We start from the raw sequence: 57,671 nt of genomic DNA, 5'->3' as shown, positions 1-57,671 counted from the left end.
TGTCTGTACTAACGTTGCGGAATGTACCAAACTGAGCCGTGAAAAAGCAGCTATCGCCGAAGAACTGGAAGAACTTTATGAAAAATGGGAAGAGCTGGCCTGATGGTCAGCTCTTTTTGCCGGTTGATCCGGCGCTACATCTGTCCGTTTATAACAGTTCCTTCAGAAGATTCTCTTCAAACTGAGGCACACAGGCAAGAATGTCTTCATTTTTAAGATAAGATGGTTCTTCACCTTTCCAATTCTTTACTACACCGCCGGCTTCACGGAGGATAACTGTTCCCGCGGAATAATCCCAGGGTTTCAGGTCACGTTCAATATATCCATGCTCTCTTCCGCAGGCAACATAACACATGTCAAGTTCTGCAGAACCGGTACGTCGGAAATCCCCGCATTTCATAAAAATGCTGTAAAAAATGGGAAACAGATTTCTGGCTTCCTCTTTTTTATAAGGAGTGGAACCATAGGAAATAACCGCATCACCAAAATCCGGAGTATCCGATACCTGGATCTTTCTGCCATTAAGATAAGCACCTTCCCCTTTTGCCGCCTGGAACATTTCATCAGTAAAAGGATTGTAAACAATTCCAAAAACGATCTCGCCTTTTTCATAAAGTCCCAGTGCCACAGCACTCATATGAAAATCACGGATCAGATTGGTGGTTCCGTCAATAGGATCAAGGATCCAGTAGGTTTCCTCCTTTGAAAGCCCCAGATTCTCTTTCTCTTCCGCGATCAGGGAAATTTCCGGAAAAACCTTTCCAAGTTCTTCTTTCAGAAAGTTCTGTACAGCCAGATCTACATTTGTCACATAATTGGCAGCACCTTTTATCATCACTTCTTCCTCATCCATCTCTTTCAGGATAAGATCTTTTGTCTGTTTTACAAGATCTGCCACTTTTTTCTGTTCTTCTGCAGAAATCATTCTATTTCCTCCTTCACCATAAGCCATTTCTGATCTAACGGATCAGTCTGCCAAGCTGCTGTTCGAAACATACACCATCATTACGGTCTGTTCCCTCTTCCACTGCGTCCCGGATAGAAGCAGAGATAAAATCCACTGCCATGTTTACACAGTTTTCCATAGGATATCCCTTCACCAGCCCCGCACTGAGTACAGAGGCAAAAAGATCTCCGGTACCGGAATAACTGCCACCTGTTTTCCCGGCGAATACCCAGGAGCACTTTTCTTTTTCCAGAACAAGATTTCCCATTTTCAGTGGCTCGTCCTCTTCCCGGTGATCCACTCCGGTGATCACGACCGCAGGAAGAGAAAATCTCTTTGCAAGTCTGTATCCGGTTTCCCTGATCTGTGCCAGCCGTTCCTCACCGGAAAAACTCTGAAATTCCTTCCAGATTTCTTCCATCTTATTTTTCCCATAAAGAAGGAGCAATGCTTCTGTCAGATTTGGGGTGATCACATAGGAACGTCTGGCCAGTTCCCGAAATCTGCTGCAAAGTTCTTCTGTATAGATGGGATAAACTGCTCCGTCATCTCCCATTACCGGATCTGTCAGGATCAGCGTATCCTCTCCTGCAAATGTATCAATAAATTTCAGGATCTTATCGGCCTGTTTCTCATCCGAGAGAAATCCCGTGTAAATTCCGTCCGGAACAAATCCTCGTTTTTTCCATTCTTCCATATATGGAGCCATATGTTCTGTAAAATCTTCACAGAAATAGGTTTCATAGCCTGTCTGATTACTTAAAACAGCGGTGGGAAACGGACATGCCTGCACTCCCATCACCGAGATCACGGGAATTGCCGCTGTCAGCGAGCACTTTCCCAGCCCGGAAAGATCATTGATCACTGCTATTTTCTTCATCTCACTTCTCCAGTCTTGAGTTTTTTTCTGTATTATTATAGAATGAATTGTCAGGTTTACGCAATCATTTTTGGAAGGAAATTATCATACCTATGTTAAATATATCCACAGAACACAAAAAAGAACATCTCTACCTGGAGGTTTATCATTATTACCGGAAACTGATCATGGAAGAACGTCTTCTTCCGGGCAGCAAAATGCCATCACTCCGTAAATGCGCCCAGGAACTGAAATTAAGCCGTACCACTATAGAAAATGCATATCTTCAGCTTGCGGCAGACGGTTATATCATTGCCAGGGCACAGAGTGGTTATTACGTCACAGACATTGCCACCAAACAGCATCCTGTCATCCTGGAAAAGCATTCCGAAAACATGGTTCCCTGCCTTTATGATTTTGCTTCTTCCGGTGTTGACCGGGAGAGTTTCCGTTTTGATCTGTGGCAGCGCTATATCAAAAGTGCTCTCCGTCAGGATAACCGTATGCTTTCCTACGGAGAACCCCAGGGGGAAAAAGATCTCCGGGAGGTTCTTTCAGATTATATCCGGGAACGGCGAAATGTGATCTGTTCCCCTGACGATATCGTGGTAGGTGCCGGACTTCAGAGCCTTCTCCAGATCCTCTGCCCTCTGATCCGGGAGAGAAAAACCGTTTCATTCCCTACCCCGTCATTTATCCAGGGCAGTACAATTTTTGAAGATTACGGATTTGATGTCCATTACCGGGACAAAAACTGCGATGTGATCTATGTTTCCCCTGCCCACATGACCAAGTGGGGAGAGATCATGCCGGTGAAACGGCGTCTGGAACTGATCCATCATGCGGAAGCAAACAACCACCTTATCATTGAAGATGATTTTGAAAACGAATTTGTTTACCTGCAGAAACCTACTCCTTCTCTCTTTGGACTTGCAGGCGGGGAAAATGTTGTTTATATTGGTTCCTTTTCCAGACTTCTGCTGCCTTCGATCCGCGTAAGCTTTATGGTACTGCCTTCATCCCTCCGGGAACTGTATGCCCCAAAAGCTTCCTTTTATAATCAAACCGCTTCCAAGGCAGAACAGATTGCTCTGTGTCAGTTTATCCGTGACGGACATCTGGTTTCCCAGACAAGAAAGCTTCGCCGTCTGTACGCCCAGAAGCTGAAATCTCTTTCCTGTGCGGTACGGGAAGTCTTCGGAACAGACTGCCAGATCAAAACAGGGGCCGCCGGAACCAGTCTGGCTCTTACAATTCCCTGCACTGTCAACGGTAAAACACTGAAAGAGGCAGCTCGTGCAGAGGGTATGCGTCTGGAAATCCTGAAAGAAACTTCCAGTGACATTACCCTGGTTCTTTCCTGTTCTTCCATTCCCGTAAAAGATTTTCTGCCTGCATGTCAGCTGTTGAAAAATATTTCAGACAACTGCTGCAGCTTTTCTGCTTCTTCGGACATCCTTTCATAAAAAAAGGGCCTTCGCTGCTGTTTCTGAAAAAACAGACCACGAAGGCTCTTTCTTTATTCTTTAATCTCTTCGATTATCGATCATATAAAGCAGTGCATTTACAATACATGCGGCTATATTACTTCCGCCTTTGCGTCCTTTTGCAACAATATAAGGCACATCTGCGTGCATGATCAGTTCCTTCGACTGCACTACATTCACAAATCCGACCGGAACACCAATGATAAGCTCCGGAGAAATTTTTCCTTCCTCGATCAGCTCATAAAGGCGGACCAGTGCAGTAGGCGCGTTTCCAATGGCAAAGATCAGCTTCTCATCCATTTCTGCTGCTTTATCCATACAGGCAGTGGCTCTTGTAGTCCCGTTTTTTTTCGCAAGAGCAGCCACATCCTCATCTGACATAAAACAGTACGCTTCTCCACCGTAACGTGCAAGCGCCCGCTTATTAATACCCGCTTTTGCCATCTGGGTATCTGTGACAATGCACGCACCATTTCTGATCGCTTCCATTGCTTTTTCCACGGCACCATCCGAAAAGCAGAGATTTTCTGCATAGTCAAAATCCGCACTCGTGTGGATACAGCGTTTTACGATCAGTTCTGTTCCCGGGATCAGCGGTGTATCCCCAAGTTCTTCTGTAATGATCTCAAAACTTCTTTTTTCGATCTCCATGGGTTTTACATTTTCAAGCTCAACTTTCATTTCTGTTCATCCTCCGTAATCCCGTTTTCCAGTATCTCATATATTTTTTTCATATCCAGATGCTTCCGAAGCTCAGCTGCCAGGATATCATACTGTTGCTCTTTAAATGCCGCAAAATCCACCCCTGTCATATTCTCCACATCAATTCCTTTTTTTTCACCGATAACACGGATCATGGCTTCTGCTGATGCTTCCTTATCAAAAATGCCATGGATATACGTTCCACAGACATTTCCGGAAAAAGCACCTTCTTCTTTCTTTTCGCCGCTGACACTGTCTGTGATCCTGGTGACAGTTCCGGCATTTTCTTTCAGGATACTCTCTCCCATATGGATCTCATAACCCTCAACCTCTGTACCGGAAAGCGGTGCGAACACTCCGGAAAGCTCTCCAAAATGTCCCTGTACTCTTGTCCTTGTCTTCTTTTCGGCAAATACCGTCTCCATTGGGAGCAGGCCCATTCCCTTCATGGAACCTCCGTTTTCAACACCATGAGGATCACTTAATGTCTCCCCAAGCATCTGATAGCCGCCACAGACGCCAAAGATCAGCTTGCCTCTGGAAGCTTCCTTTAAGACTGCCGCCTCCATTCCGCTCTCCCGCATCCAGATCAGATCACCCATGGTATTCTTCGTTCCCGGAAGAATGATCATATCCGGCGAATGGAGATCTCTCGGGTGCTTCACATAACGCAGGGAAACTCCCGGAATACTTTCAAAAGGATTAAAATCTGTAAAATTGGAGATCCTTGGTGTACGGATCACCGCAATATCAATAACTCCGGCTTCCTGCTTCCGGTCAAAACGCTCCGTCAGGCTGTCTTCATCTTCTACCTGGATATCCAGATAAGGAGCCACACCGACCACCGGGATCCTGCTTCTCTCTTCCAGCATTTCCACACCCGGGTCCAGAATGGTCTTATCTCCACGGAACTTGTTGATGATCAGTCCCTTAACCATCGCCTTTTCGTCTTCTTCCAGAAGTTCCACTGTACCGATCAGCTGTGCAAAAACGCCTCCCCTGTCAATATCACCAACAAGGAGGACCGGTGCCTTGGCCATTTTTGCCATTCCCATATTTACGATATCTTCATCTTTAAGATTGATCTCTGCCGGGCTTCCTGCACCCTCGATCACAATAATGTCATTTTCTTCGGCAAGGGCATTGTAGGCTTTCATAACATCCGGAACCAGTGTTTTCTTATATTTAAAATAATCTCTGGCACTCATGGTCCCCAGAACTTCCCCGTTTACGATCACCTGGGAACCAACATCATTGGTAGGCTTCAAAAGGATGGGGTTCATAAGAACCGAAGGTTTGATCCCGGCTGCTTCCGCCTGCATGACCTGAGCCCTTCCCATCTCCAGACCATCCTCTGTGATAAATGAATTCAGCGCCATATTCTGTGATTTAAAAGGAGCCACGCGATAACCATCCTGTTTAAAGATCCTGCAAAGCCCTGCAGCAAGCAGGCTTTTTCCTGCATTGGACATGGTTCCCTGTACCATTATTGCTTTTGCCATAATATACCTCCCTCAAGTACTTCGATCAGTCTTATATTCTCCTCATGACGCTTCACCGCAACCCGGTAATAACCTTTTTTCAGACCAGGATAATTGCTGCAGTCACGGATCAGTATTCTCTTCCGCAAACAGAAATCAAACAATTCTTCCGGGCCTTTAAAGAAAATATAATTGGCCTCTGACGGAAATACCTGATATCCGATACGGGTCATCTCCTCTTTCAGCCACTGTGCTTCCTGAAAAACAAGCTGCCGTCCCTTTTCCACATACTCCGTCTCTTCAAGTGCCTGGATTCCTGCTGCCTGTGCCATGGTGGAAACGTTCCAGGGCTGAACGCACAGTTCCATTTTTTCCAGAAGTTTTCTGTTGGAACAGAGGCCATATCCAAGACGTACACCGGCCATAGCATACCGTTTTGTAAATGCCTTCAGGATAAAAAGATTGTTAAATCCGGAAAGTGAACGTTTCAGAGAATACTCCTGCGGCTCTTTTACAAAATCAAGAAAACACTCATCCACAACCAGAAGGATCTCAAGCTTTCTGCATTTTTCCAGGATTTTTTTCAGAAGCCTGTGTGGGATCAGCATGCCGGTAGGATTGTTGGGATTGCATAAAAAAGCTATATCCAGACCTTTATGGAGGATATCCAGATACGAATCACCCAGTACAAATCCGTCATTTTCTGTGAGCATATAATATTCCAGCTCACACCCCATACTTGCCAGTGCCTGTCCGTACTCTGCAAATGTAGGCGCAGGGATCAGTGCCCTTTTGGGATTTACCGCACGGCAGAGCGTAAAGATCACCTCTGCCGCCCCGTTTCCGCAGACAATTTCTTCTTCTTTTACACCTTCATACTCTGCGATTTTTTCCCGGAGAAGGCTGCACCCCACCTGAGGATACTGTGCAATATGATCCAGACTGCGGATAATGGCCTGTTTCACACGTTCCGGTGTCCCAAGCGGATTTAAGTTTGCTGAAAAATCCAGGCAGTCTTTATATTTATATACGTCTCCCCCATGTATGTGTTTTGTCATTGGTCATTCTCCTGTCTGTTCTGTAATTGTCTTCTCTGCTTTTTCACAGTCTGTTAAAGAAACATCAAACGGATTCCTGCACTGATCGCCGCAAAAACGATCACGCCCAGCACAGATGCCGCATACATCAGACGGTTGGCTCTCCTGATATCTTCCGGCTCCACCGGACGGATCGGATCTCCAATCGTAGGTTTTTCATATAATTTTCCAAAATAATATGCATTTCCAGCAAGCTGTACATCCAGAGCGCCCGCCATGGCAGCCTCAGTCTGTGCAGAGTTGGGACTTGCATGGTTTCTCCGGTCTCTTCTGTAGATCTTTGCCGCATTCTTCGTATCCATCCCTGTAAAAACAGTTCCTGCTACCATCAGCCAGCCGGAGAGCCTGGCAGGGATATAATTTGCCACATCATCCAGTTTGGCTGCAACACGGCCAAAATACAGGTATTTATCATTTTTGTACCCCAGCATGGAATCCATGGTATTGATGCCTTTGTACAGAAACATCAGCGGCACACCACCAATGGCCATATAAAACATGGGCGCGATAACACCATCCGAAGCATTTTCCGCAACTGTTTCCACTGCTGCTTTTGTCACACCGGTTTCCGTAAGCTCTTTGGTATCACGGCCAACGATCATGGAAACCGCATAACGCGCCTCATCCAGTGTCCCGTTTTTCAGGCTGTCATAAACTTTCATGCTTTCATCTTTCAGAGAACGGGTGGCAAGCAGCTGATAGCACCAGAATACCTCCAGCACAAAACCGGCCACCGGCAGAAAACGATAAAGATAATAAAGGACCAGAAATGGCACACCACCACTGAACAGACAGATAAGAACTACGGTCACAAAGCCTCCTGCCAGCTCTCCTCCATGACTTTTCGGAAAAATCTTCCGAATGGCTTTCTCCAGTACCGTGATCAGATTTCCGATAACACAGACAGGATGGTACAGCCATCTGGGATCCCCGATAAGAAGATCCAGCACAAATCCAAGGATCAGTGCCAAAAGACTATATTTCAGCATCTTTTTTCTGCCTCCGTTCTTTTTTATATTCCAGCGCATTTTTAAGGAAATGTACGGGAACTTTCGGATTTCCATAATAATAAAGATGGGGAAATCCTGCCATCAGCCGTCCCTCATAATGCATACAGTCCCAGCCTCTTGTGGATGCCGGTTTGGATGCATGAAAATCGGTTCCGCAATCTGTGGAGTCAAAATAATGGAATTCATGAGCCGGGATCTCACCAAGGCCGGAATCCTTTTTTTCCGTAAGAGTAATATATCCAAATCTGGTCAGTTTCGGTGTACGGAAAGATCTTCCCGGGATCACGCCGCAGACTTTGCGGAAATTTCCCTCCATATCTTCCATTTCCTGATGAAGATACATAAAACCGCCGCATTCCGCCAGACAGGGCATTCCACCTTCCACGGCCTTCCGTATCGAGCTGCACATCTCCTGGTTTTCCTCCAGGGTTTTTCCATTCAGCTCCGGATAACCGCCACAGAGAAGAAGCCCGTCCAGATCCCCGGGAAGCTCTGTATCATGGATCGGGGAAAAATGTACCAGTTCTGCTCCCATCTGTTCCAGCAGACTTAAATTATCTGCATAAAAGAAACAAAACGCCTCATCGTCCGCCACACCGATCCGCACCTTTTCTGCCGAGCGATATCCAAACGCACTGTCTTTCCGGATAAGATCCGAAAATTCCGGTATAGATAGTTCCGGTGCTTTTCCTGCCAGTTTCAGGATTCCGTCAATATCCAGTGTTTTTTCCAGTATTTCCGAAAGTTTCCCCAGCCTGTTTTTAAGTTCCGGGATCTCTTCCGGAAGCACAAGACCCAGATGGCGGCTTTCGATCACACAGTCCTCCACTTTCGGGACATATCCCAGCACTTTTACAGAAAGCTCCTCTTCCAGAAGTTTTTTCATCCGGGGATACAGCATTGGAGACATCTGGTTGAAGATCACGCCCTGGATATGACTGTCGTTTTTATATTCCAGAAAGCCTTTCACATAGGCAGCCAGAGACACACTCATCCCACGACTGTTTACGATCAGGATCACCGGCGTATCCGTAACAGAAGCCAGATCATAGGCACTGGCTCTGGATGTGGTGCCTCCCACACCGTCATAATATCCCATAACGCCTTCCATTACCGCAATCTCACAATCTCCGGCATTCTTTGCAAGAAGATATCTCGTACGATCTCCATCTGTAAAAAAAGTATCCAGGTTCCTGGATTTTGTTCCGATCACACGGCTGTGGAACATCGGATCAATATAGTCCGGTCCGCATTTAAAAGATGCAGTTTTTAACTTCCGGTTCACCAGTGCCTGAAGAAGTCCGCAGGTGATCAGTGTTTTTCCGCTTCCGCTGGCACCTGCCGCGAGAAGTATCCTTGGAATCTTCACCGAATTTCCTCCCCTCTTCCACTGCAGGAAATGATATAAATAGGATTCTCTCCCATCATCATATGATAGCGCCCTATGGATTTGGATCTTGCCGCCGCAAGCTGCACAATATCCACATCTTCCAGTCCAAAATCACGGATGGCATTCATGGCTTCTGTCACAGTTTCCAGGGTAATACAGTTGATCACGATCCTTACTTTCGGATTTTTTTCCAGAAGAAGGTTTATGATATCCTGCATATTTCCGGAAGATCCGCCAATAAACGCATGGGTCGGAGCAGGAAGTTCTGTCATGGCTTCCGGCGCCACTCCCGGTATGATCACAAGGTTATCCACCGCGAATTTCTTTTTATTTTCTTTCAAAAGAGCAAGGGCATCTTCTTTTTTCTCAATGGCATAAACCTGGCCCATCCATGCACGCAGAGCCATCTCTACAGACACGGAACCTGTGCCCGCACCCACATCATAGCACACCGAATCTTCGGACAGGCGAAGCTTGGAGAGAGAGACGGTACGCACTTCCTCCTTGGTCATAGGCGCTTTTCCACGAAGAAATTCTCCATCACTGATTCCATGGACTGCAGACATTGGCGTAGCCTTTTCATTGCAGGCAGTCACCACACCCAGAGCATCTCCACGATACTCTGTAAGGTTTGCCGCCTTATCGTGAAAGATCTTCTCGTTTTCGTAGGAAAGATTTTCTCCCACATAGAGCGTCACATCTCCCATTCCATAATATACAAGCCTGGATGCCAGTACAGCCACTCCGTCTTCTGTTCCGAGAATCGAAAATACTTTTGGATTATGGCGTATCAGGGAGATCAGATTACAGTTCCGTCCATGAGCACTGACGATCTTCGCGTCATCCCAGGAAAGACCGATCTTCGACATAAAATATACCACAGAAGAAATTCCGCAGATCACCTCAACATTGCCATCCAGCTGATCGATCAGCTTCTTCGCACCACTGTAAAATCCCACATCGCCGGAAAGGGCGATCGCCACCGTACGGTACTTCGGATGTTCCCTGATGTACTCCACGATCTTTTCGCTCCGATATTCATGAAGAACCATCTGACCGGGTTTCTGCACTGCTTCGGTCATACGTTTCGCCCCGATAAGAAGTTCAGCCTCATTGAGCGCTTTTTTTCCCTCCAGCGTCAGCGTCTTCTCTGCTCCCATGCCGATTCCCACAAGAGAAATCTTCTGAGACAGCGTAAATCCAAACATTTTTGAAAGAAATACTCTTGCATCCTGCAGGGAAAGCCCCTCTTCTTTCAGAGGTCTTCCAATGATCACAGGAGTAACCCCGCAACGCTGGCAGGCCTCCATCTTCTCCGGAAATCCTCCCGCAAGACCGGTATCTTTTGTCACCAGATAACTGCACTGAAACTGGCGCAGCATCGCTTCATTGATCTCAGCGGAAAACGGTCCCTGCATTCCTATGAGGTGTTTTCCTTCGATTCCAAGTTCCGCACAGGAGCGGATCACAGAAGGAATGGACAGGACTCTGGCAAATAAACGCTCTTTATAATCCGGAATTCCTGTAAATTTCGCCAGTTCCTTACTTCCTGTTGTAAGAAAAATATTTCCTTCTGTACCGGAAAGAAACGCTGCCGCTTCTTCTGTGCTTTCCACATAGATGGCTTCACTGTTCTTCTCTCCTTCAGGGCGAAGGATCCGCTGATACAAAACACCTGCGCTCTCACAGGCTGTGCGGATATTTTTCGTTACTTCCGCAGCATAAGGATGGGTGGCATCCAGAACGATCTCCGGGTTCTCCTTCCGGAAAAGTTCCTCCATATCCTCTGTTTTCAGCCTGCCGGCACTGACATGAAGAAATTCATTTTCCTGTAGAAGAGATCCGCCATATTCCGTAGCTGCACATGCATAAACAGAAACCCTGTTCTCCGCAAGAAACTCACAGAGTGCATAACCTTCTGTCGTGCCTGCAAAAACAATGGCTTTATACATTCTTATATCCTCTTGGTGTTACCATTTTACCATTGATATTTTTGGTCTGGGAATTTCCCACAAAAACAGTGGTAAACATATCTACTTCTGTATCCCGGAGTTCTTTCAGGGTCATTACCTGTGCATGTTCTCCGTCACGGGCGATCTGTGCAACCGTACCGCAGACAGTATCCGGAGATTTGTATTTCATCATCAGATCGCATGCTTTCTGAAGATAATCTTTACGCTTTCTGCTGGAAGGATTATAGAGACACACTACAAAATCTGCCTGTGCGGCTGCCAGAAGTCTTGCCTCGATCTTTTCCCATGGTGTGAGAAGATCGCTCAGGCTGATCAGGCAGAAATCATGGATCAGCGGTGCTCCCAGGACTGCCGCTCCTCCCGTGGCTGCTGTCACACCTGGAATGATCGTCAGCTCCACGTCCGGGTAATTTTCTCCGACTTCATACATCAGTCCTGCCATTCCATATACACCGGCATCCCCACTGCAGATCATGGAAACAGTTTTTCCTTTTTTTGCTTCCTCAAAAGCAAGGACACAGCGGTCTACCTCTTTTTTCATGGGTGTGGTCATAAATTCTTTTCCTGCAAAATATTCTTTTACAAGATCCACATATACTGTATAACCGATGATCACATCACTTTCATTTAATGCACGGATCGCTCTTCCAGTCATCTGGTCGTATGCGCCCGGTCCAATTCCTACAACATAAATCTTACTCAAAATGTATCCTCCGATTTCCGGCTGCAAGAGCGGTAGTCACACCGTCCCGGCCTGTTTTTTTTCTGATCAGGGTTCCCTGTCCGGATGCAAGCACTGCGCTTCTCTCACAGACATTGTCAACTCCCGTTATTTTTTTCACAAATTTTGACGGAGTAAACTCTCCTTTTACTGTCTTCAGTTCTTCTTCCGTGAACGTCTCAAAAAGAAGATGCCAGGATTCTGCCAGGGAAAGCAACCCTGGTTCCTCTTTTTTCAGGTCAATGCTGGCTATGGAATGCAGGGCCTCCTTATAAAGATCTGCTTCCTGCAGACATTCAATCGCCGCGCTCTGAATGGATGCAGCATCCTTTCCCTTCCGGCATCCCATGCCAAGAACTGCTGCCGGGGGAACTACATGTACGGTGTTGGTAAATGGCAGACAGCTTCTGTGCAGAGTGACCGCGATACCTGTTTCCGGCACTTCCCCGGCTGACGCATTCCTCTGCCCTGTCCCTGTCGTTGATGGGATTCCGTCTTTCCCACAGAGTACCAGCCCGTCCGGCAGATCGCCTTCCCATGGAAATTCACTGTAAAAACCGATCTTCTCTCCTGCAAGCAGTGCGGCAGATGCTTCCTTGGCCGCTTTCATATGGAAAATGGCACACCCGTTCTTTTTTGCAAAAACATCTACTGCAAAACGGCTGTGAAGATCTGTCGCCGTAGTCACCACCGGCGTAGCGTGAAGATATCCGGCACAGCGGACCGCCAGCTCATTGGCTCCCCCAAGATGTCCGGAGAGAAGAGAAATCACAAACTGCCCGCACTCATCAATTACCAGAACTGCAGGATCTGTTTTTTTCCCGGCAATATACGGTGCAATGCTGCGAACGGCAATTCCACAGGCCCCGATAAAGATCACGCCATCTTTTCCCGCCTGAAACTGTTCCCCGGCCCACTGGGAAGTGGAGATGGAAACAGAATCCGGGAGATAACGGCTTTTTTTTGCAAGAGTGACCTGCTCCCCTTCTGTTTTCAGTGCTTTCTGAAGTTTTTCCCCTGTCTCCAGCCCTGTCATACTGAAGCAAATGATGGAAATATTCATATTTTATTTCGTAGCCTCACGGAATTCTGTGGTAAATCCCGGATCATACAGCTTAGATCTGTCATAATGGGCAGCATTTACCGCATCACCTACCAGCATCAGAGCTGTTTTTGTGATATTGTTTTCTTTTGCTGTCTGAGCCAGTGTTCCCACTGTACAGATAAATTTCTTCTCATCCGGCCAGGTTGCCTTGTAAACAATGGCAGCCGGTGTATCTTCCCGGTATCCGCCCTCTACCAGTCTGCGGCTCAGTTCTTCCAGCATACCTGTACTGAGGAAAATTACCATCGTTGCGTTATGGGCCGCAAAAGACTGAATGCTCTCTTTCGCCGGTACCGGTGTTCTTCCTTCCATTCTTGTAATGATCACACTCTGGGAAATATCCGGAAGTGTATATTCCAGGTTCAGTGCGGATGCTGCTCCACAAAATGCGCTGACACCAGGACAGGAATCATACGGGATCCCTTTTTCATCCAGGATATCCATCTGCTCACGGATCGCACCGTAGATACATGGATCACCGGTATGAAGGCGGACTGTCATTTTTCCCTCTTTCTCCGCTCTCTCCATAACGGAGATTACTTCTTCCAGTGTCATTTTCGCACTGTTGTGGATGGTGCACACATCCTTGGAATATTCCAGAAGCTGAGGATTTACAAGAGATCCTGCATAAATGATCACATCCGCTTCCTCAAGATACTGTTTTCCTCTTACTGTGATAAGATCCGGTGCTCCCGGTCCTGCGCCTACAAAATGTACCATAATCTATTCCTCTCTTCTGTCTTTATTTTCTTTGATAATGATCAGAGAATAATATCCTGCATCCTCCGGGATCTCTTCTGCAGTTCTGTAGATCTTTTCATCCGGCATTCCGCAGTTTTCGATCATCATGGCTTCCGCTCCCTGAGCAAGAAGTTCTGCTTTCACATCTTTCATTTTCTTTCCGGCTTTCATGAGAACCTTGGTTCCCGGAAGTTTCAGGGCATCTTCTATCTGATAGGAAGCCGGAATCACATGAAGAGGCTCTGCCTTTTCCACAAGGCCCGTGTTCAGACGTGCGGAAACCGCGCAGAAAGATGTGATACCACAGACAATCTCTGTCTCATATCCCTGTGCCACAAGTCTGTGATGAACATAGAGATATGTGGAATAAACAGTCGGGTCTCCCAAAGTCAGAAACACCACATTTTTTCCCTGGTCAAGAACTTCCTTTACTTTCTGTGCCCCTGCATCATGATAACTTTTCAGAACTTCAGGGTCCTTGGACATTGGAAATGGTACCGCAAGAAGTTCCTTTTTTCCAAGCTCAGGATATGCTCCCTCTACGATCTTAAATGCTACTGTATCCTCCGGAACCTGTCCCGGAAGTGCGATCACCTCTGCCTCTTTTACAAGTCGGAGTGCTTTTAAAGTGAGAAGTTCCGGATCTCCCGGTCCTACACCTACACCGTATAATTTTCCTGCCATTTTTATTTCCTCCTGTTATATTTTTACGACAGGGATATATTCCTGTCTGTTATTCAGATTGTATCTTATGGATCAGTTTTTCCGCATCCCGAGTCTGTCCCAGAAAGCCATACACATTGGAAAACACCACTGCTCCCAGAAGGATCTGTTCATAAGACCTGTGATCCAGATAAAACTGTATCTTCTCCATAACGATATCCATCGTTTCTCTCAGAATCCCATATCTGTTAAGAACCTCCAGCGCTTCATCTGTAGTACCGGCTTTCAGGATCTCTCTGGCACATTCCAGTGGTCCTCCCGCACGGATAGCACTTGCACAGAGAACCTCCATCCTTCCATCTGCACAGTGAGAATGCGTGTTCATGATCCCGGCTGCAACTTTCACAAATTTACCGATATGCGCTACAAAAAGGATTCCTTTTACTCCCATATCGATGGCCATGTCGATCGTCTCACCTACATAATTGCTGCATTTGATATTGTTTTCAAAAGGGATGGTCATATGCTCCCGCAGATAATCCGCCCCGTAATTTCCAGGTGTTACCAGAATATATTTCTCTCCCTGGCAAAAATGCTGTTTCATCTCCACATGGATGCTTTCGATCAGGGCTTTTTCACTCATGGGCTCTACAATACCACTGGTTCCAAGAATTGAAATTCCTCCGATGATTCCCAGACGGGGATTAAAAGTTTTCTTTGCGATCTCCTCTCCCTCAGGAACCGATACCGTGAGCTTCAGCCCGCCTTCATAATCGTATTCCTGCGCCGCTTCTTCCGCTTCTTTCAGGATCATTGCCCGCGGGACCGGATTGATCGCCGCCTCACCAATCTTCTGCGACAGACCCGGTTTCGTGACACGGCCTACTCCGATGCCACCATCCAGAATGATCTGAGGACGGCTTGCACCGGTTCCGATATCTTCACAATTATCTGTTTCTGAATCCCGACAGCAGATTTTTTCTGCTTTTACATACACCAGGATTCCGTTAGTCGTGTCCGGATCATCTCCCGCATCTTTCCGGACAGCACAGGAAACATAATTATCTCCACGAGTAATATCGTGAAGAGCCAGCGTAAGGGTGATACCCTTCGGAGTGGGAAGCGTTACCTCGGAAAGTTCCCTCCCGGATAACAGCATACGGACCGCACCACTGGCAGCCCCAGCCGCACAGGAACCGGTGGTGTAACCGTAGCGGAGGCGTTTGTTGTTTTTTATAATGTATTTGTTTTCCAGACCATTCATATGGGGCACCTCCTTTTTTTAATGAGTTTTTTGTAGGAAATTTTTTTCGTTTGTTCTAAATTACCTTATGCTCCAACCACTTGCGGCTGTGGAATCTCCATGTAAATATGATTCCGCGTACCGTCCAGTCCGCAAACATTCCGATCCAGACACCCATGGGACCAAATCCCAGGACACGGATGAGAAATACGCACAGACAAAATCTGCAGGCCCACATGGTACAGCAGGATGTGATCATGGAAAACTTCACATCTCCGGCCGCCCGGAGTCCATATCCCGGGACAAATCCCATTGTCCACACGAGGGGTTTCACAATGGTGATCCAGTTGATCATGTGGATGCACATGGCTGCACTCGTTTTTTCCATGCCACCCAGGATGGTGACCGGTCTGGCCAGAACGTAAACGATCAGGCAGCTTACGATAATTACGCATTCTGCGATAACGCAGAGTTTTTTTATGTAATAAACCGCTTCGTCTTTCCGTCCTGCACCCAGGCACTGGCCTACGATGGTCATCAGGCCTACTCCCACACCGATAGCCGCAATACCATTCAGATTCTCCAGGATATTTGTCATTGCCTGCGCGGCGATGGCTGTTGTTCCAAGCGTGGATACAGTAGACTGGATTGCCAGTTTTCCCAGCTGAAACATGCTGTTCTCGATCCCCGAAGGGATTCCAAGTCCCAGAATACGGCCGATCATGCTCCAGTCCGGGCGGATCTTGAGGTAATTACGGACAACAATAGGCTGACGGTCTTTTCGCAGCTGGTAGAGAACTACCACTGCACAGAAAATACGGGAAACCAGTGTGGAGACTGCCGCGCCGGCAACACCAAGATGAAATACCCAGATCAAAATGGCATTTCCACCAATATTCATAACATTGGAGATCATGGAAATCATCATAGGCCCCCTGGTGTTCTCCTGGGCACGGAAAATAGATGCCGCGGAATCATACGCCGCAATAAACGGGAATGACAGTGCCGTAAAAAAGAAATACGTTTCCGAAGCACGCATAACATCCGCTTCTACAGCCCCAAAAATCAGACGCAGCAACGGTTTCTGAAAGATCAGACAGACCGCCGATACTGCCACAGAAATCGCCGTGATGATAAAAAGTACCTGTCTTGCTGACATATTGGCTTTTTCATAATTTTTCTGTCCGATATACTGCGCACAGACAATTGCTCCTCCGGCTGCCAGTGCTGAAAAAGCCTGGATCAGAAGTACGTTGATGGAATCCACCAGCGATACCGCAGAAAGAGCCGCAGATCCCACATTACTGACCATCATGGTATCTGCGGTTCCCATTATCGAATTCAAAATCTGTTCCAGCACCACCGGCACCAGAAGATTACGGATCATCCGGTTGGTAAACATATGCTGCTGTTCCATTAACTACATCCCCCGCATTTTCATTTATAATCTGATAAAATATTTGTTTATATTTTATCAGGTGTGTCATCTTTGACATTATAACCTTTTCTTGCAGTTTTTCCAATATGTTTTGTGTGTTTTTCTGCATCGGCGGAGTATATAATGCGAAAAGCCACAGAGAAATGTTTGTTCTCTGTAAGCGCAAAATAATTCGACGGATTGTGTTGCCCTAAAAATCAATCCATAATAATCATTAGAGAATGCAAGCATTTCACTTCATTTTCTCTTGCTAGAAATGATAGATGCGAGCATTTTACTCTATTCAAGTTATGGAGGTGTGCTCATGAGAAGCAAAAGAATACCTGCTGAAGAACAATACCGTCTCATCATGGAATGCCGTCAAAGTGGATTGACAGATCATCAATGGTGTGTGGAACATGATATCAAGCCAGGAACTTTTTACAACTGGGTAAAAAGACTGCGTCAGAAAGGTTGTGTGGATTTGCCGGCGTCAACTGGAAGCACCTATCGTGCACCAGAAAGCCAGGAAGTTGTCAGAGTGGATTTTCATGATACTGACCCGATTCCTTATGAACAGCCATTAAATATAATTCCGGCAGCTACGGAAAGAAATAACCTTTCTGTAGCAGAGCCAATGAAGCTGTCTGTAGGAAGCTTTCATCTAACAATACCAAATGGAACAGATCCTCAGCTTCTGGCTCAAACGCTTCGCATTGTGAAGGAGTTGAAATGTTAGGGGATATCACAGCCGCCGATGAAATCTATATCGTAACAGGCAGAACGGATATGCGGAAATCCATTGACGGGCTGTGTGCTATTGTAGAGGATCAACTCCATATGGATCCAAGGCGAAGTGCCCTGTATCTTTTCTGTGGAAAACGTTGTGACAGGATCAAAGCTTTGCTCTGGGAATCTGACGGATTTGTGCTGCTGTATAAACGTATGGAAGTCCAGGGCAGATTCCGCTGGCCCAGAAATCAGTTGGAAGTAAAACAATTGACCTGGCAGCAATTCGACTGGCTCATGTCCGGGCTTGAAATCGAACAACCAAAGGCATTCAAGCCTACGGAATGATCGCGTAAAACATCTATGCCAGCCAACAGAAACGGAGGGGCTTTTCATCCTGTATCATGTCTGAAATCCCCTGTAAATGCTGGGTTTCCTGCTTCTTGATTATTCCGGGACTCTCAGAGCCACCTGTCCGGACTTTGAGAGCCACCATTCCGGAGAATGGGAGCCATATATTCCGGTAATTCAGAGCCACCTTATTGGACTCTATTACATATATTTCCTTTATACTGTAAATACACACCTTTGGTGTGAATACAGATAAAGGAGGTCGTAAATTATGACCAAGTATCGTGAAATCCTACGCTTGAAAAGCTTAGGATTCAGTGAGAGGAACATCGCACAAAGTTGCGGTGTATCCAGAAACACAGTCGCCAAGGTTTTGAAAAAAGCAGCGGAAATCAATCTTTCATGGCCGCTGGATTTTGACATGACCGACAGTGCGCTAGAGGAGCTGATGTTTCCTAAAGATAAGTCGGCAACGAATAAACGTATGCCAAACTTTGACTACATCCGCAAAGAACTTCTGCGGAGCGGCGTAAACAAAAAACTTCTCTGGGTAGAATACTGTGAGGAGTGCCGCATGAGCAGCGAAGAGCCTCTAATGTATTCTCAGTTCTGCTACTACATCCAGAAGGATGAAGAAAAACGCAGGGCTACCATGCATATCCCTAGAAAACCAGGTGAACAGATTGAAGTTGACTGGGCCGGTGACCCTGCTCACATCATTGATCCGGACACCGGAGAAATCACAAATGCATGGATATTTGTAGGTGTATTAACTTACAGTCAGTATGCTTTTGTAAAAGCATATATGAATGAGAAAACCGACAACTGGATCAAAGCTCATGTCCAGATGTTTGATTTCTTTGGCGGTGTCACACCTATGCTCGTTTCTGATAACTGCACAACCGCAGTGAATCATAAAAAGAGTGACTGGTACAACACTGCCTTAAACACAACTTATCATGAGATGGCAGAACATTACAATCTTGCCATCCTTCCGGCCAGAGTCCGGAAACCCAAAGATAAACCGAATGTAGAGGGATCGGTAGGAAAGATATCCACATGGATAACAGCAGCCCTTCGCAATGAACAGTTTTTCTCTCTTGCAGAATTGAATGCTTCAATCCGTGAAAAACTGGATGCCTACAACGCCCGTAAATTCCAGAAAAAGGAATGTAGCAGACTCAGTTTATTTCTTGGGGAAGAAATGCCATTACTGGCTCCGTTGCCTGCTACACCTTTTGAACTGGCTGAGTGGAAACAAGCCACCGTCCAGTTTAACTATCACATCGCAGTAGACAGAATGTTCTACTCCGTGCCTTATCAGTATATCAAAAATAAGGTTGATGTGCGTATAACAGATACAACGGTTGAAATATTTTATAATCACAATCGTATTGCCTCTCACAGACGACTCTATGGACGAAGCGGTCAGTATTCTACAGTGACAGAACATATGCCGCAGGAACACCAGAAATATCTGGAATGGAACGGTGACCGATTCCGTAAGTGGGCTGATTCGATTGGAATTAACACAAGTAAGGTTGTCGATGCAATACTTACCTCCGGCAGGATTGAACAGCAATCCTACAGAAGCTGCATGGGATTACTGAAACTGGCAGAAAAATATTCGCCAGAAAAACTGGAACAGGTCTGCGCTAAGGCGCTCTCTTATTCCGGTAAACCCAGCTATAAAAGTATCAAAAATCTATTGGCTGCAACAAAGGATGCACCTGATACCGAATCAGAATCATTTCAAGCAGTAAAACCACATGGCATAACCAGAGGAGCCAGATACTATGGAGGTAAAAAATCATGACAAATCAAAGTACAATCGATAAACTTATTGAAATGCGTCTGACTGCTATGGCAGATGCATTCCGCATCCAGATGGATGATCCTGCAATGAAGGAAGTTCCATTCGAAGATCGGTTCGGCATGCTTGTTGATGTCGAATACAGCAACCGCAAAAACAATCGTCTGAAAAGGCTGATCCGCCAGGCTGAGTTTGAACAGCCAGATGCCAGCATCGCAGCGATTGATTACCATTCTGGACGAAAGCTGAACAAAGCACTGATCAACCGTCTGGCAACCTGTGAATACATTACAGAATACCGAAACATCTTTATTACTGGAGCAACCGGAAGTGGTAAAACTTATATGGCCTGTGCCTTTGGCATGGAAGCATGCAAGCACTATTACTCAGTACGGTATGTACGGCTTCCTGATCTATTATTGGACTTACAGGCTGCCAGGGACAATGGAACTTTCTCAACTGTCCTGAAGAAATACACCAAGCCAATAGTACTGATCATTGATGAGTGGCTGCTTCTTAAACTGACAGAAGCTGAAGCCAGGAATCTTTTTGAACTGATACATAAACGACGAAAAAAATCTTCAACGATCTTTTGTTCTCAGTTCCGTGAAAGTGAATGGTACCAGCAAATCTGTGATGGTGAAAGTACTCTTGCCGATGCCATCATGGATCGTATATCGTATGATTCCTATAAGATCGATATTGAAAGTGTTGACCCATCTAAAGACCTCTCTATGAGAGAAGTATATGGACTGGATCCAGCAATGGCAAAGTAACTTAATAAACAAAATGGGGTGGCTCCGTTAGTCCGGACAGGTGGCTCTCGCCACACCGGACTGGCGGCTCTGCCGCACCGTAATATTCACTTCTTTTTCATTGCTTTTTATGGTACAATAAGAGCAGTGAAAAAGGAGCAGAAAACATATGGCTGGTAATTCAAAAGATTCAAAAATACTCGCGTACAAGGACATGATCAACCAACTGAATAAGACCATTTCCACACAGACAGAACTGATCCAGTCTTTACAAAAAACATTGGAAGCAGACCGTCTGGAAAAAGAAAACCTTCGTCAGCAGATTGAATATCTCACGAAGAAGCTTTTTGGTACTTCCAGTGAAAAACGGAAAGATATCGATGGCCAGTTGAATCTTTTTGATGAAGCCGAGCAGGAAGCAGATCCGACATGGGAACAGGAACTTTCTGATGACATCACTGTTCCGGAACATAAGAGAAAAGCAAGACGGACACATGCAGATCTCTTTAAAAACGTTCCTTCCTGCAACGAGATCATTTCTCTTCCGGAGGAGGAGCGAAACTGTCCAACCTGCGGAACGCAGATGGAATGTATCGGGAAAGAATTCGTCCGCCATGAATTTCGCTTTACCCCTGCCAAAGGAAAAGTAGTAAATATCTATCGTGAAACATATAAATGCCCGGAGTGTGCCATATCAGAGGAACATCCGGATGATCAGACATTTGTCAAAGCCCCTGTTCAGGAACCATTGATCCCGGAAAGTTATGCATCGGAATCCGTTGTGGGATGGGCAATGCACCAGAAGTACCAGAATGGTCTGCCGTTAAACCGGCAGGAAGAGGACTGGAAGCAACTGGGTGTCCCATTAAGCCGGGCTACGCTTGCTAACTGGATCATTTACTGTGCCGAGAATTATCTCCGCCATGTTTATGATTATTTTCACCGTCAGTTACGGAGGCGTAAATATCTGATGGCAGATGAAACCCGGGTTCAGGTACTGAATGAGCCGGAGCGTAATCCTAAAACGGATTCCTGGATGTGGCTCTTCCGCAGTGGAGAAGATGGACTTCCGCCGATCCTGCTCTACCATTACACAGAGACAAGGTCAAAGTTCCATGCAGCGTCTTTCCTACAGGGGTTCAGCGGATATCTGGAGACAGATGGATACCAGGGTTATAATAATCTGCCAGATATCAAACGCTGCTCTTGCTGGGCACATGTAAGACGTTACTTCACAGATGCCATACCGAAAGGGAAAGAGTATGATTACAGCCTTCCGGCAGTGCAGGGAGTACAGTTCTGTTCCAAGCTGTTTGATTGTGAGCGGTACTCAAAAGCAAAAAATCACACTGCGGAGCAGAGAAAACAATTTCGTCTTGAAAAGGAGAAGCCGATACTAGAGGCATTCTGGAATTGGCTGGATCAACAGCGCCCAACCAAAGGAACCCGTTTGGCGAAAGCGGTGAACTATGCCCAAAATCGGAAAGACACCCTGATGACCTATCTGGAAGACGGTCATTGCAGTTTATCCAACAATCTTAGCGAGAATGCAATCAGACCATTCACTGTTGGCTGGAAGAACTGGCTGTTCAGCGCCAGTCCTAAAGGAGCCACCGCTAGTGCTATTGTGTATACAATAGTTGAGATGGCAAAAGCGAATGATCTGAATACCTATAAATATCTGACATATCTCTTATCACAACGGCCAAACGATAAAATGTCAGATGAACAGCTGGAACAACTTGCTCCATGGAGCGAGACTGCGAAAATGAACTGTCAAAACTAAAATAAAGTAAAACGCTTGCATCTATCATTTTGGTGCAAGCGTAATTTACGAGTAACGTAGCAATATTTTGCGCTTACGTTACATCGAGCTGATTGCTGAATTTAACTCTTTTAATACTTCTTCAAATTGGGTACAAGCTGCCTCTGCTTTTTCCAAATCTGTTCCTTTTCCTGACTTTTTCCATGTATTATATTTGTCTTTCCAGTCCTTGTACTTACTGCTTAATTCTTTATACTTATCTGCGGCCTTCAAAACCTTGTCACCATTCTTAGTATGTTCTTTTATGTATTTTCTAAATGCAGAATTACTCATATCTTTAAGCTTATTTTTCATGTCTTTCGAGCCACTTTCTAACAGTTTAGTTTTCGCTTTCTCATCACCTGCAATTGTGCGGATTAATAATTCGCTGCGGTCAAGATAGGTCCTGACCTTCTGGTCAGTCAATTTATAATTTGCGTTCAATCCAGACAATTTCCAACCGCCAGTGATATATGCAGACATGAAGTCTTTCCAGCAGTCAGTATTCAGCTGTGCCAGGGCAGTGCAATAAGAGGCTAAAACTGCATCAATCTGTTCCGATGTTGAAGAAATAACTAGGGTATATCTTTGAGAACCATAAGTAACATAAGCCCATGATACAGTCGCGCCTATTCCTCCATAAGATTGTGCTGCAATATTGAAATCAACCGTATAAGTTTTTCCAGAAGATACAGTTACTTTCTTGGACCCTGATTTTAAACCACCCTTGATCTGTGAGCTTATCTGGTCAAGCATTTTTTTCTGATTCGTTTCGTATTTATTAATATTAGAATTCAGGATAGCCTGTAAAACCGCATCCGCAAATGCTTCAAGAATTTCTTTTTTATCTTTTTCTATAATTTGAGAACTTGCATATACGTTAATCATATTGCCAAGTTTTTTTAGTTGTTCTGTACTGGTAGCAGTTACATTGCTTCTGTATGCATTCTTAGAAAATTTTTTTGTAAAATCTACCAACCTATAGGACATCTGGTTACTATACTGTGTTAACAGTTTATCTGATGATGCTGGAACAGGTTTTACATCTCCCAGATTCTTTTCCTGTATATACCCTTTTTTCCCTTTGTAAGTGACATAAGCCCAGCCATTGCTATAAGATTTTACTTCGACAGCTCCGGCATAAGGAATAGCTGTAACTTTCTTTCCTGTTAGGGAAGCCTTGCTTTTCAAAGAAACTCCTTTATATGGCTGAACATACATATTTTTGTTCTTAAGTACTATTTTAATTTTTACATTTTTTGAGGCGGCGTTATACTTATTTAAAACTTTTCCTGCTTTTACTGTAATAACCGCGTTTCCAGTTCCTTTTATTGTAACAACGCCTTTCGAACTGACAGTTACAACTTTTGTATTACTGCTTTTGTAAGATAACTTTCCTTTTGCTGTCGCATTAAGTTTAAACGTTCCATTCGCCGAATACGACTTTAGGAAACTGCTATTTACCTTTATAGTCTGGTTCTGCAGAATAATTTTAACTATAGTAAAGGTTAGGTTTTTCGTCCCGGTGTACTTTCCTTTTCCTTTAATACTTATCGTTGCCGTTCCGACATTTTTATTATTTTTATAGCTCAGTGAATAATCTGTATCCTTTTTCAGTGTTATTCCATCTACAGAAACCATCACCGACGGGGTAATTTTCTTTCCGGTGTAAGTATATTGGGGGTTTAATCCGGAGACAGTTGCCTTACTGATATTTTTAATTCCCGGGTTGTAAAAGAAATATCCTTTACCGACTTCAAAACCTTGGAAAATAAATTGTTTTTTCTTTTTGTCCCAAATTACTTCCTGTACGTATCCTGGATACAAACCTCTTTGAGGAATATAGGTATAAGTGTTTCCAGTTTTTTTTCTTGCAATCGCTGTTTCTGTTACTTTTCCGTTTAGCTTGTAAATAAGTTTTATTCTGTTTGATGGCATCGGATTTATCGTTACTGTATATTTACCTTTCCATACCTTAAATTTTCCAAAATCATTAATGTTGTAAGCATATGTATAAGTATAGGAATTTGTAACAGTAACTTTGTTTAACGTTGAATTTGTAGTGTTTTTTATACTCAAAAAGGTATGTCCTAAATCTCCAGCGGAAAATGGGTTTGAGGTAGTACCATAAGCATGAAGGGTAAGCTTGGCTACTATATTGTCTGCGCATACTGGTGTAACCCACACAACAAATAATATCGGAAACAGAATTATGCCTCCAATGATGCTATGTTTTGCCTTTCTCATAAAGAATCTCCTTTGTTAGATCTATATTTATTTTACCATCCAAGCATATTATCGGTTAAATACATATTGTCCCCATTTCGTATATATGTCCATTTACTGGTATTCGTAGTAAGATATGGAACTTGCCAGAAAATGGCTACTTCCGATACATTCGGGCATTCACTCGCAAGATATGCTGCCAGATCGCTAGAATACATATCCAGCATTTCTTTTGACGTTTTCGGACTATTTTGAACATTCCAAGTCAAATACACAAGTGCGACATAATCATCCAACTCATCCGTTCCAGCGTTTTGGTTAACTGAGATTTCTGTAATATCAGTGCTATTATACTTATCCGTTATCCTGGATTTTATCTTTTCCTTGATCGTATCTTCTGTCGATGCAGAATAATTCTTTGTGCTCACTGCTCCATCTTCCTTCTTTGGATTATCTACAGACTTGGCCCATTGTGAACTAACGTCATAATCTGTTCCAGCAGGCGTAATATACACTGCATTCAGAATACTTTTTCCGGTATCGAATGCTGATAACATTCCCATGTCATCGCCGATATAAAAACATGTGAAATGTTTTCTTATATCATTAACATCACTTACTGACGTGGTCTTTATGGGGTCTGACCCCGGAGTATTCTTGATCTGGGTCCAATGTTCAATACGGACCTGACGTGTGATCTTATCCATAAGATTTCTCCTTTAAAAAACTTTTAGTTTTATAAAGGGATTATCTCATGGTTTTAGGCGAAAAGCACGGTACTAACTATTTACCGTGTACCCCGTTCCAGAAGTTTTCTGTGGAAATATTCATACATGGGAAAAAAGAATGCCTCAGAATTCCGGATCACCCAGTTTGCCATCGTTGCCCTGGTGATCGCCACGCCATACTGTTTCCACTCCTTTTCCTGACGGCAGTAGGGCAGTCCGTTACAGAACTTCTGGTACATCACCCAGGCAACCGTACCGGCAGACGCCATCCCATAGAGCATGTGTGCCCTGCCATCTTTTCCTTTTTTGATCACTGGAAGATTCTGAAGTTTATCTTTATGGGGTCTGACCCCAGTACAATTGATGCAGAACTTTCCGCTGCATTGCTCATTGTTGGAAATCGATTTGAAGGACAATCATCAAAAAGTAACTCTGTTGGAGGGATACAAATAAATTGTGCCGCAAATGCCACACATTTCTCAATTAGCGTTTTATAATCGCCAGTAATATGCTCCATATTTTTATTTATCCTCTTGATTTTCCTTCACATCTCAGCCAGTCATAAGACCGTTGCCTGCTGCTCACCACGGAGAGGTGCGTGAAGATTTGAGCAGCGTAGGGAGCTACCGCTCCCTTTGTTTTGTTTATAATTTCTTTAGAAATGTTTATTTTTTCTTTATGGGGTCTGACCCCAATAGTTTGCAGCTCTTTTGTGTACTCGCCATTCCTACCTTTTTTAATTTCGTAAGAGAATGGTAAGCCAGAGTAGGTTTTGAATTTCACACCAGCATAGGCCAGAACCGCTCCCCAGAAGCTCTCTTCTGTTGGCTCATCCCTCCACCGCTTCATTGCTCTATATCTCCGCTGCCGCTCTGCTCCGGCACTGATCTTCCCTTTTTCTGCTGTGCTTGGGAAGTACACACCTTTCCGATATGGCAGGTACGAGGTGACGGAGGCTTTGGAAAGTTTCAGAGTGTTTGCAGTTGAGAGTATAGAGGTTTTGTAGTCTTGTGTTTCACGGTATTCTTGAAAGGTAGCTTGCACCTTCTCCGCCACTTCAGATTCATACACATCGGCCGTGATGAGCAGCTTTCTTACTTTGATGGGATTAAGGTTTAGAGCATCTGCAATGGCCTGCAAGGACATCTCAGAATCATAAAGTGCCACAGCACTTTCCATCTGCTCTTTCAGATTTTTCCCGGCATCGTACTCTGGCTTCAACTTCTTACGGCCACCGCCTGGTTTTCTTGTTTTCTTCATTTTACTCGTGCAGCTCCAACGGCAGTCCGTCCGGGTCATGGAAGAAAGTCATCTTCTTGCCGGTGTAATCATCCACACGAATTGGCTCACATTCAATTCCTACCTCTGTCAACTCATTCACTGTCTGCTCCACGCTCTCCACACAAAATGCAAGGTGACGCAGCCCACAGGCCTCCGGGCGGTTCACACGCTTCGGCGGGTTTTCTTCTGCAAAAATCTCCAGCTCTGTGTGTTCGTTAACACGCAGATCCAGCTTCCAATCTTTACGCTCTGGACGGTAGTTTTCTCTGATAACATAGAAGCCCAGCTTGTTCACATAGAAATCCTTAGCTGCTTCATAGTCAGATACGATGATTGCAATATGATGTATTTTTGATAAATTCATTTTATGTCACACTCCATTTCTTTTATTTCCGTTATAAACTATATAGCAACCTTCAAAAAAACCGTGTGAACTTCTGGAGTTCAGTTTGTCCACACGGCCGATCTTATTTCAGTTTTTCGAGGATTTCATCCGCACTCATGCCGCTGGCCAGCAGCTTCTTCAGCACAGCCTCTGCTTCGGTCTTCTTCGCTTCTTCAGCGGCCTTAGCATCTGCCTTTGCCTTCTTCGATTCCAGGGATGCCACTTCTTTTTCGGCCTTCTTCAGAGCAGTCTTCTTCTCTTTCAGATCAGCCTTCAAAGTGTCAATGTTTGCGGTGATGGATGAAATCTCAGCAGTCAGGGAAGTGATAGATTCCTGCTTCTCCGTGATCTGAGATGCGTAGTCGGTATGGGTAGTTTTGGGACGGTTTTTGCTGCCTTTTGTTCTGGGCATAGGTGATAACCTCTTTCCTTTTTAGTGGTTTAAGTATAACACTGTAGAGATACTGAACTAATATCTCATTTATTTTCATTATATATTTTCAAAAATTCATCTGCGAATTTTTTTACCAAATCACGGTCAACCGTTGTTACCAATGTTTCTCCATTATAATTAGCGGCCTTCGTCCAATTATAAGATCCATGCATGATATAATCTAAGTCCACAATACAGAACTTATCATGCATACGATTTGTTCCCCACACACCAGAACGCGGAACAACAACACATTCAAAGTTTTCTTTTAATCCTTGCAATAGGTTTTGATTTGAATCTTCATCTGAAATAATGATCCGTATGTGTATACCGTTTTGCTTCTTCTTTAATAATTCCTGATACAAAACCTCATTAGAGAACCATGCAACAGCAACCCAAATCAAATACTTCGCATCTCTAATTCCTTGTATTAAAACATCCTGAATTCTATCGAACTCAACATCATTTGATACTTCCGGCTCAATATCAGAATATATTATCTGTGGTCTGAGTTCCACATCTTGAATGGCGTATTCATCATCTTCTTCGTAAACATAATATACCAGTCTATCGATTTTATCTTTTAGCTCTGTTGCTTTAGTCATCAAAGGAATTGGCACTCGAATTTCAACATTTTCCCAGTGTTGATTTGATCTTGTTGCAAATTTCCATTGTGGAACACAGTTAATTGTACTTCTGCTAATTATCGGAAACACTTCGTCTTTACAATCCGAAAACTTAGGGTCATATTGTAAATCTGCAACTAATGTCCGTTTCAGTGCACCTGAATTCATACCTTATCCTCCAATCCTTCAGATTTTTTATATCAAGGTTCCATTCTATATTCGCTTATATATATTCTTCTTACTCTGGTATTACTTCTCTGCTGCCTTCTGCATATTCAAAATAGTCATCCTTCCAAAGAACACAGCAGTTATATCCAGTGCTTCTATATCTGATTCCATCAATTCCTATTTCCTTGCAACATGATGCAACATAATTAGGAAGTAGATATTCATGTACTGTTTTACCCGTTTCATTTTCTACGGTAAATCTCATATGCTCAATGAAACGATTTGTTTTCTTTGCTTCTCCTGACAGATCCAATAATTTAACAGGTTTTACAGCTTTGAGTCCGATTACTTGCACACGAGGTTTTGTTCCTCCACTGTGCTTATAGATTTCCTTTAATGCACCTTCCTTATCTTCGGCGATATAATAGCAACTTCTTCCTACCTCATTATAGCGACCGTGTGCTGAAACATTTGTAGGTGCTTTCATCATCTCAGAATCATGATATGGACGCTGATGTTCGCCTAATATCCTTGCATGGTAATATGTAATGTTCTCAAAACTGATGAAATGATTCCAGTTCTTAAGCATTTCAAATATCCTGGCACCTACCGGATGTTGTAACGCAAATGCATAATTCTGTTCCAGTTTACTTTCAAAAGATACTAAGCTATCAAGCGAAAATTCTTCAAACAGTTCCAGTGAGCTTTCTACCACAGTAATCTGATCTGCTGATAACTTAACGTCTGGAGAGTCTTTATGGTAAAAGTCCTTTTCTTTCGGATCAAACCGAATTTTATCAGACTGCAACAGCTTTTTGGCAGTCGTTTTGGTCAAAGACTTTAATACTTTTTTACTGCCCCGTGGCAATTCCAAGTCAGCATAATTTGGCAGCATCCTTACTACAGCAAAATTCTGTGCTGCAATACTACGCTCTAGCACATCATTTAAAGCAAGCGCATTATCCCACTGTGATGTCAATCCACCTATATAATCAGAAATGGCAGACAATCCGCTGCCCATTGCTTGAACATTACCTTCAAACTGTGTCCGAAATTCTCGCAATTCAGGTGTTATTGTTGCCGTCTCAAATGCAGCAAGAACACCTGAGTTAAATGGATTTATATCTCGATAGGGCTGCATAACCGTAGCTACAGCATTCAATGTTCCTGTCATAGAACTCATGGCATCATCTGGAACCAATGTTTGTGCCACAGCAGATAAAGATGCAGTTGCAGCGGAAAGCCCCAAACTATTTTGCTCCATCAAATTATGATATGGTTGCAATGCTTGAATAAGCGGTGCCTGTTGTACTCTTATTTGTTCTGCAACACTGGCAGCCACTTGCATTGTTGGACTGTTCAAAATGCGTGAATAATCCGGGGTGAAATCCATCACCTGTCCGGCGTATGGAAATCAATGTTCCGTTTTTTAGGGAATCACGATTCCGGCAAAAATGGAATCACATTTTTCCTAAACCCTTATAATGATGTTATGCACTTTTAGTGTAAATTCATTATGAGGAGGTCACGATTATGACCAAATATCGAGAAATCATCCGGCTTACCGGATTGGGATTCTCACAACGTAACATCATGGCAAGCTGTGGTGTTTCACAAAAAACTGTCGTCAAAGTTCAAAAACGTGCCAGAGAACTAAATATCTCTTGGCCTCTTGATGAATCAATGACCGACACAGAGCTTCAAAAGCTCATGTTCTCGAAAGAGAGCAAGGTATCTGCCAGTAAGAAGATGCCCGACTACGCTTACATCCGTAAGGAACTGCTCCGTAATGGAGTCACCAAAAAGCTCTTATGGACTGAGTACATAGAGGATTGCCGTGCCAACGGTGAAGAACCACTCATGTATTCACAATTCTGCTATCACATCCAACAGGATGAGCAGAAACATCGTGCTACCATGCATATCAACCGTAAACCCGGCGAACAGGTTGAGGTTGACTGGGCTGGTGATCCGGCAACAATTATTGATCCTGACACTGGTGAAATCTTAAAATCTTACATCTTTGTAGGTGTAATGACTTACAGTCAGTATGCATATGTGGAAGCATTTCTGGATATGAAGCAGAGATCATGGATCAATGCTCATGTCCATATGTATGAGTACTTTGGCGGTGTTGCCAGAATCCTCGTACCGGATAACTGCAAAACCGCAGTTATTCACAATGGGGGATGGAAAGACCAGCAGATCAATGAAACTTATCAGGAACTAGCTGAACATTATTGCACCGCTATTATTCCGGCTCGTGTCAGAGCTCCCAAGGATAAGCCGAATGCTGAAGGAACGGTAGGAAATATCTCTACCTGGATAACAGCAGCACTTCGGGATGAACAGTTCTTTTCCCTTGCAGAATTAAACCGTGCAATAAAAGATAAGCTAGAACTGTTCAACCAAAGGCTCTTTCAGAAGAAAGAGGGTAGTCGGCGAAGCTTATTTCTTGAGGAAGAAAAACCATTGCTGGCACCATTACCTGCTACCCGTTTTGAACTGAGCGACTGGAAAACAGCCACCGTCCAGTTCAATTATCACATATCTGTGGACGGAATGCTATACTCAGTTCCCTATGAATACATCAAAAAGAAAGTTGATGTCAAGATAACAGATACCACTATTGAAATTTTTTACAATCATAACCGCATTGCTTCCCACCGCCGTCTGAAGGGGCGTCCTGGGAAGTACAGCACTGTCACGGAACATATGCCGGAAGACCACCAGAAATATCTGGAATGGAACGGCGACAGGTTCCGCAAATGGGCTGAACGGATTGGCATAAATACGTACACTGTGGTCAATGCGATACTGACCTCCAAACGTGTGGAACAACAGACCTACCGAAGTTGTATGGGGCTTCTGAAGCTTGCAGAGAAATACTCAGATGCATTGTTTGAAGCAGCCTGTAAAAAGGCACTATCTTATACAGCTTCACCCAGTTATAAGAGTATTAAAAACATCCTTGTAACAGGTTCTGTAAAACCGGAATCAGAAACTACTGAATCCAAGACTACACATAAAGCACACGGCATCACAAGAGGTGCCGATTACTATCGGAGGTAAACATATATGACGAATCAGAGTACAATAGATAAATTAATTGAAATGCGCCTTACTACTATGGCAGATGCGTTCCGCAACCAGCTGGATGATACGAAATTTAAAGACGTACCATTCGAGGACCGTTTTGGTATGCTGGTGGACATCGAATACAGTAATCGTAAGAATAATCGTCAGAAACGATTGATCCGTAATGCTGGATTCGACCAACCGGAAGCAAGTATCATGGATATCAATTACACTTCCGGACGCAAGCTTAACAAGGGTCTTATTAACCGACTTGCAACTTGCGAATATATATCTGAACACCGGAATCTTTTTATCACCGGCGCTACAGGCTGTGGTAAAACTTACATGGCCTGCGCCTTTGGTATGGAGGCTTGTAAGCAGTATTTCAATACCAAGTATGTCCGTCTTCCTGATCTGCTTATTGATCTGGAGACAGCACGGACAGATGGTAACTACAAAAAAGTCATGGCGAAGTATGCAAATCCAGTTGTCCTGATTCTGGATGAGTGGCTTCTCTTGAAACCGACGAATGCAGAACAAAGGGATATCTTCGAACTGCTTCATAGGAGACGTAAGAAATCTTCAACGATTTTCTGCTCCCAGTATGCATTTGAGGAATGGTATGAGCAGCTCGGCGGTGGTGACAGTCCTCTGGCAGATGCGATCATTGATCGTATTGCCCACGACAGCTATCGAATAAATATCACGAGCATTGATGCTGAACATGATAGATCAATGCGTGAGGTATATGGCTTGGATAAAGCACTACGCGAGTAAACTCGCATAATTACACAGGTGATTTCCACTTCCGGACATCTGATTCCCAAATTTCCGGAAGTGCGATTTCATCGCACGAGAATATTCAATGCGTGCTTCTCGCTCTTCCATTCTTTTTATAGCTTGATCATAGGCTGTTTCCGAAGGATGAATGGAGTCCTCATCTAATCTTTTTGTCATTCATATCCCTCTATTTATTTTTAAAGGTTTTTCCTTTTTATCTACATTTTTTCTCACATCTTCGCCGATCATAATAAATCGTTGCCTGCTGCTCGCCACGAAGAGGTGTGTAATTATCAGAGTAGCGTAGGGAGCTTCCGCTCCCAGTATATCACAATTTCATCCAATTTTACATGCGCTTTTTTGCCTTCATCACTGCACAATACATCAATCCGCCAATCATTCCACCCACTGTGTTATAGAAGATGTCCGATAGCTGGAATGTTCCCAAGCGAAGCAATAATTGCAGCATCTCAATGCTTACAGAAAAGATAAATGCTATCTTCCCGCTTTGCCACAGTATTTTCTTCCAGCCGTTTCCTATCTTCTCTCCGAATGTCCACAGCACTACTGCTGAAAACGGCACCATCATGATCACATTCTCAATACACTCAGTGGTCAGCTTCTGTTCGCCATTCACTGTCTCCCAGATGCCCCATCCGCCCATAACGTCGGACAATGGGTTCATCCACAAGTTCCGATTCAGTAATGTTCTAAATAAGATCATCGAAGTCACGAACACCAGTAGGAACAACTTCCTGAAGAACTTATCCTCTTTGAACGTTCTGAACCATGTCAGCGTTGCTTCTTTCCAACCTTTACCGGCATTGGAAGGTTGATATGCGTATAGGTAGAAAAAGAGAATGAAAAACGAGAGGAGCAGTGAAAAACCAAACGGCTGGTAGAGGGCTGTCAGGACGTTGGTGAGGATTTTCGTAAATACTTTGATCATCTTATTTCAAGTCACTGAAAAGGTCTGCTTTGTACACACCATTCTCAAGCATCTTCTTGAAGCTGTCCTTTACTGCTGCGACATCCTCGTGATAGGTCATGCCATACCAGGTATCGTTGGTTTTCAGAACCTTCACGGACATTTTACCCTGCTCCAACAGTTCACCGATGAAGGTAGGGATCAGATACTCTGCCTTTAGCGGATTACCCGGCACTTCCTTCTCAAAGAACTCTTTGAAACCTTCCTCCAGAACATCTAGAAAATCAGGAGTTAATCCCCACATATTCATGGAAACCAGAGAATCTGTATCGATAGCCACACCATCTGCCTCTGCGCCGTTCACAGTTTTTACGATGTTCGTAGTCTCAACAACCTCGGTCAAATTATTCTCTGCGTCCATCTTGCAGATACCGCGGGTTACACCACCGTTATCAGACAGCGTGTTCTTCAGCACAAAGCCCGCCATGCAAGACTTTCCACCATTTACCAGGTAGGCATGGACAGCTTTGAAGCCTTCTTTTCCATAATAATCATCTGCGTTGATCACAATGAACGGGGTATCGATCACGCTCTTTGCTGCAAGCACAGCCTGACCCGTTCCCCACGGCTTTGTCCGGCCTGCCGGAAGTTCTCCTGGAATATCGTTAATATCCTGGAAAGCGTAGTCCACAGTTACATCATGAGAAGCGCAAATGGAGGCAATCCGGTCACCGATGACCTCTTTGAATTCTTTCTCAATATCCTTGCGGATAATAAATACTACATGATTGAAGCCTGCCTCAATTGCATCATGAATCGAGTAGTCCATAATGATATGATCGGAAGCATCCACCGGCTCCAACTGTTTGATTCCTGTTCCAAATCGGCTGCCGATTCCGGCTGCCATAATTAGTAATGTTGTGTTCATATCTCTCCTCTTATTGTGCTTTTGCTGCCTTAATTGGACACACCTTACTTTCTTTATTATGCTTTTTCCAAACAAAGCATAATAAAGGACAAAAATGTGCTCTATTGTTTGATTGCTTTCTGTGCATTAGCACTGTTCCATATGGTTTGCATAAAAACAATTTCACTCATTCAAGTTTTCTTCTCACCATTCTACTATTTCTTAATTTTCAAAGTATTACAAATCATATTTTTAATCATGATCCACATTTCATCCTTACTAATCATAAAAAAGAAAAATACAAGAATACATAAAACAATTCCACCCATTCCAACTTGAATAACTAGCGTAAGAATGCTGTTTCCTAAATAAGCACCTATATTTCTAACAATGCACATCATAAAAAATCCCGAGACTAATACAGGGAAATATTGAGCAATATACTTTATAACCGGAATATCTTTCCGAACAGCAAACAATTGGATAACCATAACACTAAATTCAGCAGCAATTGTTCCTAGTGCCGCACCATTTGATTTAAATTGTGGTATCAACATATAATTAATAACCAAATTAACAACCGCTCCCGTAGTTGAAGAAATCAAGTATATTTTATCATAGTGATTTGGAATCAAGTATTGTGTTCGCACGACATTAGCCCACGCTATAAAGAACACTGTTACAGATAGTAAAGAAATAATAGGTGCGCAGGGTGAAAATTCTTCACCCAAATAAACCGGTGCAAGTACTTCACTTATTCCCATAAGCCCAAATGCTATAGCTGAACACAGAACGGTAACCAATTTAATCGAAACACGTATATACTGACTTGTTTTATTCTTATCACCGTTTGCAATGACATTCGACATACGAGGAAGCATTACTGTCCCAAGAGCTGTAATAATGCCCATCGGAATATTTATTATTTTTTCTGCATTTTGATAATACCCAACGTCAGCATATGAAGCAATATTACCAAGCATTATTTTGTCCATCACTTTATATATACTGTATGCTAAAACCGGGACAAACAAAACTAATACCGGCTTTAAGTGTACAAGAATATCTCGAACCGGCACCTTCACAAGCCTAACATACTTTCTCACATAGGTCCATAAATATAACTGGCTCAGCAGTGTCCCTGCAGACATTAGAAGAGTATATTTCCAAAGATCAGAAGGGCTATGAACAAAAACAAACATGCACAAAACTGTACATAGCTTTATTATCATATTCCTAGTTACTGTTAATTTAAATTTTTCAAGTCCAAAAAAAAGCCAACTTATATCAAAAAGACCTGACAGAACATAAAGTAACTGTAATGAAGCAATAATTCTATTGTTTTTAACACAAATCAGAATATACAATACATACGAGACTATTGCTACTGAAAACGTAAAAGCTTGTAAATAAAATATACCACTAAATGTGTTATTCAATTTTTCCTGATCATCTCTTGCGGCCGCAACACTCCTATTTCCATGATTTGCAATTCCCAACATTCCAACCATCAGAAAATAATACGCGACAGAATTTGTGTAAGAGTATACTCCAACTGCCGTTGCACCGAGAGTTCTTGATATGTAGGGGGCCGTAATTAGAGGCAATAAAATAACTAAAATTTGATATACTATATTATATAGAAAATTTTTTTGAATTGTTCCCATATATCTACTCCCTTATTCTATGCATTTCAACCTGCTTTAAATATCAACATCTATCAATAATAACATTTTATAGATATTAGAACATACTGAAGAAATAGTTCAAACCACTCTTTAATCATATGCTATTCTAATAAAGTCATCATACGCCTAGCTACCATGTGATATAATCAAAATGAGCTTTCAAGAACTAATAGCGGAATGCGCTTAAATCAACTCTAAAACGCCATAATTATATCCACACGAAATCTTATTTTTATCTTCGCCAACCTTCTCACAAGTCACAGTACATACTTACTCAAATAATTAATTATCACAAACAAATTTGTCTAAATTTCTCTGAATACGACTTAAGAAATCTTTTTCTGAGAAATAATAATCACATTATAAGCTATAGCTAGTATAATACTCAACCAAGACTGACTATATACTTCTGATATACAACAAATCAAATAGCCACACAGAGTAGCCGCAACGATCAGCGATGCATCCGAATATCGCGTTTTCCAGCATTTAGACAACGCTACACGAAAGACATTAACATATGCAAGGAAGCCAATCACACCGGATTGCAATAATATTTGCAAGTAGAAATCATGTGCATTTCTGTCACCTACAGTTGCAGCCAATGTACCACATCCCGATCCCAAAAGCGGCTTTTTCCTAAACTCTGCAATAGCTCTATCCCAAATACCAACCCTGTTCGACAAACTCAAATCCTTGTGAAAGACGCCTTCAATTATAAATGCAAAAATATTCTGCAGTCTAAATACAACAACCACTAAAAATATGGCAATTACCACACCCAATATCATTTTTATATTAATTTGCTTTCTGTATTTAACCCCCAGCCATAGCACAACAGGAATAATTAAACATCCTATAACACCAGTAGCTGACATCATAAAAAACAAATTCGCAGCTAGGACAATTCCATAAAGTGCAGAAAACCGAGTAATTCTTTTTCCGTCATAAAGAACCCTTACTAAAAGTATCAGTTCTGCAACGATTAAAAGAGGTGTAACCTGGTTATCTAACCCCAAGAATGAATAGATTGCTTCTTGTCCGTATATCGAATACGTTTTCCACAAGCCATCTGGGTAAACAATTAAGCATATCAGATTGACAACTAGCTCTCCAAAAAATATGTGTTCAAATGCTTGTATCAGATATTTGTCACTTGCATTATCAAACGCATTTTCTATTAAGAATACAAATGACAAAATTACAACAGCTTCCTTAAAATAATCAATTACACTTTCTCCATTTATTATTATCGAAAATAGCCAAATAAAAAAATATATGGCAAATGAAAAGTCAAGTTTGGTAAGGCTCATGGACCTTAAATGTTCACACAATATATATATAAAAGCAATCATTTTCAAAAATAATAGTATATTCGCAAAAGAAGCGTTAAGCTGAACATAGACAATCGCCGACAGCAGAAAAGGAGCTAGGCATAAAAGATATTTTATATATTGCTTTTTAATTCTCATAGACCACCTCAAAAACAGAAAGAGTCCAAAAATTCAAGCGATTCCTTCACTGTAGAATTTATTGGCGATTTCTCAGGATATACAGGTAGTGTCATTAAATCCATTTTCAGCACTTCGCTTTTCCTAATATATCGATCAGATAATCCAAGCTGCGATAGTAAAAAAGATGCTCTATCATCATTTGTATCTTTGTCATGAATATTTATATACCAAAAATTCTTTTTAAACACATTGCAGAACACTGTACCATGAAAAGATGAAGTTAGAACAATTTCTGCATTTTTCACTAATGAAAGGTACGAACTCGGTCCCCCATTGTGAGCCAATTTTATACCTTTCAAATACAGTGCGCGGCGTGACCATTCCTTCGCATCCATAACATAAACCGGCATACCATATTTTTTGCTAACCTGTTGAACAATATCACTTATTTCCTTTTTATATATCATTGTATACCAAAATATATATCTACCTTTAATTTCCCGCTCACCAGTAATTGTTTCCCATTCATCTGTAGATAAAAGCAAAGTCGGATCAACACAAATATTCACATCCTTATTTGCCAACTCTCGAATCCACTTTTGGGCATTTTTCTCCCGAACAGATATTCCAGTAAAGTCCCCTACATATTTCGAATACTTTTCTCTTTCTTTACTATAGTTAGGATTCGTTGCACCCAAACTTACTGCATATGCAATCTTCTTACCCTTCTTTACAAATGGCAAGAAATATGCATCATCAAAATCCTGCGCATTAATATTCCAAACCTGATCGCTTCCCGCAATATAAGTATCATATGGAAAATCTTCCCGTTCTAGTTCTTGCAATGTCGAGTATTGTTTCTTAGATAAGCAAAGATTATTATCCTTAAATCTTGCGTAGTCATTGTTGTGTCTTTGAATCTGTCGATAAAAAAGGAGATTTAGCATATTTCTAAATATATCTTTCATCCGTTTCGGTTTATATAACACCGAATACATTCTTTTCTGCTCACTATTAGAAAAATCTATAATTTCACATACAGCTTTATATCGATTTTGAATCACCTTTTGAAGCGCGTATGCTTGAAGCATTGACCCGCAATTATTTGATGCATGAAATGTGATTATTCCTATTTTTTTCATTGCAGCATTTCCTCTCTTTAAATTTCTTTCATATTTCCTTGTTCACTCTTTTTTTGCTTTCTCATAATAATCATAAAATTTAGAACAAGAGAATACATATGGAAATTCAACATATTAAATATAATTCTTCTTATCGTATTTCTTTCTATCGAACAATGCTTTATAGACATTCTGTACGGCTCGGTATTGAGAAATTCTGCAAGTTCTACTATCTTAGTATGCCTCGACTTTTTATTATCCGGATGTGCAAAATATTGTCCCATACTAATCCATATACCATTCAGTGCAATTCTTTGAAATGCTTCTAACATTTCTACACTATCCCCGCATATATTTCTCAATTCAAGTTGATTTAAAAAAAGCATGTCATTTTGAACACAGTTCTTATGAAATCTTTGCGTAGCTGACATGTTATTTGCACAGAGTGTATATACAGATATTCCAATGCAATAAACACTTTTGCAATTTTCCATATAGTCAATATTGTATAGCATATCTTCACCATGATATACTTTTGTTTCAAAGACTATTGAATTTTTCTTTATCAAATCTTTTCTATACGCCTTAGACCACACCGTGTTCAGATGAATATTCTTCAATACAGGATCTTCACTTTGATTTAATATCGCCATTAAGATCTTCTCTTTAACTTCCAATTGTGAAGAATCTAGAACATTCACATCTTTTACATTTCCACTAAACACTAACCAATCTGCTCTACTTCCATATTCCGAGATAATGGACACTATATCATTTGTTACTATGTCATCCGCATCCACAAAAACGATCCATTCTCCAGATGCCGCTTGTATCCCTTTTTCTCGAGCTAAACTTACGCCTGCATTCTTTTGATGAATAGTCTTAACAGCCTTACTGTTTGTTTTTATTTCTTCAATTATTTCTTTTGTTGCATCTTTTGAGCCATCATTCACGACTATTATTTCATAATCAGAATTGCTCTTTATACTGTTTATAATGCTCGAAATACATCTTTTTATATATTTTTCACCATTATAAACTGGGATTATAAAACTAACCATGCTATTTCTCCTCACGCGATTTTCAAGGCGAAATACAGCATTTTATATTTGAGTCCATATCCCTTAGCCCATAAGAATGTCCAATCTGACTGTTTTATCTCGCCTTTAATCGTTGGAATATACATATTTTTTATCGTTTTTTCTTTATGGCAAAGTCGTCCCCACAAAGATAAACAATGTTTAACTTTTCTGTTTTTCACTTCATAACAAACAGATCTATTTTTTTTTATAACATTTATCATTAATAGTTCATTGTATGCCTCAATTACAGACATCTGTTTTTCGTTAAAAGTGCTGTTTGACACACCATTCTCATTATCCATATAATGATATAATAAATCAGGAAGCAAACACACACTATTGCATACATTAATGTATTTTGCACAATAGAGCAAATCTTCACACATATGTATATTATCCGAAAACATCAATTTATTTTTTTCGATTATTGACCTTTTAAATAGTTTATTCCACAGAAATCCTTTAAATCCGTCATTCTGCATAACATTCATCATTGCATCAACTTTATTTACTATTTTTCTCTCCGTTACACCCTGATAACGTTTATTTTCTTTATAATATCCGCACATGACTAAATCTGAACTAGCTAATCCACCAAGCATCTGTTGAAGCATATTCTTTTCCAAATAATCATCGCTATCAACAAAAGCTACATACGTCCCCGTGGCTACCTCTAATCCTCGATTTCTTGCAGATGACACCCCTCTATTTTCTTGATGAATAACCTTCACCGTATTATTACTCTTATATCTGTCACAAATTAATTCACTGCCATCTGTAGAACCATCATCAATTAAAATCAATTCTATATCCTTGAAAGTCTGTTCAAGAATACTATCAATGCACCGAATAATATAATCTTTTGCATTATATACTGGTACTATTACACTTACTCTGCTCATTATTATACCCAACGCTTCCAGTATTTCAAAGAACCTTCATTTGATTCTCAATTTTCGTTTTTACCATGTCAAAGGCCACGTCATTCATGCCACTATTGATTACGATATCTGCCATTGCTTTTGTAGGTTCAACGTATCGATAGTGCATCGGCTTTACTGTGGTAATATATTGCTCAAAAATCCCTTCTAAATCCCGCCCACGCTCTTTCATATCACGAATAGCTCTACGCATAATTCGTTCATCTGCATCGGCCTCGACATATATCTTAATATCTAGTAGATTTCTCAATGCCTCATCTTGCAATACAAGGATTCCTTCAACAATTATAACCTTCCTTGCCTCTATCCTGATTGTCTTATTTGATCGGTTATGTCGTGAATAATCATATACTGGACAATCCACTGCTTGTCCTGCTTTTAGCATCTGGATATGTTTTACTAAAAGATCTGTTTCTAAAGCATCTGGATGGTCATAGTTTATTTTCTTCCGTTCTTCAAACGATATATTATCTCTACACTTATAGTAATTATCCTGATATACTACTGTTATTGAATCTCCAAATACATTTTTTAATCTATTTGTAAAGGTGGATTTCCCAGATCCTGTTCCCCCTGCAACTCCAATTACTATGCAATCCATTTGCTATTCCTTTCTTAATATAGAACCCTATGCCAAACCTCAGCATCCTCGTTTAATCGCACGTCTTTACAAGAGTAATCCGTAATCAATGCTTGCAGGATATGGTTTTCAAATCGAAAGATTCCATACTGCTTTTTTGTTCTCATATACTTACTCATGTACTTCAAAATTCTACTAACACTATTAACCTTTGGTCTGTCGAGTTTCTTTCCGCCAAAATATGAGTCCATCCTTCTTACATAGTTTTCCAAATGCTTATCAGGGGCCTCATAGATGTCTCCATTTTCTCGCAGGAACGCAAATACTCTCTCATATTCTGCGAGGAAACTCTCTCCTAGCAAAGATTCTATTTCATCTGCGTGCACTTTTACCTTGTCGTATTGCCCATGATACGAAGATACATATGTTCCCTCGCAAATCAACCATGCACTAACGATAGCAAGAATCAGTTTTCCCTTCCACTGGATTCGAAAGTAACTCTTTTTTTCTGTTTCTAAAGAATTCTGTAAATACGTAAGCTCTCCAATTCGATTTGCAACCAGACGCTTTGCCTCATACGGATCAACATCCTCTAATGCAATTACTTTCTCCCCAATAAAATCTCTGCCCCAAATCGTTCGGCTACCATTAAACAAGTCATATGTAAAAATTGTTTTAAATTTGGGAACGCGCAAGGTGAAGTTAAAATTGTACGCCTTTCTCACCCTATTTTCATTGATTGGCATTAGATTTAAATCTTCTATAAACTCCGAAGAAACATTTTTAATTAATTCTTCCACTTGTTTCTTTTTCGATAATTTTGGAAATACCAAGGCGATTTCAACATCGCTTTTCAAAGATAGCCCGCCGTCAGAATCCAAGCTGTATGTCGGTTCATTACGTCCAAAGCTGCCGGTCAAAATAATGGATGACAGGCAGCTTTTTCCACCGTATTTTTCAATACTTGCAATCACCTCGTCTATCAACTTTTTCTCATAAACTGATTTGTCCATTACTGACCTCCACATCCAAACAAATTAATCTGCTCTCTCTGTATTCACAATATTCTGACCGCGCAATGTATACCCGGTTCTGTCAATCCCCACCTGCGCCATAACCGATGGCAAAACATCTGTAAGGTATGCAAACTTACGGTCATTTGCCAACGGTTTATTTGAGCAAAAGATTCCATAATGCTTTGGCAGTGTTGGTTCAAAGCCATGTCCTGACTTTACAGAATGACCAAATCCCCATATTGTCTTCGTAAATTCATGTGGCGCAGCCAAATAAAAAATCAGTTCGCCATGTTCCTTTGGATTCACTTGCAGATGGTATTTCTTCTGATACTCTTCATCCAACACAAATCCGAGTCCTTTATCAACCATCTTATTAATTACGTTTTCAACTTCCTTGCGTTCTTCTTCATCACGGAACCAGAAACGAGCATAATTGGACTCGATTAGATGAATATAATTATTAACCTTCAAGCCTTCCGGTTTAAAATAAGTATTAATATCAATATATGGTTCTTCCAAATCAATGTGTCCATGATCCGAATACGCAATAACCGTTACATCGTCATTAACTTTCTTTGCCTTTTCATATGTCTGCTTGATAAAAGCGTCAACCTTTTTAAAGTACTCCTGAACTTCTTTACCGTTCTCACCATATGTATGCATCATATTATCTGTGTATCCGATAAAGAAATAAGCAAACTTATCATTTTTATAGTCAACACAGCTTTCTTCCTTAAATGCATCATCGGCTTGTGTTCCTCGATGCAGTGCAACCACATGATGAGGTATATTATTTTTTTTCAGAATAGTAAACATATTAGGAATATTACTCTTCCATTCTGGATCATTCCACATCACTTTATCACAAGGCTCAAAAAGCGACCAATATTTCAAAGGAAGATTGACCAAACAAGAAACACCCGCATACGATGTGTTTTTACTCAATTTTCTAGTTATCTTTCCGAGCACAAGTTTTAAAGGAAGAAAATTGATATACTTTAAGCCGGGAACATAATCAATCCATTTATACGGAGAGTTATCTCCGCGTTTCCAAATAAACCACGTCTCATGCTCCTCAATATAGCGGCTCGTGTACATTGTTGCATGGCATGCGCACGAGTAACCAAAATCACTCATTAATGGTTTAGAATTGATAGAGGCTAAAAAAGGCATGTATTCTTTCATCATGTCATATTTAACGCCATCCATAAAAAATAAAAGTACCATAATTACCTCATTTCTATAAATCTGTAATTTTATGATATAGTATCATCATTTCTTTCGATTTTTACCATGTATAAACACATTTTTCATATTCAATCGACATTTCCTAAACATTCGTAAAAATTATCAATCGTTAGTTTCTTGGCTCAATTTACATTAAAATATTCGCATTGCTTTTAAAGAAATACCTTACATTTCTGTACTTTAAGGTATCCACTCCTACACCGTTGATATAGAAGATCTTTTTGCAAAACATCTTTTTTGCATTTGCAAAATCTTCTCTATTTATAGTTACAATTGCATCGCTAAACAGCGAGCAAAATTTTTCAACAGTATAAAAAATCAACCATGACTTTTTTGACGACTTTTCAGTCAATGCAAAACCATGCGTCGTATAAATAACTTTTGTTCCTTAGCGTCTGTATGACCGTGCAGCCAGCCTCGTAAAAATGCCTGCAATTGGAGTATGATGAATAATTTGAAAATTATTTTCTTTCAGCAATGCCTTCAATTGTTTATAGGCTACAATATTTGTTTGCGCCATAGGGTTTGTGCTATCAAAGTCTATTTGAACAAAGCACCCCCCAGATCATCTAGTTTTTCTTTTGTATCTGACCATTCCAATTTATTAGCATTTGCTGCAAACGTAACCGTATAGCCTTTCTCAATAGGAATCTGCATATCATGGACAAGAAAAGAGGCAAAGCCGACAAGATTTGCAACAATTAGTGCCTTCTTCTCCATTACTTCGTCTCCATCTGCTGTGCGATATCGGCATCCACGATTTCCTCGCCGGTCTTGTGCTTCAGCTGTTCCTTGGATGCTTCGCTCAGACCGTTGTTGATCACACAGTTCATATCGCAGGTGCTGCACTTATCCAGTTCTTCCTTGGTAACTTTTCCATCACGGTAGTCACGGCAGATTTTCAACTCGTACATGCTGTACGGATGCTTGGTGAACAGAGCCTTGAACTTGTGAACCAGAACCCAGGTAGCCGGCTTCCAGATGTACTTGTGCATCGCAGGACTTACGCTGCCGATCATCCAACAGTCACGGTCACAGCAGCGAACTTTTGCACGAACTTTCTCAGCCTCCGAGCTGTTCCACAGCTCATCCCAAGTCTGGTTGTTCAGGTTGCCCATGACTTCCTTATCCTTGGTGCCATTGCAAGGCATAACATCACCATACGGGTCAATGAAGAAGGTATCGAAGCTCATATCGCAAGGCAGCAGACGCTTCTGGCCGTAGATGTAGTTGATCAGACCGTGATTAAAGTATGCACGGAACCACTTCTTCGGGCTGTTGCTACGGAGCAGTTCATTGACCAGATTCTCGAAGTTCTTTGCGACCATAGGACGGTCATGGATGATGTTCTTTGCCTCAACGAAGTAGAAGCTGTTATGCAGAGAAGCCGTAGCAAACTCCATGCCCATCTCATCGGAAATCTTATACAGAGGAACCAGGTCAGGAGCGTTCTTGTCCTGAACAGTCATACCGAAGCCGACATCCTTCATGCCCATTTCACGCAGCTTTTTCAGTGTGCCGTAACCACGCTGGTAGCCGTTCTGCAGACCACGGATCTCGTTGTTGGTCTGCTCCAAACCTTCGATAGAGATACGAATACCGATCTGCGGGAACTCCTTGCACAGGTCAACGATACGGTCTGTGAAGAAACCGTTGGTAGAAATAACAATACGGTCAGACTTCTTGTACAATTCGCGCACGATATCCTTCAGGTCGGTACGGATGAACGGCTCGCCGCCGGTAATATTGGTAAAGTACATCTTTGGCAGCTTCTTGATGGTTTCGATGCTGATTTCCTCTTCCGGCTTGGAAGGTGCTTTATAACGGTTGCACATGGAGCAACGAGCGTTGCAGCGATAAGTGACGATGACAGTACCATTCAGTTTCTTTTCGCTAGTGTTAGACATTTTTAATACCTCTATCTCTCTTTTTATCTATAAACTTTCATAATTTTCTCGTAATACTCATCGATGGTATCGAAGCTAATGTCCTTACAGTTCGCACTGTACTCCGCACACAGCTTCTTATCACCCCAGAGCTTCTCGATCTTCTTCTTCAGATCTTCAGCATTACCACTCTCGAACAGCTCGCCGGTCTTGCCAACCTGAATCAGTTCCGGGATGCCGCCGATGTTTGCACCCAGCACCGGCGTGCCGTACATCTGGGATTCCATCACGGAGAACGGACAATTCTCATACCACTCAGAAGGATAAATGGAGAACCGTGCCTCACGGATCAGCTTCTCCAGTGCCTCGCCTTTCTGGAAGCCAACGTTCTTGATGTTCTTAATACCATTTACTGTTTCTTCCAGCGGGCCAGTACCAGCGAAGATAAACTGCACATCCGGCAGCTCCTTACAGACCTTGATGAGTGTGCCAATGCCCTTCTCCTCAGAGAAGCGGCCGAAGTAGAGGACGTAATCCTTCTTCGGAGTCTCTTTCCACTCCACCTTATCGATGAAGTTATGCATTGCCACGGTCTTCGTCGCAAACAGCGGATTGCTGTCCATCTTGCTCTTCATGAACTCAGAACAGCAGATCATGGTATCAATGTACTTGTAAGTCCCTTTCCACTTCCAGAACTCGGCCTCCATCATGCCGATGGCAGACTTCGGCGTGGAGCCGTGGATGCACTTGCCTTTCATGCAGTTCACGAAATGGCCGCCGAGGCACTTCTCACAGTTCTGGTGGGTGTTCGGATTGTTCAGCATGTGGTTCGGACAGACAAGCTGGTAGTCATGCGCCGTGAAGATGATTTTACAATCCCTTCCGGTCTCCTTCCGCCACTTCACGATTTCCAGAATGATGGAAGGAGTCAGTTGGTAGTTAAAATTGTTCAAGTGACAGACATCCGGCTTGAAGTCATCTAGTACTAGTCTTAATTTTTCTCTTGCTTCCTTGCTGTAGATAGTTTTGATCGGGTAGGTCAGCTTGCTCAGTTTGCTACCGCCGTGGAAGTCCATATCAGATGTATAAGCATTGACACGGTTGCCCACGCAGCGGCCTTCATGCTCCATACCGAAGTACTGAACCTCGTGTCCGTGCTGCTCCAGCGCCTCACCCAATTTGAATATATACGTCTCGCTGCCGCCGTTTCGGTGCAGAAATTTATTCAAAATCAGCGTCCTCACGTTATATTTCTCCTTATTTTATGTTCTATTTCACTACCTCTGTTCAGATGAAGCACTTCCAATGTATTGTTCATAAACCAGAGTGCTCCATACAAACGCGGGTAGTGATACTGAAAGTTCTTATGATAAAATCATCTGCTGTTGCTGAACCTAGGTGGCGAGATAAAAACTGCTCTCGCAGCTCTATCCGTCTCTCAAAAAGTGCCGTAAATACGCTATTTTTCTGGCATTTTCACTATGTACATCTCACTACCTGCGTTCGGTTAGAGGAGATTATCTATCATCAATATTCACGCTCTTGTTTCGTCTATACAGTTCTCGTGTTTTTTCAACAACATCATCCCAGTCATACTTTTTGCAGATAAAGTCTGCCGCCTCTTTTTTTAGTTCCATGACATTTTCCGGATGATTGCAAGCGTCTTGCAATTTCTCCCAAAGATCGCTTACATCCGATTTTTTGAAAATCAACGCCTTATCTTCAACGACTTCTGTACACTCCGGAATGTCTGACACCAGGCAGCAATTTCCATAACTCATCGCCTCCAACAGACTCAATGGCATTCCCTCAAGATCCGAAGGCAACGTATAAATATAGGCATTACTGTATAGCTCATCCAGCAGGCTTCCTTGCACAAATCCTGTGAATATGATTCTTTCATCATTCTTTGCCAAATCTTTCAATTCTCTTTCAAAAGAATCCGTATCACTGGAACCACCCGCAATCACAAGTTTTTTATCGGTCTTCACTTGTTTAAAGGCTTCGATCAGATATCGGATTCCTTTTTCCGGAACAAGTCTGCCCAGAAAGAGAATGTAAGAGTCTTTGCTTAAGCCAAATTTTTCAGAAATCTGTTCTGCTGCCCGAAGCTTCGGTCTGTTTACACCGTTTGGAATAAAGTTCGTTTCACGCCCATATACTTTCTTGAAATAATCCTGGACACCTTTGCTCAGAACAATAATCTCATCTGCATATTTCACGGCATTTTTTTCACCTTGACGGATAAATTTCGATCCAAAACCTGATTTCCATTTTTCTCGCTGCCAATCGATTCCGTGAACCGTGACAACAACTCTTTTTCCAAACATCTTCGGCAGCCACGCGAAAAATGCAGGTCCCTCCGCGTGAATATGGATTACATCATATTTTCCTAAGGCACTATAAAGCGCCGCAAAAGCGGAAGAGGACACAGCGGCCAACCCTTTTTTCTCAATGGTCAAAACGGATTTCTGGCGAATTCCCTCATATTCAATTTTTTCATCATACTCTGCGCCACTCACATGATGTCCCGACCTGTTATAGCAAGTCACTTGGCAGCCATCACGTGCCATTCTGGTACAAAGCTCTTTTACAACGATTTCGATTCCGCCTTCTCGAGATAGACGTTTTTGACCAAACATCGCCACTCTGAGTTTTTTCTCCATTATATCTTCTCCCACCAGTTATTCTTCATTTTTGGCTTTCTCACTCTCTTCTGTTTTTCTTCTTTTTATCGGATACCGTCCCAACTCCGGGTCAACATTCCACTCTTCTATATTCACAACCTTTACTTCATCAATCAGTCGTACTTTTCCTGCGGATAACTGTGTCTGTAATCTGAATGGCAACTTTTTCTGTAAAAGATTACGTATCATCAACCTGGAAGTCGAATTACCATTGGGATACTCCAACACATAAATATATTTTTTAGGTTTATTTTTCCCCAGTAAGTACAGACAATGAAGTGTATCAAAATACTTCTCGGCCACTTTATTCAAGATAATATCTTTTTCCGGCCGAAAAGCATCCGGCTTTGCGGCTCCCGGAACATTTGCGTTTTTATATTCCACAAGATAGATTGCCTTATCACTTTCAATCACAAAATCTGTATCTTTCAAAAATCCGATTTCGCCGTATTTATGACCTGCATCCTGATAATAATCATGAATACAATTGGTTGACCATACCGCAGCTGTACAATCTATGGAATAATATCCGTTTTCTTCTATATATATTTCCGGCATCCGTATATCACACTTCCATATTGTAAATCTCATCCAAGAGTTTGTTAAAAGCCTCAATGATCTTATTATTTTTCAATTCCGAAAATCTTTCCGATTTTTCGTACTCCAGAACTGCTTTCTTTCCGCTATGAGACAACGAATGATACAGCAAATGATCTTCTGCTGTCTTTTTTACTTCGAAATAACTAGCCAGCATATAGTCATGGGTAGAGATAAAAATCTGTACATCTTTTCGCTGCAATTCCAAAAGCAGATCTACGATAATACTAATATACAACGGATTTACATTCTCTTCCGGCTCATCCCAAAAAAGAACAGAGCCTTTTTCCAAAGTGCCGTTTTTAACCAGCTGCCACAAAAGTGCCATTTTTCTGATTCCTTCGGCAACAAGATTGAATTCCTGTTTCGAATTACCGCTTTTCAGATAAAACTCATCCTTTTTTTCATCATACACAACAGTGCCCTGTGTCATCTTCTCTATGATCTTCAGCATTGCTTCTTTTGAGGCACTGTTTCTTCCGGCGGAAATATTAATTTTTGCCGCATTAATGATGTCCAAATATGTGTCATCAAATCTGACATTATTTTTTTCTGTTGCCGCATTCAGATTATAGCTATGAGATAAGATTTCTTTTGCCGGTATAAAAATACTGCTCATGCCGGCAAAGGAGTTTTCCCAGCCATCCTCTCCTGTTACTTCTGCGTCCCATTTTTTTGTCTTACCGTGGAAAGAAGCAGATAAAATCCGATCCCGGTCTGTCTCTGATTTTTTTGCCGCTATACGTATGACTGCTGTTCTGTTGCCGGTTTTTCTGGTTATCAGACGGGAAATCTTATAATCATCCGGAAGCATTGTCATAACTAGCTTATGAGAAAAAGAAGTCTTTTTATCGGCACTCTGGCATGCTGAATACAGTGCTTTCATCAGGTGTGTCTTTCCTGTTCCGTTCTCTCCGATGATCACATTGATTCCCGGAGAAAATTCCATCTGCTGATCCTCAAAGACTGTATAATTCTGGAATTTTATTCTTTTTATTTTCATGCCGTGACACCTCCATATATGGATCTCATATTCTTACAGCATAATCCTTCTTCATTATACTCACCAAATTTCATCCGTCAACCCAAACATTTCTTCCTAACAACTTCCATCCCTCTTCAAAACCGCCAAAACCGTCTTAAACAGAATCTTAATATCCAATCCGATATTCCACTCGGAAATATATTCTGTATCCAAGCGGACGATTTCTTCAAAGTCTGTGATGTCGCTTCGGCCGCTGACCTGCCACATTCCGGTGATTCCAGGCTTGATTGCGATTCTGGCACGGTGGTGCAGCTCATACTGTTCCAGCTCATCGGGGAGGATAGGGCGGGTTCCCACAAGGCTCATGGAGCCGTTCAGCACATTCCAAAACTGTGGGAACTCATCCAAAGAAGTTTTTCGGATAAATTCTCCGATTCCGGTCTTCTTTCGGCCGTCTGGGAGAACTTTATTTCCAATGACACGGGGATCGAAGTCGATCTTAAACATGCGTCCGTCACTCATCTTGTTCTGGGACATCAGTTCCGCTTTTCGTGCTTCCGCATCCATGTACATGCTTCGGAATTTGTACATCTTAAAGGGTTTTCCGTTTTTACCGATCCTGGTCTGAGAAAAGAAGATCGGGCCGGGTGAACTGATGTAAATGGCAGGTCCTACAAAAATAAAGATAATTCCTGTAAGGAGGCAGCCTACCAGACCTCCTGCAATATCCATAAGTCTCTTGACCATGGCCTGACGGTCGGTTGCATAGTTCATGCTTGTAGTGATCACGGTATAGTCACCGATCTTTTCTACAAATTGTTTCTGGCCTTTTGTTTTATGGATCTTGGAGAGATTGATATGAACAACGATTCCCATCTCGATCAGCTCAGCATAAAGGCTTTCCGGATATTCATGTCCATCACCTACGTTGATCAGTATCTCATCCACCCAGTGCTGGCAGATATAAGCAGCTGCGTCTTTTATGGATGCTACAACGGGAATTCCATTGATCTCTTTATCCGTTCTTTCCTGATCGATCAGAATGATTCCATTGATATTGTAACGGTTATAATTGTGTTTACGGATGGATTCTACTACAGATTCCACAATATCTGAGGAAGTGACGATGTACAGGGAATGTTCCCCTCGTTCTGCCATCATGTGGACAAGATGTTTTTTCCAGAGAATTCTGATTACATAAGATAAGATACCATAGAAGATACCTGTCAGATACAGAACTGCTCTTGAAAAGTTCCTGCTGTCGTCTACCGTAAAGAGATAAAGGCCTGCTGCCAACTCGATCATAATGATCTGTTTCACCATTATGTTCAGTTCACGGTAATATCCTCTTCTGAGAACGCCTGTATAGCTTTCAAACAGCATGAGCACGATCAGATCTGCACATAGAATAAATAACAAAGCATTGCGATAAATCCCATTGTCTATAAGGTTGATGTAACTATGAACACGAATAAAATGCGCCAATAAAAATGCCAGAAACAGGCATATCAGATCCAATAAGATAAAATCCTTATGTTTGTACCACCCATGTGATTTCTTTTCATACATATTTTCTTCCGTTCCTCCTAATATGTTGATTTTATCCTGATTTGATGCTTTTCCTGTAATGTCGTGTTGTTTTATGTCTTTTTTCATCGAAATGTAGAAATTTTGTCTTCTTTTCATCATATCATTCTGGGTTTCTTATGTCAACAGCATAAGATGTCGGTTCACGACAAACGCATGAATGGTTAGCAACTGCAAATTTTATTTTTTCTACTTTTTAAGCTTCTAAAAGCTCCTCTAAATACTTAATTGGACGCAAACTTACTACGAACCTTTTCTTTCTCATTGACAACTTATGTCTTGATAGTTCTGCTGGTTTCAAAATACTCAGGCTCCATTTTCTTATAATGTTCAAATTTTGTGCCGCCATTTTATCGATTGTCGTATTTACATCCTCCCGAAACGTTACATCCAAATGCCAATGCATACTTTCTATACTCCAATGACCTCGCACCGCTCGGCTGACTTCGTTGATATCCGTTTTTAAACTGCTTATAAAATATCGATATTCATACGTTATCTTTCCTGCTTTTTCTATTCGTTTCTTCTCCATTACAATGCTTCTCAGGCCTTTCCAATTCTTCTTTTGGCTCAGCCACCGGATATCTTCCGTCTGATAATACTCTCGGATCTCAATTTGCCCATGGGCTTTCTCACGGGTCTTCTTATATGCCCCCTTTTCGCGCATTTCTTTTTGAAACTCCTCATTCGAAAAGTATTCTTTTACATCTTCGTACATTGTGTATTGATTTTTCTTCAATGCCAGAACATAATCCGCTCGTTTCTGCCTGATTTTTCCTGCGATCGCTGTCTGCGTTCCCATTGCATCAATCGTAATGATCTGACCCTTTATCTGGATTTTTTCCAACAGCTCTGGAATCGCTGTTATTTCATTGCTTTTTTCTTTGACTGCTTTCTGTCCCAGACAAAATCCATCTTCCTTACTCCATGCAGAAACAATGTGACTTGCTTTTTCTTCTCCACGTTTATTCGAACACATCGTTTTTCCATCTATGCAGATGATCTTCTTCAACAGTTCTCCATCATCTTTATCCAGCCGCTCCTGCCATTTTCCATAGAGCTGCTGCAGAATTTCGGGCGATATCATCCCCATGACACGCCGGATCGTATCATGAGAGGGGATTCCGTTTTTTAGTTCAATATACTTTCGAAGATAATCCTGATAGCTTTCTGCAAACAATGCCATCTCAACCCAGTCATCCGCATTCGCAAGAGTTGCAAACAACACAATGACAAGAATATCCTTCAACGTATGACGAACCTTTGTCTGCTGACGAGTATCTTCAATGTATTCCATCCACTCTAATAATTCCTGCATAAATAACACCCCTTTTTCTTTTATTTTACTAGAAAAGGGGTGTGTTCACAATTTATTTACCCATGCGTTTGTCGTGAGTCTGTTTTACTGAGATTGCAGTGTTTTCAAACCAGCTCTTCTTCTCACACCACATCCTCCCTCAACCCAAACCCAACCTCAGACCCTCTCTCCACAAGAAAGTCCAAAACAACCAATACCTGTTTCCGCCTGTGTTCCTCTCTCCGTAGCGTAACTTTTTCTCTTTTTACCAGCTCACTCATATATTCTTCTATAAAATACCGTGTATGCACCGGCAAGTCCGCTTTTTTCAGATGAGGATTATTTTTTATGATAATACTCAGCCATTCCACACCTTCTCTGGAAAATGTATCTTTTCCTATGGAATTTAATATATACGCAATAGCATCCAAAACAATCGGATGATAACCTATTCTGACTGCTGCCCTTCTGTAAAAATCCGCGTTTTCATGCTTCAGGGAATCCCAGGATGTCAGACCTTTCGGCCATATACCAGATGTCAAAAGATAATTTTTTATTAACTGGTCAAATGCTTTTCTTTCTTTAAAATGCAGTACATCTCCACTTTTTTCCAATTCTTTTACTTTATCACATTTTCTGAAAATATCTGGCTGTAGCAAATTCCAGATATTCCAGAAAGCCGCATACCTGGTTCTTTCCACCTCGCAGGCAACCATTTCCCATATCCAGTAAGCAAATGTATCTTCCATAGAGACACAAGGCATCATACACTGCAACAATTTCTTCTGTTTGTCTGGTGATAAACATAGTGCATAATCAGCCAACCATCTTACATATGCTTGCTTTCCTGTAAGCCTTTTATCACTCTCATCATCTTTATCAAAAATCCTTCCCCAGATTTTCTTTCCTATGTTTACAATGAATGAAAAAATTTTCTCATCATCTTTATTTAATAATTCATGAAAAGATAACAATGAGTCAAAATCAAGAACGTCTATATTTATCTTTGTAATATCTGATATTTCTTCTTTAAAATCCTGTTCTATGAGATCTTTATTTTCATCAAGAAATCTTTTTAACCGTCCTGTTTTCCCATACTGCCAGTATTTTTTTCGATAAATTGGAAACAAATGTACATAAGTGTATAAAACCTTCAACGCTGCATGTTGATCCTGTTTCCACAAAATATTCGCAATACAAGACGAAAATGTCTCCCCCCTATGTTCCAGTAAAATTCCTATAACCCAATACAGCGGATTTTCCCAATCTGCTGACAGATCTTCACACGAAACCCATCTGACTATTTCCGGAAGCACCGCCTCAATTGCACTGCTTAATAGATAATCACTGTCTGACTGAAGCCATTGTGTGACCACCTCCTGTACCATTTCCCCACAGTCGGCAACTGCTTTTTCAGATAATTTTTCTTTAAAATCCCGTAAAAGTACAGCACATGTATATATTGCCGTAGATAGATCCACCGCTCCTTCTGCATCATTTTTTTCTTCCCAAATTTCCCTCATCTCTGTATATGCTGTCTCAGGCTTTTCCTCATATTTCGTATAACTTCTGTAAGTCTCTGTTCGCTTCTGATAACGTGCATAAGACCACACATAAAGTTCTGTATGTTGATGTTGATAAAACGCTTCTCTCTCCTTCTTTTCATTTTCACGTAATTCTGTGAGTTTCTCCGGCATCTGTGGTTTTAATTCCAGATATTTCCGACCATTTTTTTCAACAGGTTCCTGTTCTTGATTTATAGTATATCGTCTCAGATCCATCTGATAATACGCATACTGATAGATTGGCTCCCAGTTTTCTATATCCTCTGTCACCTGATCAATAATACTATAGAGCGTAGATATTCTCCTTTCAAATTCTTCTCTTGACAAATCTCCTCTTTTTATCTGGTAATCCATAATTACCTGTTCAAATGTTATTTTTCGAAATTCAAAGTTATTGCTTGTAACTCTTTCCTCCTCAAATACTTTATCCCTCGGCAGAAAACCACTCATCAGACCCGCCCTTATTTCTGCGGCTCCCCTGCAAGTATCATAATAACAAATTTCTTTTGTTCTGATCAAAATACAGCTTATCCCAAATAATTTTTCCGGATAAGCTTCCACAACACTAAGCACTGTTGCTGTAATCGCCACATTATTACTGTTTTTCAGCAAAAAAAGACAAAATTTATTCACTAGTTTTTCAGGAAATCTTTTGGCAACCTCCAGCAGCCATTTTTCCAGCGCCATTAAAACACATTCCAGAACATCTGGATTTGAATCAGAATTTCTATGCATCTGCCAAAGTCTTTCACTACAGATCTGTTTTACTTTTTCTTCTTCAGAAAAGATAAGTTCTATCTCCTTGCATTCTGCTTTTAAAGAAGAATTCTGATAGTGTTCCGAAGAACAATTCAACAGATTCAGCACAAACTTCATACCCAATTGTGGTTTTACAATTAAAACCTTATAAACCGGTGTCTGTAATGCACTTGCCGGACGATATTCATACCCATAATATGTTTTCAAACCAAAATCCGTTTCAAGTCGAGGATGAGCATCCCATTCTATCTCCGGCTTTGACTCGATCCAACAACTTTCTAGCAATTTTATCAGAGTTTCAGGAATAGCTACATGTATCATTCCACAATCCATTACATTAGAAATTGCTTTTTGAACCAACAGATAATATTCTGATCCGTAATTTACTGCATTTGTCCGGAGCACTTCTGTAAAAAGTTCATCCAATTCCGTTTTTATTTCCTTCGCCGCATTCAGAATAATATCATCCAGTTTTTTAAAGATCTCCTTATTTTCCAAACCATATTTGTACTTTGTCTCCGCATAAATCTTTTTCCGCAGGTACAGCGCTATCAGACCTGCTGCTCTGGTTGCTTCTCCTTCATGATTCGCCTGTGTCCATGCATACAATGCTTCTGTTACCACTGACAAATTTTCCTCCGACCAGTCAATCCTGTCCCGATTGTCACAGGTATATTTCAGAAGAGTTTCCCATGCTGTGCCTCTTGGTCTTGTATACCGGTACTGATTAACCTGTATTCCTTTCTGGCCGTTGTTAATCAGCTTGAGCATTTCCGGATCTATGCTACCTCTACAGGCCGTATTCAACAAAAACATCATCCTCGTAAAAAGCCCCTGTTCAGACCGGCTTAACAGAGTAGCCAGAATAAAATATCCTTCTTCACTTTCCGAGTTCATTAATGCGATAAGTGTCTCATCTTTCCATTGCTGTTCCAGCTCTTCATCGTCAAAAAGCCCAAGAAGAAATTCCAGTATCCGCTCATCCCCATCTGATAGCCGGCTTTCCAGCCAGATACGGTATGATTTTCTACTGCGGAGGGAATTTCCAAGATCCGCGAAAAATGTTTTTTCTGGATAGGTGTCCTGTTCCAGGCGTTCGGTAAAGATGTGATTGGTTACGATCTCTTCATATACATCATGACTCATCATCCAGTTTTTCCGGTTTTCCTGGTACGGTATGATGATTCCGCTGTTTTCCAGTGCGGAAATGGTTTCGAAATCATCGGTAGCTTTCAGGGGATAGGTGTATCTTTCATGTGCCAGCATGTCACAGACCATCTGCTGGATGAAGGCTTCTCTTTTTACCGGCAGGTTGTTATACTGCTGAAAATCGTTGCGGATGACCTGGTTCCAGATTGCGCCACGGAACAGAGTTACGTTCATGTTTTCATCTTCTGAGCTATGATCCATATTCAGATACAAGTTCAGATAAAACAGATTACACAGGAGATCCTGTACTTTTGGGTCTGTGGGCAGTACGAAGGGATAGCTGGTGTTTATTTCTGTCAGTGTTTCTTTTTTCAGTTTCGGGATTTCCTGTTCACTGTATGTAGTATTTTTCAGGAATGTATTGCAGAAACTGTCTTTATAAAAGGTTCGGATCGTGATCAGTATTTTCCATCCGCGAGCCAGAAACTGCTGGAGAATGTCTCCGAATACTTCCGGATATTTTGCAGTGCAGTATTTTTCTGCGGAATCGATGATGCATAGTCTGTGTTCTTCATTTTTGTATAGTCCGAATAAATCCTGCAAGCCGTAATTTCCATCATAGAGAAACAGATTTTCTTCTTTTACGTCCAGATCGGATGCGGAAAACATTAGTGTGATTTTCTCTTTCTGGTTTTTCTCTGCTTCAAGAAAGTCCTTTACTGTGGCTGATTTTCCGGCACCTGCTGCCCCGTGGATGATCATTACCTGGGTGTCTGATTCCTGGAAGTCTGTGAGTTTCTGGTAATCCTGGGGAATTTTTACCTCTTTTTCGTTATATTGGATTGTGGAATGGATGTGTTTCAGAATGGAGTTTTTGTGATTTATGAGGTTTTCGTGAAACCGGTCAATTCCGTCTTTTGCATTGAAATACATATTTTTTACGTATTTCAGTTCTTCTTCTGCCAGCATTTTTTCTATGTGGCTCTGGCCTCTCCACTGGATTTCGATTCCCAGATTTTTTCCGTATTTTTCAATTCTGAGCTGATGTTTTGGTTTGTCTTTGTCTTTGGCACTGCTGGCGGAGAATTCTTTATTGATATAGAAAATTATCCGGTCGATTCCGGCATATTTGTTTTTTGCCCCTTTGATTGCGTCTTTCAGGTCCTGTTCTTTGGATGACATCTGCGTTCCTGCGTCATAGTATTTGGCCTGGAATCCAACTTTATGGCCATCGGCTGTGTTTGCGGGCTGTGTTTCGATATAGGGCTGGTTGTAGTATCGGAAGATTCCGTAGGTCTGTTTGAATTCATGGCAGAAAAGGATGTAGGCGAGGCCTTCGAAGGCGGGGCGGGGATCTGTGGAAAATTTGTATTCGAATGCTTTCCAGTCAACGGGTCTGTTCATATATTTTATTTCCATCTCCTTTGTTCAATATCACTCTTCATAAACAACCGATACCTCTGCCCTTCCTTCACAGCCGTCAGCTTTCCCCTTCTTACAAGGTCGTCGATATTCTGCTTGGAGCATCCCAGTTCTTCTGCTGCTTGGGCGGAATCTATAATATGGTCGCTTATCATGCTCTGAAGTTCGCTACTGGTAAGTGGAATCTTTTTCCCTGCTTTATGAAGCGTTTCTCTTGGGATGCACAGGCTTTCGCTTTCTCCCCAGCAGATTCCGTAGCCTCCTGTTTCTACTTTGACTGAGCGGAAGATTTTTTCATTGTTTAATACTGGTGCAAAGTGTCTGTCTGAGCCGACCAGATCTTCTAATTTACATTTCCGGACGGAGTCATCGTAAAAGGATATCAACAATGTGTAATTTTTCAGTGGGAATACATCTTTTACTTTTATGGTATTTCTTTTTTTGATATAGTCCGGGAGATCTTTTTCGGCAACGGGTGTCAGATAATAATAGTCCTGTGCACAGCGGCCGTCGGTCATGGCAAGGAGTTTGAACTCGTCATAGCTGTCCAGGCCATTGTCTTTCAGGATTCTTCCGAGATTTTGCCGATCCTGAGGGATAATCCTCTGCTGAACCCAGATTTTGCTCCAGTATGCATTTATGGTCTTTTCGCCGCGTTTCAGGCGGGAGGAAAGAATCAGGGGTGTTTCCCAGATGTCTGCATCATCCGGGAGTTCTATATAAAATCGCTTGTCTTTTTCATAATAGATGAGATAGGCGAGATTTTTTCTTGTTTTGTCT

50 protein-coding genes and 2 pseudogenes (2 of these 52 cut by a window edge) are annotated in these 57,671 nt (G+C 42.0%); 9 read left to right on the top strand and 43 right to left on the bottom strand.

The genetic code is table 11. The annotated features are described in order from the left end of the window. Nucleotides 1–103: pseudogene (locus tag AC04Q6_RS01040) on the top strand (ABC-F family ATP-binding cassette domain-containing protein) (it extends 1,815 nt beyond the left edge of the window). A 45-nt stretch (nt 104–148) separates the two neighbouring features. Here AC04Q6_RS01040 and AC04Q6_RS01035 read toward each other — a convergent pair. Further along, nucleotides 149–925: an inositol monophosphatase family protein gene (locus AC04Q6_RS01035; protein ID WP_021977730.1), complete on the bottom strand. Its 777-nt coding sequence runs from the start codon at nt 923–925 to the stop codon at nt 149–151. Between the two features lie 34 nt (nt 926–959). Continuing rightward, the gene (locus AC04Q6_RS01030) at nt 960–1,826 is read right to left on the bottom strand and encodes a pyridoxamine kinase (protein ID WP_021977729.1); all 867 of its coding nucleotides are present in this window, start codon (nt 1,824–1,826) and stop codon (nt 960–962) included. Nucleotides 1,827–1,918: 92 nt separating this feature from the next. Between AC04Q6_RS01030 and pdxR the strand changes: the two genes are divergently transcribed. After that, nucleotides 1,919–3,271, top strand: coding sequence for a MocR-like pyridoxine biosynthesis transcription factor PdxR (gene pdxR, locus AC04Q6_RS01025; RefSeq protein WP_174087673.1), 1,353 nt, complete (start codon nt 1,919–1,921; stop codon nt 3,269–3,271). A gap of 60 nt (nt 3,272–3,331) precedes the next feature. Here pdxR and AC04Q6_RS01020 read toward each other — a convergent pair whose 3' ends face one another. From AC04Q6_RS01020 to AC04Q6_RS00965, 12 genes are read right to left on the bottom strand one after another with little or no spacing between them, the layout of a single operon-like run. Beyond that, a complete protein-coding gene (locus AC04Q6_RS01020; protein WP_118064295.1) occupies nt 3,332–3,973 on the bottom strand; it encodes a precorrin-8X methylmutase in 642 nt (213 codons plus the stop codon). Beyond that, the gene (locus tag AC04Q6_RS01015) at nt 3,970–5,496 is read right to left on the bottom strand and encodes a cobyric acid synthase (protein WP_118064298.1); all 1,527 of its coding nucleotides are present in this window, start codon (nt 5,494–5,496) and stop codon (nt 3,970–3,972) included. The genes AC04Q6_RS01020 and AC04Q6_RS01015 overlap by 4 nt, the downstream gene beginning before the upstream one ends. Further along, a complete protein-coding gene (gene cobD, locus AC04Q6_RS01010; protein ID WP_021977725.1) occupies nt 5,481–6,533 on the bottom strand; it encodes a threonine-phosphate decarboxylase CobD in 1,053 nt (350 codons plus the stop codon). The genes AC04Q6_RS01015 and cobD overlap by 16 nt, the downstream gene beginning before the upstream one ends. Nucleotides 6,534–6,586: 53 nt before the next feature. After that, the gene (cbiB, locus tag AC04Q6_RS01005; protein ID WP_476389465.1) at nt 6,587–7,561 is read right to left on the bottom strand and encodes an adenosylcobinamide-phosphate synthase CbiB; all 975 of its coding nucleotides are present in this window, start codon (nt 7,559–7,561) and stop codon (nt 6,587–6,589) included. Continuing rightward, nucleotides 7,548–8,951 carry a cobyrinic acid a,c-diamide synthase CobB gene (locus AC04Q6_RS01000; protein ID WP_476389464.1) on the bottom strand — a complete coding sequence of 468 codons (1,404 nt, stop codon included), beginning with the start codon at nt 8,949–8,951 and terminating at the stop codon, nt 7,548–7,550. The genes cbiB and AC04Q6_RS01000 overlap by 14 nt, the downstream gene beginning before the upstream one ends. Then, nucleotides 8,948–10,924 (bottom strand): precorrin-6A reductase, encoded by a 1,977-nt coding sequence (cobK, locus tag AC04Q6_RS00995; RefSeq protein ID WP_476389463.1) that lies wholly within the window; start codon nt 10,922–10,924, stop codon nt 8,948–8,950. Before cobK ends, AC04Q6_RS01000 begins: the two co-directional genes overlap by 4 nt. Then, nucleotides 10,917–11,648 carry a precorrin-3B C(17)-methyltransferase gene (gene cobJ, locus AC04Q6_RS00990; protein WP_118071477.1) on the bottom strand — a complete coding sequence of 244 codons (732 nt, stop codon included), beginning with the start codon at nt 11,646–11,648 and terminating at the stop codon, nt 10,917–10,919. Before cobJ ends, cobK begins: the two co-directional genes overlap by 8 nt. Then, nucleotides 11,641–12,729 carry a cobalt-precorrin 5A hydrolase gene (locus AC04Q6_RS00985; RefSeq protein ID WP_294421134.1) on the bottom strand — a complete coding sequence of 363 codons (1,089 nt, stop codon included), beginning with the start codon at nt 12,727–12,729 and terminating at the stop codon, nt 11,641–11,643. Before AC04Q6_RS00985 ends, cobJ begins: the two co-directional genes overlap by 8 nt. Before the next feature lie 3 nt (nt 12,730–12,732). Then, a complete protein-coding gene (cobM, locus tag AC04Q6_RS00980; protein ID WP_021977719.1) occupies nt 12,733–13,491 on the bottom strand; it encodes a precorrin-4 C(11)-methyltransferase in 759 nt (252 codons plus the stop codon). A gap of 3 nt (nt 13,492–13,494) precedes the next feature. Further along, complete coding sequence (gene cobI / locus AC04Q6_RS00975; protein WP_118064311.1) at nt 13,495–14,196, bottom strand: precorrin-2 C(20)-methyltransferase; 702 nt, start codon at nt 14,194–14,196, stop codon at nt 13,495–13,497. A gap of 49 nt (nt 14,197–14,245) precedes the next feature. After that, complete coding sequence (cbiD, locus tag AC04Q6_RS00970) at nt 14,246–15,439, bottom strand: cobalt-precorrin-5B (C(1))-methyltransferase CbiD (RefSeq protein ID WP_476389462.1); 1,194 nt, start codon at nt 15,437–15,439, stop codon at nt 14,246–14,248. 55 nt (nt 15,440–15,494) lie between these two features. Continuing rightward, the gene (locus tag AC04Q6_RS00965) at nt 15,495–16,835 is read right to left on the bottom strand and encodes an MATE family efflux transporter (protein ID WP_021977716.1); all 1,341 of its coding nucleotides are present in this window, start codon (nt 16,833–16,835) and stop codon (nt 15,495–15,497) included. A 325-nt stretch (nt 16,836–17,160) separates the two neighbouring features. Between AC04Q6_RS00965 and tnpA the strand changes: the two genes are divergently transcribed. The 5 genes from tnpA (at nt 17,161) to tnpC (ending at nt 22,269) form a co-directional block, all read left to right on the top strand. Next, nucleotides 17,161–17,574 carry an IS66 family insertion sequence element accessory protein TnpA gene (tnpA, locus tag AC04Q6_RS00960; protein WP_476389461.1) on the top strand — a complete coding sequence of 138 codons (414 nt, stop codon included), beginning with the start codon at nt 17,161–17,163 and terminating at the stop codon, nt 17,572–17,574. Beyond that, nucleotides 17,568–17,912, top strand: coding sequence for an IS66 family insertion sequence element accessory protein TnpB (gene tnpB / locus AC04Q6_RS00955; protein WP_009246070.1), 345 nt, complete (start codon nt 17,568–17,570; stop codon nt 17,910–17,912). Before tnpA ends, tnpB begins: the two co-directional genes overlap by 7 nt. A 274-nt stretch (nt 17,913–18,186) precedes the next feature. Continuing rightward, nucleotides 18,187–19,731 (top strand): IS21 family transposase, encoded by a 1,545-nt coding sequence (gene istA, locus AC04Q6_RS00950; RefSeq protein ID WP_476389460.1) that lies wholly within the window; start codon nt 18,187–18,189, stop codon nt 19,729–19,731. After that, nucleotides 19,728–20,504, top strand: a complete 777-nt coding sequence (istB, locus tag AC04Q6_RS00945; RefSeq protein ID WP_055057938.1) for an IS21-like element helper ATPase IstB — start codon at nt 19,728–19,730, stop codon at nt 20,502–20,504. The genes istA (AC04Q6_RS00950) and istB (AC04Q6_RS00945) overlap by 4 nt, the downstream gene beginning before the upstream one ends. Nucleotides 20,505–20,652: 148 nt before the next feature. After that, a complete protein-coding gene (gene tnpC / locus AC04Q6_RS00940; protein ID WP_476389459.1) occupies nt 20,653–22,269 on the top strand; it encodes an IS66 family transposase in 1,617 nt (538 codons plus the stop codon). 78 nt (nt 22,270–22,347) lie between these two features. Here tnpC and AC04Q6_RS00935 read toward each other — a convergent pair whose 3' ends face one another. The 9 genes and pseudogenes from AC04Q6_RS00935 to AC04Q6_RS00895 all read right to left on the bottom strand — a co-directional run bounded on the left by AC04Q6_RS00935 (nt 22,348) and on the right by AC04Q6_RS00895 (nt 29,497). Next, the gene (locus AC04Q6_RS00935; protein WP_476389458.1) at nt 22,348–24,534 is read right to left on the bottom strand and encodes an SH3 domain-containing protein; all 2,187 of its coding nucleotides are present in this window, start codon (nt 24,532–24,534) and stop codon (nt 22,348–22,350) included. A gap of 32 nt (nt 24,535–24,566) precedes the next feature. Further along, a complete protein-coding gene (locus AC04Q6_RS00930; protein ID WP_476389457.1) occupies nt 24,567–25,220 on the bottom strand; it encodes a hypothetical protein in 654 nt (217 codons plus the stop codon). Between the two features lie 92 nt (nt 25,221–25,312). Continuing rightward, nucleotides 25,313–25,567: pseudogene (locus AC04Q6_RS00925) on the bottom strand (IS66 family transposase); the annotation flags it as partial. Continuing rightward, nucleotides 25,552–25,758, bottom strand: coding sequence for a hypothetical protein (locus AC04Q6_RS00920; protein ID WP_476389488.1), 207 nt, complete (start codon nt 25,756–25,758; stop codon nt 25,552–25,554). The gene AC04Q6_RS00920 and the pseudogene AC04Q6_RS00925, both read right to left, overlap by 16 nt. 8 nt (nt 25,759–25,766) lie before the next feature. Further along, nucleotides 25,767–26,501 (bottom strand): hypothetical protein, encoded by a 735-nt coding sequence (locus AC04Q6_RS00915; RefSeq protein WP_476389456.1) that lies wholly within the window; start codon nt 26,499–26,501, stop codon nt 25,767–25,769. 1 nt (nt 26,502) lies between these two features. Then, on the bottom strand, nt 26,503–26,886 hold the full coding sequence (gene gloA2 / locus AC04Q6_RS00910; RefSeq protein WP_476389455.1) for an SMU1112c/YaeR family gloxylase I-like metalloprotein: 384 nt from the start codon (nt 26,884–26,886) through the stop codon (nt 26,503–26,505). Nucleotides 26,887–26,989: 103 nt separating this feature from the next. Then, entirely contained in the window at nt 26,990–27,319 is a 330-nt protein-coding gene (locus AC04Q6_RS00905; RefSeq protein ID WP_177290042.1) for a hypothetical protein, read from the bottom strand. Between the two features lie 65 nt (nt 27,320–27,384). After that, nucleotides 27,385–28,134: a phospholipase D-like domain-containing protein gene (locus tag AC04Q6_RS00900; protein WP_476389454.1), complete on the bottom strand. Its 750-nt coding sequence runs from the start codon at nt 28,132–28,134 to the stop codon at nt 27,385–27,387. 70 nt (nt 28,135–28,204) lie between these two features. Then, nucleotides 28,205–29,497 carry an RES domain-containing protein gene (locus tag AC04Q6_RS00895; protein WP_476389453.1) on the bottom strand — a complete coding sequence of 431 codons (1,293 nt, stop codon included), beginning with the start codon at nt 29,495–29,497 and terminating at the stop codon, nt 28,205–28,207. A gap of 170 nt (nt 29,498–29,667) precedes the next feature. On the opposite strand from AC04Q6_RS00895, the gene istA (AC04Q6_RS00890) reads away from it, so the two are divergent. Then, the gene (gene istA, locus AC04Q6_RS00890; RefSeq protein ID WP_118071979.1) at nt 29,668–31,206 is read left to right on the top strand and encodes an IS21 family transposase; all 1,539 of its coding nucleotides are present in this window, start codon (nt 29,668–29,670) and stop codon (nt 31,204–31,206) included. 6 nt (nt 31,207–31,212) lie between these two features. After that, on the top strand, nt 31,213–31,989 hold the full coding sequence (istB, locus tag AC04Q6_RS00885) for an IS21-like element helper ATPase IstB (RefSeq protein WP_118071980.1): 777 nt from the start codon (nt 31,213–31,215) through the stop codon (nt 31,987–31,989). Between the two features lie 349 nt (nt 31,990–32,338). On the opposite strand, the gene AC04Q6_RS00880 is transcribed toward istB (AC04Q6_RS00885), so the two are convergent. The 20 genes from AC04Q6_RS00880 to AC04Q6_RS00785 form a co-directional block, all read right to left on the bottom strand. Then, nucleotides 32,339–32,941, bottom strand: a complete 603-nt coding sequence (locus tag AC04Q6_RS00880) for a VanZ family protein (RefSeq protein ID WP_476389452.1) — start codon at nt 32,939–32,941, stop codon at nt 32,339–32,341. Between the two features lies 1 nt (nt 32,942). Then, nucleotides 32,943–33,848 (bottom strand): sugar phosphate nucleotidyltransferase, encoded by a 906-nt coding sequence (locus tag AC04Q6_RS00875; protein ID WP_476389451.1) that lies wholly within the window; start codon nt 33,846–33,848, stop codon nt 32,943–32,945. A gap of 194 nt (nt 33,849–34,042) precedes the next feature. Next, entirely contained in the window at nt 34,043–35,494 is a 1,452-nt protein-coding gene (locus AC04Q6_RS00870) for an oligosaccharide flippase family protein (RefSeq protein ID WP_476389450.1), read from the bottom strand. 347 nt (nt 35,495–35,841) lie between these two features. Beyond that, nucleotides 35,842–36,987 (bottom strand): O-antigen ligase family protein, encoded by a 1,146-nt coding sequence (locus tag AC04Q6_RS00865; protein ID WP_476389449.1) that lies wholly within the window; start codon nt 36,985–36,987, stop codon nt 35,842–35,844. 8 nt (nt 36,988–36,995) lie between these two features. Next, nucleotides 36,996–38,111 carry a polysaccharide pyruvyl transferase family protein gene (locus AC04Q6_RS00860; protein ID WP_476389448.1) on the bottom strand — a complete coding sequence of 372 codons (1,116 nt, stop codon included), beginning with the start codon at nt 38,109–38,111 and terminating at the stop codon, nt 36,996–36,998. A gap of 17 nt (nt 38,112–38,128) precedes the next feature. Then, a complete protein-coding gene (locus AC04Q6_RS00855) occupies nt 38,129–39,151 on the bottom strand; it encodes a glycosyltransferase (RefSeq protein ID WP_476389447.1) in 1,023 nt (340 codons plus the stop codon). An 11-nt stretch (nt 39,152–39,162) separates the two neighbouring features. Next, nucleotides 39,163–40,074, bottom strand: coding sequence for a glycosyltransferase (locus AC04Q6_RS00850; RefSeq protein WP_476389446.1), 912 nt, complete (start codon nt 40,072–40,074; stop codon nt 39,163–39,165). 25 nt (nt 40,075–40,099) lie between these two features. Beyond that, nucleotides 40,100–40,714 carry a uridine kinase gene (gene udk, locus AC04Q6_RS00845; RefSeq protein ID WP_476389445.1) on the bottom strand — a complete coding sequence of 205 codons (615 nt, stop codon included), beginning with the start codon at nt 40,712–40,714 and terminating at the stop codon, nt 40,100–40,102. Between the two features lie 14 nt (nt 40,715–40,728). Further along, on the bottom strand, nt 40,729–41,706 hold the full coding sequence (locus tag AC04Q6_RS00840) for a hypothetical protein (protein ID WP_476389444.1): 978 nt from the start codon (nt 41,704–41,706) through the stop codon (nt 40,729–40,731). 24 nt (nt 41,707–41,730) lie between these two features. Beyond that, on the bottom strand, nt 41,731–42,936 hold the full coding sequence (locus AC04Q6_RS00835; protein ID WP_476389443.1) for an alkaline phosphatase family protein: 1,206 nt from the start codon (nt 42,934–42,936) through the stop codon (nt 41,731–41,733). 561 nt (nt 42,937–43,497) lie between these two features. Continuing rightward, entirely contained in the window at nt 43,498–43,677 is a 180-nt protein-coding gene (locus AC04Q6_RS00830) for a hypothetical protein (RefSeq protein WP_476389442.1), read from the bottom strand. After that, on the bottom strand, nt 43,677–44,864 hold the full coding sequence (locus tag AC04Q6_RS00825) for a radical SAM protein (RefSeq protein ID WP_476389441.1): 1,188 nt from the start codon (nt 44,862–44,864) through the stop codon (nt 43,677–43,679). Before AC04Q6_RS00825 ends, AC04Q6_RS00830 begins: the two co-directional genes overlap by 1 nt. A 23-nt stretch (nt 44,865–44,887) precedes the next feature. Next, nucleotides 44,888–46,087 carry a glycosyltransferase gene (locus tag AC04Q6_RS00820; protein ID WP_476389440.1) on the bottom strand — a complete coding sequence of 400 codons (1,200 nt, stop codon included), beginning with the start codon at nt 46,085–46,087 and terminating at the stop codon, nt 44,888–44,890. A gap of 273 nt (nt 46,088–46,360) precedes the next feature. Continuing rightward, nucleotides 46,361–47,509, bottom strand: a complete 1,149-nt coding sequence (locus AC04Q6_RS00815; RefSeq protein WP_476389439.1) for a glycosyltransferase — start codon at nt 47,507–47,509, stop codon at nt 46,361–46,363. An 18-nt stretch (nt 47,510–47,527) separates the two neighbouring features. Then, the gene (locus tag AC04Q6_RS00810) at nt 47,528–48,088 is read right to left on the bottom strand and encodes a hypothetical protein (protein ID WP_476389438.1); all 561 of its coding nucleotides are present in this window, start codon (nt 48,086–48,088) and stop codon (nt 47,528–47,530) included. Between the two features lie 7 nt (nt 48,089–48,095). Next, nucleotides 48,096–49,130 (bottom strand): AAA family ATPase, encoded by a 1,035-nt coding sequence (locus tag AC04Q6_RS00805; protein ID WP_476389437.1) that lies wholly within the window; start codon nt 49,128–49,130, stop codon nt 48,096–48,098. 96 nt (nt 49,131–49,226) lie between these two features. Further along, entirely contained in the window at nt 49,227–50,681 is a 1,455-nt protein-coding gene (locus AC04Q6_RS00800; RefSeq protein ID WP_476389436.1) for an exopolysaccharide biosynthesis polyprenyl glycosylphosphotransferase, read from the bottom strand. 214 nt (nt 50,682–50,895) lie between these two features. Then, complete coding sequence (locus AC04Q6_RS00795) at nt 50,896–52,017, bottom strand: ISAs1 family transposase (protein WP_476389435.1); 1,122 nt, start codon at nt 52,015–52,017, stop codon at nt 50,896–50,898. A gap of 122 nt (nt 52,018–52,139) precedes the next feature. Continuing rightward, nucleotides 52,140–56,873, bottom strand: a complete 4,734-nt coding sequence (locus AC04Q6_RS00790) for a hypothetical protein (RefSeq protein WP_476389434.1) — start codon at nt 56,871–56,873, stop codon at nt 52,140–52,142. A 5-nt stretch (nt 56,874–56,878) separates the two neighbouring features. Beyond that, nucleotides 56,879–57,671, bottom strand: the 3' portion of a protein-coding gene (locus AC04Q6_RS00785) for a helix-turn-helix domain-containing protein (protein WP_118071653.1). It continues 29 nt past the right edge of the window; 793 of the gene's 822 nt are visible here — the last part of the coding sequence; its start codon lies off the right edge, out of view; its stop codon occupies nt 56,879–56,881.

The sequence above is a fragment of the Blautia sp. HA9023 genome, assembly GCF_056504095.1.
The sequence above is the reverse complement of the archived record's forward strand: the minus strand, read 5'-3'. Positions and strand labels throughout refer to the sequence as shown.

Coding starts and splice junctions, on each gene's coding strand:
- AC04Q6_RS00815 (WP_476389439.1), bottom strand. CDS start 47,509: ATGGAGAAAAAACTCAGAGTGGCGATGTTTGGTCAAAAACGTCTATCT.
- cbiD (WP_476389462.1), bottom strand. CDS start 15,439: ATGAATGGTCTGGAAAACAAATACATTATAAAAAACAACAAACGCCTC.
- AC04Q6_RS00800 (WP_476389436.1), bottom strand. CDS start 50,681: ATGTATGAAAAGAAATCACATGGGTGGTACAAACATAAGGATTTTATC.
- istB (WP_055057938.1), top strand. CDS start 19,728: ATGACAAATCAAAGTACAATCGATAAACTTATTGAAATGCGTCTGACT.
- istA (WP_476389460.1), top strand. CDS start 18,187: ATGACCAAGTATCGTGAAATCCTACGCTTGAAAAGCTTAGGATTCAGT.
- AC04Q6_RS00810 (WP_476389438.1), bottom strand. CDS start 48,088: ATGCCGGAAATATATATAGAAGAAAACGGATATTATTCCATAGATTGT.
- AC04Q6_RS01030 (WP_021977729.1), bottom strand. CDS start 1,826: ATGAAGAAAATAGCAGTGATCAATGATCTTTCCGGGCTGGGAAAGTGC.
- AC04Q6_RS00920 (WP_476389488.1), bottom strand. CDS start 25,758: ATGGAGCATATTACTGGCGATTATAAAACGCTAATTGAGAAATGTGTG.
- istB (WP_118071980.1), top strand. CDS start 31,213: ATGACGAATCAGAGTACAATAGATAAATTAATTGAAATGCGCCTTACT.
- AC04Q6_RS00965 (WP_021977716.1), bottom strand. CDS start 16,835: ATGGAACAGCAGCATATGTTTACCAACCGGATGATCCGTAATCTTCTG.
- udk (WP_476389445.1), bottom strand. CDS start 40,714: ATGGATTGCATAGTAATTGGAGTTGCAGGGGGAACAGGATCTGGGAAA.
- istA (WP_118071979.1), top strand. CDS start 29,668: ATGACCAAATATCGAGAAATCATCCGGCTTACCGGATTGGGATTCTCA.
- AC04Q6_RS00915 (WP_476389456.1), bottom strand. CDS start 26,501: ATGAAGAAAACAAGAAAACCAGGCGGTGGCCGTAAGAAGTTGAAGCCA.
- AC04Q6_RS00875 (WP_476389451.1), bottom strand. CDS start 33,848: ATGAACACAACATTACTAATTATGGCAGCCGGAATCGGCAGCCGATTT.
- AC04Q6_RS00905 (WP_177290042.1), bottom strand. CDS start 27,319: ATGCCCAGAACAAAAGGCAGCAAAAACCGTCCCAAAACTACCCATACC.
- AC04Q6_RS00805 (WP_476389437.1), bottom strand. CDS start 49,130: ATGAAAATAAAAAGAATAAAATTCCAGAATTATACAGTCTTTGAGGAT.
- AC04Q6_RS00825 (WP_476389441.1), bottom strand. CDS start 44,864: ATGTCTAACACTAGCGAAAAGAAACTGAATGGTACTGTCATCGTCACT.
- AC04Q6_RS00930 (WP_476389457.1), bottom strand. CDS start 25,220: ATGGATAAGATCACACGTCAGGTCCGTATTGAACATTGGACCCAGATC.
- AC04Q6_RS00790 (WP_476389434.1), bottom strand. CDS start 56,873: ATGAACAGACCCGTTGACTGGAAAGCATTCGAATACAAATTTTCCACA.
- AC04Q6_RS00860 (WP_476389448.1), bottom strand. CDS start 38,111: ATGAAAAAAATAGGAATAATCACATTTCATGCATCAAATAATTGCGGG.
- tnpB (WP_009246070.1), top strand. CDS start 17,568: ATGTTAGGGGATATCACAGCCGCCGATGAAATCTATATCGTAACAGGC.
- AC04Q6_RS00830 (WP_476389442.1), bottom strand. CDS start 43,677: ATGGAGAAGAAGGCACTAATTGTTGCAAATCTTGTCGGCTTTGCCTCT.
- AC04Q6_RS01015 (WP_118064298.1), bottom strand. CDS start 5,496: ATGGCAAAAGCAATAATGGTACAGGGAACCATGTCCAATGCAGGAAAA.
- cbiB (WP_476389465.1), bottom strand. CDS start 7,561: ATGCTGAAATATAGTCTTTTGGCACTGATCCTTGGATTTGTGCTGGAT.
- AC04Q6_RS00880 (WP_476389452.1), bottom strand. CDS start 32,941: ATGATCAAAGTATTTACGAAAATCCTCACCAACGTCCTGACAGCCCTC.
- tnpC (WP_476389459.1), top strand. CDS start 20,653: ATGGCTGGTAATTCAAAAGATTCAAAAATACTCGCGTACAAGGACATG.
- AC04Q6_RS00795 (WP_476389435.1), bottom strand. CDS start 52,017: ATGCAGGAATTATTAGAGTGGATGGAATACATTGAAGATACTCGTCAG.
- AC04Q6_RS00865 (WP_476389449.1), bottom strand. CDS start 36,987: ATGAGAATTAAAAAGCAATATATAAAATATCTTTTATGCCTAGCTCCT.
- cobK (WP_476389463.1), bottom strand. CDS start 10,924: ATGTATAAAGCCATTGTTTTTGCAGGCACGACAGAAGGTTATGCACTC.
- AC04Q6_RS00935 (WP_476389458.1), bottom strand. CDS start 24,534: ATGAGAAAGGCAAAACATAGCATCATTGGAGGCATAATTCTGTTTCCG.
- AC04Q6_RS00840 (WP_476389444.1), bottom strand. CDS start 41,706: ATGGACAAATCAGTTTATGAGAAAAAGTTGATAGACGAGGTGATTGCA.
- AC04Q6_RS00900 (WP_476389454.1), bottom strand. CDS start 28,134: ATGAATTCAGGTGCACTGAAACGGACATTAGTTGCAGATTTACAATAT.
- AC04Q6_RS00850 (WP_476389446.1), bottom strand. CDS start 40,074: ATGAGCAGAGTAAGTGTAATAGTACCAGTATATAATGCAAAAGATTAT.
- AC04Q6_RS00855 (WP_476389447.1), bottom strand. CDS start 39,151: ATGGTTAGTTTTATAATCCCAGTTTATAATGGTGAAAAATATATAAAA.
- cobD (WP_021977725.1), bottom strand. CDS start 6,533: ATGACAAAACACATACATGGGGGAGACGTATATAAATATAAAGACTGC.
- gloA2 (WP_476389455.1), bottom strand. CDS start 26,886: ATGAATTTATCAAAAATACATCATATTGCAATCATCGTATCTGACTAT.
- AC04Q6_RS01020 (WP_118064295.1), bottom strand. CDS start 3,973: ATGAAAGTTGAGCTTGAAAATGTAAAACCCATGGAGATCGAAAAAAGA.
- cobM (WP_021977719.1), bottom strand. CDS start 13,491: ATGGTACATTTTGTAGGCGCAGGACCGGGAGCACCGGATCTTATCACA.
- tnpA (WP_476389461.1), top strand. CDS start 17,161: ATGAGAAGCAAAAGAATACCTGCTGAAGAACAATACCGTCTCATCATG.
- AC04Q6_RS00870 (WP_476389450.1), bottom strand. CDS start 35,494: ATGGGAACAATTCAAAAAAATTTTCTATATAATATAGTATATCAAATT.
- pdxR (WP_174087673.1), top strand. CDS start 1,919: ATGTTAAATATATCCACAGAACACAAAAAAGAACATCTCTACCTGGAG.
- AC04Q6_RS00835 (WP_476389443.1), bottom strand. CDS start 42,936: ATGGTACTTTTATTTTTTATGGATGGCGTTAAATATGACATGATGAAA.
- cobI (WP_118064311.1), bottom strand. CDS start 14,196: ATGGCAGGAAAATTATACGGTGTAGGTGTAGGACCGGGAGATCCGGAA.
- AC04Q6_RS01035 (WP_021977730.1), bottom strand. CDS start 925: ATGATTTCTGCAGAAGAACAGAAAAAAGTGGCAGATCTTGTAAAACAG.
- AC04Q6_RS00985 (WP_294421134.1), bottom strand. CDS start 12,729: ATGAATATTTCCATCATTTGCTTCAGTATGACAGGGCTGGAGACAGGG.